General features: G+C 56.7%; 55 protein-coding genes and 1 pseudogene (1 of these 56 cut by a window edge). 19 read left to right on the top strand and 37 right to left on the bottom strand.

What is annotated here, in order from left to right:
- Positions 1-407: the 3' portion of a GNAT family N-acetyltransferase gene (locus tag ABNS66_RS08475; protein ID WP_286838762.1), read on the top strand. The gene continues 232 nt to the left of window position 1, outside the view; the window shows 407 of its 639 coding nt (coding positions 233-639); the start codon falls outside the window, past its left edge; it ends in the stop codon at positions 405-407.
- A gap of 12 nt (positions 408-419) precedes the next feature.
- A complete protein-coding gene (locus ABNS66_RS08470) occupies positions 420-1,880 on the top strand; it encodes an NAD-dependent succinate-semialdehyde dehydrogenase (RefSeq protein ID WP_286838760.1) in 1,461 nt (486 codons plus the stop codon).
- A gap of 59 nt (positions 1,881-1,939) precedes the next feature.
- On the opposite strand, the gene ABNS66_RS08465 is transcribed toward ABNS66_RS08470, so the two are convergent.
- Complete coding sequence (locus ABNS66_RS08465) at positions 1,940-3,187, bottom strand: cytochrome P450 (protein WP_286695623.1); 1,248 nt, start codon at positions 3,185-3,187, stop codon at positions 1,940-1,942.
- A 233-nt stretch (positions 3,188-3,420) separates the two neighbouring features.
- On the opposite strand from ABNS66_RS08465, the gene ABNS66_RS08460 reads away from it, so the two are divergent.
- The gene (locus tag ABNS66_RS08460; RefSeq protein WP_286838758.1) at positions 3,421-4,611 is read left to right on the top strand and encodes a class I SAM-dependent rRNA methyltransferase; all 1,191 of its coding nucleotides are present in this window, start codon (positions 3,421-3,423) and stop codon (positions 4,609-4,611) included.
- A 12-nt stretch (positions 4,612-4,623) separates the two neighbouring features.
- On the opposite strand, the gene ABNS66_RS08455 is transcribed toward ABNS66_RS08460, so the two are convergent.
- From ABNS66_RS08455 to arsS, 3 genes are read right to left on the bottom strand one after another with little or no spacing between them, the layout of a single operon-like run.
- Entirely contained in the window at positions 4,624-5,661 is a 1,038-nt protein-coding gene (locus ABNS66_RS08455; RefSeq protein WP_286838756.1) for an NADP(H)-dependent aldo-keto reductase, read from the bottom strand.
- Positions 5,662-5,694: 33 nt separating this feature from the next.
- A complete protein-coding gene (locus tag ABNS66_RS08450) occupies positions 5,695-6,738 on the bottom strand; it encodes a methyltransferase domain-containing protein (protein ID WP_286838754.1) in 1,044 nt (347 codons plus the stop codon).
- 12 nt (positions 6,739-6,750) lie between these two features.
- Positions 6,751-7,710: an arsenosugar biosynthesis radical SAM (seleno)protein ArsS gene (gene arsS / locus ABNS66_RS08445; RefSeq protein ID WP_286838752.1), complete on the bottom strand. Its 960-nt coding sequence runs from the start codon at positions 7,708-7,710 to the stop codon at positions 6,751-6,753.
- 286 nt (positions 7,711-7,996) lie between these two features.
- Here arsS and purE point away from each other — a divergent pair, with 286 nt between their 5' ends.
- Both purE and purK read left to right on the top strand, forming a co-directional pair.
- On the top strand, positions 7,997-8,488 hold the full coding sequence (gene purE, locus ABNS66_RS08440) for a 5-(carboxyamino)imidazole ribonucleotide mutase (protein ID WP_027875119.1): 492 nt from the start codon (positions 7,997-7,999) through the stop codon (positions 8,486-8,488).
- Positions 8,488-9,555, top strand: coding sequence for a 5-(carboxyamino)imidazole ribonucleotide synthase (purK, locus tag ABNS66_RS08435; protein WP_204996106.1), 1,068 nt, complete (start codon positions 8,488-8,490; stop codon positions 9,553-9,555). The genes purE and purK overlap by 1 nt, the downstream gene beginning before the upstream one ends.
- Here the strand turns inward: purK and nrtS are convergent.
- Positions 9,552-9,806 carry a nitrate/nitrite transporter NrtS gene (gene nrtS / locus ABNS66_RS08430; protein ID WP_286838750.1) on the bottom strand — a complete coding sequence of 85 codons (255 nt, stop codon included), beginning with the start codon at positions 9,804-9,806 and terminating at the stop codon, positions 9,552-9,554. The genes purK and nrtS overlap by 4 nt on opposite strands.
- Positions 9,807-9,856: 50 nt before the next feature.
- A complete protein-coding gene (locus ABNS66_RS08425; protein WP_286838748.1) occupies positions 9,857-10,702 on the bottom strand; it encodes a LysR family transcriptional regulator in 846 nt (281 codons plus the stop codon).
- 146 nt (positions 10,703-10,848) lie between these two features.
- Between ABNS66_RS08425 and ABNS66_RS08420 the strand changes: the two genes are divergently transcribed.
- A complete protein-coding gene (locus ABNS66_RS08420; protein WP_286838746.1) occupies positions 10,849-11,631 on the top strand; it encodes an HPP family protein in 783 nt (260 codons plus the stop codon).
- Here the strand turns inward: ABNS66_RS08420 and ABNS66_RS08415 are convergent.
- Complete coding sequence (locus ABNS66_RS08415; protein ID WP_286838745.1) at positions 11,624-12,514, bottom strand: LysR family transcriptional regulator; 891 nt, start codon at positions 12,512-12,514, stop codon at positions 11,624-11,626. The two genes, ABNS66_RS08420 and ABNS66_RS08415, sit on opposite strands and share 8 nt — an antisense overlap.
- A 111-nt stretch (positions 12,515-12,625) precedes the next feature.
- On the opposite strand from ABNS66_RS08415, the gene ABNS66_RS08410 reads away from it, so the two are divergent.
- Both ABNS66_RS08410 and fghA read left to right on the top strand, forming a co-directional pair.
- Positions 12,626-13,732 (top strand): S-(hydroxymethyl)glutathione dehydrogenase/class III alcohol dehydrogenase, encoded by a 1,107-nt coding sequence (locus ABNS66_RS08410; protein ID WP_027875124.1) that lies wholly within the window; start codon positions 12,626-12,628, stop codon positions 13,730-13,732.
- A gap of 13 nt (positions 13,733-13,745) precedes the next feature.
- Entirely contained in the window at positions 13,746-14,600 is an 855-nt protein-coding gene (gene fghA, locus ABNS66_RS08405; RefSeq protein WP_286838744.1) for an S-formylglutathione hydrolase, read from the top strand.
- An 89-nt stretch (positions 14,601-14,689) separates the two neighbouring features.
- On the opposite strand, the gene trmB is transcribed toward fghA, so the two are convergent.
- From trmB to ABNS66_RS08370, 7 genes are all read right to left on the bottom strand, one after another.
- A complete protein-coding gene (gene trmB / locus ABNS66_RS08400) occupies positions 14,690-15,385 on the bottom strand; it encodes a tRNA (guanosine(46)-N7)-methyltransferase TrmB (protein WP_286838743.1) in 696 nt (231 codons plus the stop codon).
- Positions 15,382-15,759, bottom strand: coding sequence for a DUF423 domain-containing protein (locus ABNS66_RS08395; protein ID WP_027875127.1), 378 nt, complete (start codon positions 15,757-15,759; stop codon positions 15,382-15,384). Before ABNS66_RS08395 ends, trmB begins: the two co-directional genes overlap by 4 nt.
- An 83-nt stretch (positions 15,760-15,842) precedes the next feature.
- Entirely contained in the window at positions 15,843-16,577 is a 735-nt protein-coding gene (locus tag ABNS66_RS08390; RefSeq protein WP_286838742.1) for a hypothetical protein, read from the bottom strand.
- A 152-nt stretch (positions 16,578-16,729) separates the two neighbouring features.
- Positions 16,730-17,578, bottom strand: coding sequence for an RNA polymerase sigma factor RpoH (rpoH, locus tag ABNS66_RS08385; RefSeq protein ID WP_286838741.1), 849 nt, complete (start codon positions 17,576-17,578; stop codon positions 16,730-16,732).
- Between the two features lie 155 nt (positions 17,579-17,733).
- Positions 17,734-19,089 (bottom strand): AarF/ABC1/UbiB kinase family protein, encoded by a 1,356-nt coding sequence (locus tag ABNS66_RS08380; protein ID WP_286838740.1) that lies wholly within the window; start codon positions 19,087-19,089, stop codon positions 17,734-17,736.
- 41 nt (positions 19,090-19,130) lie between these two features.
- The gene (locus ABNS66_RS08375) at positions 19,131-19,436 is read right to left on the bottom strand and encodes an SET domain-containing protein (protein WP_286838739.1); all 306 of its coding nucleotides are present in this window, start codon (positions 19,434-19,436) and stop codon (positions 19,131-19,133) included.
- Between the two features lie 8 nt (positions 19,437-19,444).
- Complete coding sequence (locus ABNS66_RS08370) at positions 19,445-20,200, bottom strand: dienelactone hydrolase family protein (protein ID WP_286838738.1); 756 nt, start codon at positions 20,198-20,200, stop codon at positions 19,445-19,447.
- Positions 20,201-20,332: 132 nt separating this feature from the next.
- On the opposite strand from ABNS66_RS08370, the gene ABNS66_RS08365 reads away from it, so the two are divergent.
- A complete protein-coding gene (locus ABNS66_RS08365) occupies positions 20,333-20,725 on the top strand; it encodes a DUF1761 domain-containing protein (protein ID WP_286838736.1) in 393 nt (130 codons plus the stop codon).
- Positions 20,726-20,728: 3 nt separating this feature from the next.
- Here ABNS66_RS08365 and ABNS66_RS08360 read toward each other — a convergent pair whose 3' ends face one another.
- Entirely contained in the window at positions 20,729-20,989 is a 261-nt protein-coding gene (locus ABNS66_RS08360) for a hypothetical protein (RefSeq protein ID WP_286838734.1), read from the bottom strand.
- A gap of 139 nt (positions 20,990-21,128) precedes the next feature.
- Between ABNS66_RS08360 and ABNS66_RS08355 the strand changes: the two genes are divergently transcribed.
- Complete coding sequence (locus tag ABNS66_RS08355; protein WP_286838733.1) at positions 21,129-22,103, top strand: class 1 fructose-bisphosphatase; 975 nt, start codon at positions 21,129-21,131, stop codon at positions 22,101-22,103.
- A gap of 8 nt (positions 22,104-22,111) precedes the next feature.
- The gene (gene rlmJ, locus ABNS66_RS08350) at positions 22,112-22,957 is read left to right on the top strand and encodes a 23S rRNA (adenine(2030)-N(6))-methyltransferase RlmJ (protein WP_286838732.1); all 846 of its coding nucleotides are present in this window, start codon (positions 22,112-22,114) and stop codon (positions 22,955-22,957) included.
- Here rlmJ and ABNS66_RS08345 read toward each other — a convergent pair.
- The 4 genes from ABNS66_RS08345 to serA form a co-directional block, all read right to left on the bottom strand.
- Positions 22,954-25,539 (bottom strand): TonB-dependent receptor, encoded by a 2,586-nt coding sequence (locus tag ABNS66_RS08345; RefSeq protein ID WP_286838730.1) that lies wholly within the window; start codon positions 25,537-25,539, stop codon positions 22,954-22,956. The genes rlmJ and ABNS66_RS08345 overlap by 4 nt on opposite strands.
- A 191-nt stretch (positions 25,540-25,730) precedes the next feature.
- Positions 25,731-26,753, bottom strand: coding sequence for an LLM class F420-dependent oxidoreductase (locus tag ABNS66_RS08340; RefSeq protein ID WP_286838728.1), 1,023 nt, complete (start codon positions 26,751-26,753; stop codon positions 25,731-25,733).
- Positions 26,754-26,859: 106 nt separating this feature from the next.
- Entirely contained in the window at positions 26,860-27,228 is a 369-nt protein-coding gene (locus ABNS66_RS08335; RefSeq protein ID WP_286838726.1) for a hypothetical protein, read from the bottom strand.
- Between the two features lie 12 nt (positions 27,229-27,240).
- Entirely contained in the window at positions 27,241-28,467 is a 1,227-nt protein-coding gene (gene serA, locus ABNS66_RS08330) for a phosphoglycerate dehydrogenase (RefSeq protein ID WP_204996090.1), read from the bottom strand.
- An 89-nt stretch (positions 28,468-28,556) separates the two neighbouring features.
- Here serA and ABNS66_RS08325 point away from each other — a divergent pair, with 89 nt between their 5' ends.
- Both ABNS66_RS08325 and ABNS66_RS08320 read left to right on the top strand, forming a co-directional pair.
- On the top strand, positions 28,557-29,969 hold the full coding sequence (locus ABNS66_RS08325; protein ID WP_286695603.1) for an FAD-binding oxidoreductase: 1,413 nt from the start codon (positions 28,557-28,559) through the stop codon (positions 29,967-29,969).
- Between the two features lie 12 nt (positions 29,970-29,981).
- Complete coding sequence (locus tag ABNS66_RS08320) at positions 29,982-30,650, top strand: fumarylacetoacetate hydrolase family protein (protein WP_286838724.1); 669 nt, start codon at positions 29,982-29,984, stop codon at positions 30,648-30,650.
- Positions 30,651-30,719: 69 nt separating this feature from the next.
- Here ABNS66_RS08320 and ABNS66_RS08315 read toward each other — a convergent pair whose 3' ends face one another.
- Both ABNS66_RS08315 and ABNS66_RS08310 read right to left on the bottom strand, forming a co-directional pair.
- A complete protein-coding gene (locus ABNS66_RS08315; protein ID WP_286838721.1) occupies positions 30,720-31,097 on the bottom strand; it encodes a hypothetical protein in 378 nt (125 codons plus the stop codon).
- Positions 31,098-31,536: 439 nt separating this feature from the next.
- Positions 31,537-32,523, bottom strand: coding sequence for a zinc transporter ZntB (locus ABNS66_RS08310; RefSeq protein WP_286695600.1), 987 nt, complete (start codon positions 32,521-32,523; stop codon positions 31,537-31,539).
- Between the two features lie 136 nt (positions 32,524-32,659).
- Here ABNS66_RS08310 and ABNS66_RS08305 point away from each other — a divergent pair, with 136 nt between their 5' ends.
- The 3 genes from ABNS66_RS08305 to ABNS66_RS08295 all read left to right on the top strand — a co-directional run bounded on the left by ABNS66_RS08305 (position 32,660) and on the right by ABNS66_RS08295 (position 34,839).
- Positions 32,660-33,538: an LLM class flavin-dependent oxidoreductase gene (locus ABNS66_RS08305; RefSeq protein WP_027875143.1), complete on the top strand. Its 879-nt coding sequence runs from the start codon at positions 32,660-32,662 to the stop codon at positions 33,536-33,538.
- Positions 33,539-33,640: 102 nt separating this feature from the next.
- Positions 33,641-34,216 (top strand): cytochrome b, encoded by a 576-nt coding sequence (locus ABNS66_RS08300; RefSeq protein ID WP_286836354.1) that lies wholly within the window; start codon positions 33,641-33,643, stop codon positions 34,214-34,216.
- A gap of 41 nt (positions 34,217-34,257) precedes the next feature.
- Positions 34,258-34,839: a YceI family protein gene (locus tag ABNS66_RS08295; RefSeq protein WP_286836356.1), complete on the top strand. Its 582-nt coding sequence runs from the start codon at positions 34,258-34,260 to the stop codon at positions 34,837-34,839.
- A gap of 80 nt (positions 34,840-34,919) precedes the next feature.
- Here ABNS66_RS08295 and ABNS66_RS08290 read toward each other — a convergent pair whose 3' ends face one another.
- From ABNS66_RS08290 to ABNS66_RS08245, 10 genes are all read right to left on the bottom strand, one after another.
- Entirely contained in the window at positions 34,920-35,882 is a 963-nt protein-coding gene (locus tag ABNS66_RS08290; protein WP_286836358.1) for an alpha/beta hydrolase, read from the bottom strand.
- 131 nt (positions 35,883-36,013) lie between these two features.
- On the bottom strand, positions 36,014-37,078 hold the full coding sequence (gene fba / locus ABNS66_RS08285) for a class II fructose-bisphosphate aldolase (protein ID WP_204996082.1): 1,065 nt from the start codon (positions 37,076-37,078) through the stop codon (positions 36,014-36,016).
- A gap of 52 nt (positions 37,079-37,130) precedes the next feature.
- Complete coding sequence (locus ABNS66_RS08280; RefSeq protein ID WP_204996081.1) at positions 37,131-38,291, bottom strand: phosphoglycerate kinase; 1,161 nt, start codon at positions 38,289-38,291, stop codon at positions 37,131-37,133.
- 102 nt (positions 38,292-38,393) lie between these two features.
- Positions 38,394-39,395, bottom strand: coding sequence for a glyceraldehyde 3-phosphate dehydrogenase NAD-binding domain-containing protein (locus ABNS66_RS08275; RefSeq protein ID WP_204996080.1), 1,002 nt, complete (start codon positions 39,393-39,395; stop codon positions 38,394-38,396).
- Positions 39,392-41,392 carry a transketolase gene (gene tkt, locus ABNS66_RS08270; RefSeq protein ID WP_286836360.1) on the bottom strand — a complete coding sequence of 667 codons (2,001 nt, stop codon included), beginning with the start codon at positions 41,390-41,392 and terminating at the stop codon, positions 39,392-39,394. The genes ABNS66_RS08275 and tkt overlap by 4 nt, the downstream gene beginning before the upstream one ends.
- A gap of 161 nt (positions 41,393-41,553) precedes the next feature.
- Positions 41,554-43,215 carry an energy-dependent translational throttle protein EttA gene (ettA, locus tag ABNS66_RS08265; protein WP_027875150.1) on the bottom strand — a complete coding sequence of 554 codons (1,662 nt, stop codon included), beginning with the start codon at positions 43,213-43,215 and terminating at the stop codon, positions 41,554-41,556.
- 130 nt (positions 43,216-43,345) lie between these two features.
- On the bottom strand, positions 43,346-44,557 hold the full coding sequence (locus tag ABNS66_RS08260; protein ID WP_286836363.1) for an HlyD family efflux transporter periplasmic adaptor subunit: 1,212 nt from the start codon (positions 44,555-44,557) through the stop codon (positions 43,346-43,348).
- Between the two features lie 5 nt (positions 44,558-44,562).
- Positions 44,563-46,965: an FtsX-like permease family protein gene (locus ABNS66_RS08255; RefSeq protein WP_286836365.1), complete on the bottom strand. Its 2,403-nt coding sequence runs from the start codon at positions 46,963-46,965 to the stop codon at positions 44,563-44,565.
- Entirely contained in the window at positions 46,965-47,720 is a 756-nt protein-coding gene (locus ABNS66_RS08250) for an ABC transporter ATP-binding protein (protein WP_286836367.1), read from the bottom strand. Before ABNS66_RS08250 ends, ABNS66_RS08255 begins: the two co-directional genes overlap by 1 nt.
- A gap of 60 nt (positions 47,721-47,780) precedes the next feature.
- Positions 47,781-48,530, bottom strand: a complete 750-nt coding sequence (locus ABNS66_RS08245; protein ID WP_286836368.1) for an SDR family oxidoreductase — start codon at positions 48,528-48,530, stop codon at positions 47,781-47,783.
- A gap of 98 nt (positions 48,531-48,628) precedes the next feature.
- Between ABNS66_RS08245 and ABNS66_RS08240 the strand changes: the two genes are divergently transcribed.
- The gene (locus ABNS66_RS08240; protein WP_286836369.1) at positions 48,629-49,051 is read left to right on the top strand and encodes an MAPEG family protein; all 423 of its coding nucleotides are present in this window, start codon (positions 48,629-48,631) and stop codon (positions 49,049-49,051) included.
- Here ABNS66_RS08240 and ABNS66_RS08235 read toward each other — a convergent pair whose 3' ends face one another.
- Both ABNS66_RS08235 and ABNS66_RS08230 read right to left on the bottom strand, forming a co-directional pair.
- Positions 49,052-49,873 (bottom strand): SDR family oxidoreductase, encoded by an 822-nt coding sequence (locus tag ABNS66_RS08235; protein ID WP_286695589.1) that lies wholly within the window; start codon positions 49,871-49,873, stop codon positions 49,052-49,054. It lies immediately after the preceding gene.
- Between the two features lie 20 nt (positions 49,874-49,893).
- Positions 49,894-51,120 (bottom strand): acyl-CoA dehydrogenase family protein, encoded by a 1,227-nt coding sequence (locus ABNS66_RS08230; protein ID WP_027875154.1) that lies wholly within the window; start codon positions 51,118-51,120, stop codon positions 49,894-49,896.
- 111 nt (positions 51,121-51,231) lie between these two features.
- Between ABNS66_RS08230 and ABNS66_RS08225 the strand changes: the two genes are divergently transcribed.
- Complete coding sequence (locus ABNS66_RS08225; protein WP_286836372.1) at positions 51,232-52,122, top strand: LysR family transcriptional regulator; 891 nt, start codon at positions 51,232-51,234, stop codon at positions 52,120-52,122.
- A 21-nt stretch (positions 52,123-52,143) separates the two neighbouring features.
- On the opposite strand, the gene ABNS66_RS08220 is transcribed toward ABNS66_RS08225, so the two are convergent.
- From ABNS66_RS08220 to ABNS66_RS08205, 4 genes are all read right to left on the bottom strand, one after another.
- The gene (locus ABNS66_RS08220) at positions 52,144-52,659 is read right to left on the bottom strand and encodes a porin family protein (protein WP_286836374.1); all 516 of its coding nucleotides are present in this window, start codon (positions 52,657-52,659) and stop codon (positions 52,144-52,146) included.
- A 103-nt stretch (positions 52,660-52,762) separates the two neighbouring features.
- Positions 52,763-53,680 carry a diguanylate cyclase gene (locus tag ABNS66_RS08215; RefSeq protein ID WP_286836376.1) on the bottom strand — a complete coding sequence of 306 codons (918 nt, stop codon included), beginning with the start codon at positions 53,678-53,680 and terminating at the stop codon, positions 52,763-52,765.
- 117 nt (positions 53,681-53,797) lie between these two features.
- A complete protein-coding gene (locus tag ABNS66_RS08210; protein WP_286836377.1) occupies positions 53,798-54,292 on the bottom strand; it encodes a DUF2059 domain-containing protein in 495 nt (164 codons plus the stop codon).
- Positions 54,293-54,382: 90 nt separating this feature from the next.
- Positions 54,383-54,820 carry an OsmC family protein gene (locus ABNS66_RS08205; RefSeq protein WP_286836378.1) on the bottom strand — a complete coding sequence of 146 codons (438 nt, stop codon included), beginning with the start codon at positions 54,818-54,820 and terminating at the stop codon, positions 54,383-54,385.
- 290 nt (positions 54,821-55,110) lie between these two features.
- Between ABNS66_RS08205 and ABNS66_RS08200 the strand changes: the two are divergent.
- A pseudogene (locus tag ABNS66_RS08200) lies at positions 55,111-56,092 on the top strand (hypothetical protein); the annotation flags it as partial.

The raw sequence follows: 56,092 nt of genomic DNA, 5'->3' as shown, positions 1-56,092 counted from the left end.
ACGCAGAACAAACCAATCGTTTCACCCTAGCCGCGATGCGTCTGATTTTCGCCCACTACTCAACACTGGCTGCACTGCGCACAGCCTGGCGCGGCCTACGCACCGAGTCGGTTATCAAGCCGCCGGGTAAAGGTGTCGCCTTTATCTATCAGCTTGCCGTGTGTCCCGAACAACGAAGCCGGGGCTTTGGGCGGCAAATGATCGCCGAGCTGCTATCCCGCGCCAGGCAGCAAGGCTACCGGCGCGCAGGCCTCAATGTGTCGGTGGAAAACCCCCGCGCCCAAGCCCTGTATGAGCAACTCGGGTTTCGCGTTCAGCGAGAATACAGCGGCGAGCTGCGCAGCCCCTACGGCTACGTACCGGGCCAGCGTTATATGGAGTGTGAACTTCACGCCACCAATCAATAAAGGAGAGCAAGTATGCAGTTGCAGCGCGCCGATCTGCTTCGCGACGACAACTACATTAACGGCCAATGGCAGGCTGCCGCCAGCGGCCGGCGCTTCCCCGTAGAGAACCCTGCCAATGGCGAGAAACTGACAGAGGTTGCCGATGGCGGCACCGCCGACATGGACGCCGCCATCACAGCAGCTGACGCCGCGCAAGCCGCCTGGCAAAGCGAAACACCTAAAACCCGCGCGCAGATTCTGCAGCGCTGGTATCAGTTGATCATTGAACACCGCCGCGATCTCGCGGCGATTCTCACCGCCGAACAGGGCAAAGTACTCGCCGAGGCGGATGCTGAAATTGGCTACGGCGCCAACTATGTTGAATGGTTTTCTGAAGAGGCAAAGCGCATCGATGGCGACATTCTCGCAGCCCCGTCGCGCGACAAACGGCTACTGGTCATCAAACAGGCTATTGGTGTGGTTGCGGCGATTACGCCGTGGAATTTCCCCAACGCCATGATCACTCGCAAGGCCGCGCCGGCATTGGCGGCGGGTTGCTGCATTGTGATCAAACCCGCCCATGAAACGCCGCTCAGTGCGCTTGCCTTAGCGGCACTGGCCGACGAGGCCGGCTTCCCTGCCGGGGTGTTTAATGTAGTCTGCGGCACACAGGCCAGCGACATCGGCAGCGTGATGACAAGCAGCCCATTGGTGCGCAAAGTCAGCTTCACCGGATCGACCCGCGTCGGCAAAATTCTGATGGAACAGTGCGCCGCGACGGTTAAAAAAACGTCAATGGAGTTGGGCGGCAATGCGCCATTTATCGTATTTGACGACGCCGATATAGACGCCGCCGTCGCCGGCGCCCTGGCGTCTAAGTACCGCAACGCAGGCCAAACGTGTATCTGTAGCAATCGCATTCTCGTGCAGGATGGCATCTACGATGCCTTTGCCGCGCGCTTTGCCGCCGAAGTCCAACAATTCCGGCTCGGCGATGGCCGCGACAGCGATGCCACAATGGGCCCCCTCATCACCCGCCAGGCGTGCGACAAGGTCACCGCGCTGGTCGACGATGCGCTGTCGAAAGGCGCATCAGCCATTACCGGCGGACGACGCGCCAGTATTGGCGAGCATTTTTTTGAACCCACTGTGCTGCGCGATGCCACGCCAGCTATGCGGGTATTTCAGGAAGAAATTTTTGGCCCGGTGGCCCCCTTGTTCCGCTTCGAGGATGAACAACAGGCGATCGCGCTGGCCAATGACACTAACTACGGGCTCGCCGCCTACTTTTACACCCAGAATTTAAACCGCGTCTGGCGGGTGGCAGAGGCCCTTGAGTACGGCATTATCGGCATTAACGAGGGCGTCACATCGAGTGAAATGGCGCCTTTCGGCGGTATGAAGGAATCGGGGATCGGTCGCGAAGGGTCGAAATACGGCATCGACGACTACGTTGAGCTGAAGTACCTATGTCTGGGTGGCCTGGACAACTAGCGGCAATCTTCAGGCAAAAAAAAGCCCCCAAAAGGGGGCTCTTAGCACGGCCGCTGCACTTAGACTTCTGGGTCAAAAGTAATCGGCATGGCTTTAATGGTGTTGATGAAGAACGAGCGCATGTAGGTAACATCGCCGGCAAACTTGGGGTTACGCAGGCGTGGAATCAGCTCTTCAAAAATAATATTCAGCTCCATGCGCGCCAGGTTCATACCCAGGCAGAAATGCTCGCCGATACCAAAAGAACGGATCTCGCGGCGCATATTCGGCAGGCGCTTAGCGCGGTGAATATCGAACTTCATGGCATCATCACCGTAGGCGTCTTCGTCGTGGTTGACTGCATGGTAGTGCAGCACAACTTTGTCGCCTTTTTTGATGTTGTGGCCATTCCATTCAATGTCCTGAGTAGCGGTGCGGCGCATCGCGATGAACGCGGTGTTGTAGCGCAGCATTTCCTCGACCGCATCGGGGATGTCTTCAGGGTGATCCACCAGGTGTTGCAGCTGCTCTGGGTGCTCGATCAGCAGACGCATACCGTGAGCGGTTGCGGTACGAGTACTCTCGTTACCACCCACCATAATCAGGATGAACATCCAGGCGAACATTTCCTCGTCGACTTTTTTGCCGTCAACTTCACCATTCAGCAAGGCTTCAACCACAGGGCTGGTGGGGTTTTCGCGCTGTTTGGCCGCCAGCTCGGCAGCGTAGGCAATAACCTCAAAGCTGACCGCGTTGGCTTCATCGCGGCTGGTCGCCAAGTCGGGGTCATCGGCGAAGGCCATGATGTTAGTCCAATCGAAGAACTGCTTGCGGTCTTCCTGGGGCACGCCCAGCAGCTCCAGAATTGCCATCAAGGGCAGCTCGGCAGCCACATCTTCAACAAACTCACACTCGCCTTTCTTGGCAACACGGTCAATGATTGAGCGCGCACCTTTGCGCAGCCACTCTTCCATATTTGCCACTGCGCGCGGCGTGAAAGCATCGCGAACAATTTTGCGGTATTTCATGTGCTTGGGTGGATCCATGGCGATAATGATGTTTTCGTGCATCACCGCTTGAATCTCTTCCTCACCTTCGGGCACTTCCATCGGGAAGGGGCCTTCAACGTTAGATGAGAATAAATCCGGGTTTTGCGAGACGAAATCCAGCGCATCACGCTTTACAACGGCCCAGTACGGCACGCCATTTTCGGGGTCATCCATGTACACCATTGAACCGGCTTGGCGGATCTTCGCCAGCTCTTCATAGGGCATACCGTTTACGTAAGTATCCAGACTGAGCAGGTTAGTAAAGGGACACTGGCTCATAATTGTTTTCCTCAATTACGCCCGGCACGAGGGCTTTTTCGATTATTTACCGCGTGACGACCCGGGAACGTGGTCATCATTAACCCCAAAAGTAACAGGTCATTAACCAAATTTCGAGTTCATAAACGGTCAGGCAAATAACTTTATCGGCAACATTAAGATAGTCAGCTTTTCTGGCACCAGCGAGCACAATCCCCGATAATGCCGCCTTTCGTCACCACCGAGACAACACAATGACCCTGCCTACCCTGCGCCTTGCCAAAAATGAAGAACGTCGACTGCGCGGCGGCCATCTGTGGATCTATAGCAATGAGGTCGACAAACAGGCCAGCCCACTGAAGAGTTTCGAAGCCGGGGAGCAAGTGATTGTCGAGTCATCCCAGGGCAAAACACTGGGCGTAGCGTACATAAACCCGCAGTCGCTGATCTGCGCGCGGCTGCTCAGCGGCGGTCAGCAGCCCTTTGGCCAGGCAATGATTGAACAGCGTATCGCTCAGGCATTGGCACTGCGTGAGCAACTCTTTTCATCGCCCTGCTACCGGCTTGTCTACGGTGAAAGTGACTTGTTGCCGGGCTTGGTCGTCGACCGCTTCGGCGACCACCTCTCGGTACAGTTTAATACCGCAGGCATGGAAGCCCTGCGCGAGCCGGTGCTGAAAGCGCTGGATAAACTGCTGTCTCCGGCGTCAATTTTACTGCGCAACGATGCCTCGGTGCGCAAACTTGAGGGCCTGCCCAGCGAAGTGGTCTGCGCCCTCGGTGAGTCGCCCGAAGACGTTGAATTAACGGAGAACGGCGTGCGTTTCCTGGCGCCGCTGAGCAGCGGCCAAAAGACCGGCTGGTTCTACGACCAGCGTCCCAATCGGGCCTGGTTGCGCGATATCGTTAAGGATAAGCGCGTGCTGGACGTCTTCAGTTATGTGGGCAGTTTTGGTGTGCAAGCCGGCGTTTTTGGCGCTCGCGAGGTCTGGTGCAACGACGCCTCCGAGCTCGCTCTGGAAAAAGCCCACGAGAACGCCGCGCTAAACGGCATTGGCGAGCGCTTTAACACGCTTCAGGGCGATGCCTTCGCGGCGCTTAAACAGCTCAAGGAAGACGGCCAACGTTTCGATGTCATCATCGTCGACCCACCCGCGTTTATTAAACGCAAGAAAGACCAAAAAGAAGGCATTCAGGCGTATCGGCGCATCAACGAACAGGCCATGCGCTTACTCGAACCCGGCGGCTATCTGTTATCGGCCTCCTGTTCCATGCACATGCCTCGCGAGTCACTACTGGATATTGTGCGGGCGGCCTCACGCCATATTGACCGCCACGCTCAAATACTAGCGGAAGGGATGCAGGGCGCCGACCACCCCGTACACCCGGCGATCCCCGAGACCCGCTACCTGAAGGCCGTACTGAGCCGGATCTGCCGCAGTTAGCCCTTTCGTTCTCTAGGGGGCGGGGTTTGGCTGGGCGGTGTGAATGGCCTCAATACCTTCCATTAGCGCATCGCTGAGCACGAGCTCGGCGCTGTCGATATTGCTTTTTAGCTGCGCCATTGAGGTTGCGCCGATAATATTGCTGGTGACAAATGGCTGATTGGTGACGAATGCCAGCGCCATCTGCGCTAAGTCTATACCGTGTTCCTCCGCTAACAGGGCGTAGCGCTCTGTCGCCACGGCAGCCTGAGGATTGTTGTAACGCTGAAAACGCTCGAAAAGCGTAATGCGGGCATTCTCGGGCCGCTGCCCGTGACGGTATTTGCCACTGAGCATGCCGAAGGCCAGCGGTGAATACGCCAGCAGCCCCACATTTTCACGCAGGGCAATTTCGGCCAGCCCCACTTCAAAACTGCGATTCAACAGGTTGTAGGGGTTCTGAATACTCACCACCCTCGGCAGGGCATAGCGCTCGGCCAGGCGCAGGAAATTCAATACGCCCCAGGGGGTTTCATTGCTCAGCCCCACCGTTTTTACCTGCCCGCTGGCCACCAACTCGCTGAGGGTTTTCAGTAATTCATGCTGATTCGCTTCGACGTCGGCGTTATCGCTGCTGTGGCGGTAGCCCAACTTGCCAAAAAAATTGGTGTCGCGATTTGGCCAGTGAATCTGATAGAGATCGAGGTAATCGGTTTGCAGACGCTGAAGGCTGCCTTCGAAGGCCTTGAGCAGGGCGTCGCGATCCAGCCCTCGGCCGCCGCGAATATGTGCATTGCCGGGGCCGGTGGCTTTACTGGCAAGCACCAGTTGGTCGCGACCTCCGCGCTCACTCAGCCAGCGACCGATGTACTCCTCCGTGCGCCCCTGTGTTTCCGCCCGGGGCGGCACCGGATACATTTCAGCGGTGTCGAAAAAATTGATCCCACGCGAGCGAGCATAATCCATTTGCTCGAAGGCCTCGTCACAGGTGTTCTGCTCGCCCCAGGTCATTGTGCCCAGGCAGAGCTCACTGACCTCGATAGTGGAATTTCCCAGGGGACGCATTTTCATCACACACTCCTTTTGTATTTTTGCGCGAATAATTCAGCAACAGGGCAAGGCGCCGTCATCATCAGCCGTACTGAAGGGCAGCGACACGCCGCAGCCTTCAAAGATGCCGTAGTGGCGGCTAAAGTCGCCCAAAAAATCAAAGTGCTCGGCAAAACGGCTGTCGGCCAGCATTCGCCAGGTATTACCACACACCGGAAACACCCGACCCACTTCAATAATATGGTGCTTGTCGAGGACAAAGTTCACCGGCGTTTCACGAATGCTGCCACGGTAGCGAACCGCCTGGCCGTAATCTTCACAGTCGCTTTCCAAATTATCGAGATTGAACAAACGATAGGTCGCCGAGAAAAACTCCACGCCTGCCGTTTTTGCTGCAACAGCCGGGTCGGTCATTTCCAAGGGGCGGTCTTCGACTAACCGCGGGTCGGTAAAGCCCTGCCCCTTGGCGAGTTGCACAAAATCGTTCCAGTACAGGGCGCCGCCCAAACACTCGCCGTAGAGCAGTGGATCATCGCGCATTGCCTCGGGAACACGCCGATTGACGTAAACATCTGAAAAATAGAATTCGCCGCCGGGCTTCAGCAGCCGCTTCACCCCCGCTAACACCGCGGCTTTATCGGGTGATAAATTAATCACGCAATTGGATACCACCACGTCGAAGCTGGCTGGCTCCAGGTCCAATTCATCCAAGCGCTCAATATAGCCCTGGATAAAGCGCACATTATCAAAGCCGAATTGTTCAGCGTGCCAGGTCTGGGTATCGCGCGCGACCGCTAACTGCTCGTCGGTCATATCCACCCCGACCACCTCGCCCTCTGCCCCCACCATTTGCGCGAGGGCGTAGACATCGCGGCCGCTGCCGCAGCCCAGATCAAGCACGCGCCGCCCCCGCAGCTCCGTGGGACACACCAGCCCACAACCGTAGTAGCGCGACAACACCTCGGGATGCAGCTTGGCCAACAGCGGCTTGAGCCACTCGGGCATGGCACTGGCATCGCAGCAGGCGCTGGTCTTTAAATCGTCGGAGCTCTGCAGCTGCTTGCCGTAATAATCTTTAACAATATCGTGACTGTTCATCGTGTTATTTCCTTACAATGCCCCACCGCAACTGCTGCCCTGCCCCGCTGTACAACCATAGCAATGCCCCGCTACGCGAATGGGCTGCCCTTGTAGATTCCTGGAGAGCAACGTCGTTAAGTCTGCGCGCTGATCACCGGTACTCGGCAAGCCGAGCCCCAGTTGCTGGTTAAAGTCGCAGTCGTATAGGTAGCCCTGCCAGTCAACACTGACCAAGCTGCGGCACATCACCGACGACAAGTTGGCCTCGCTGTAGCTACCTTTTAGCAGCGCGAGGTAATCGTCGAATTGCCCCCTGGAGATAAGCGTGGAGCCGAAGCGCTGAATGGGCATATTGGCCAGCGCAAACAGCGAGTTAAAAACAATGCCAAAGTGCGCCATGAGTTCACGCCGATAATCGGCCTCCAAGCGCTGCTGATTCGGTGGCAGTGTCGGCCCCTGGGGGTTGTACACCAAGTTGAGAACCCGCCCGCTACCGCTCTGCCCGTAACCCAACTGGTTGAGAGTCTGAAGGCCTGCAATACTTTTATCGAACACACCGTCGCCGCGCTGGGCGTCGACATTTTCCATGGAATAACAGGGCAGCGACGCGACAACCTCTACATCGTTGGCTGCCAAAAACTCGGCCAGCCCTTCCTGCTCTGGCTCAAACAAAATTGTCAGGTTACAGCGATCAATCACCTTTACCCCGAGTGCCCTGGCCTTAACAACCAGCTCGCGGAATTGCGGGTGAAGCTCTGGCGCCCCACCGGTGAGGTCCAACACCTTGATATCGCGCGCGCGGAGTACATCGAGCACTAGGGCGATATTGTCCTCGGTCATCATCTCGGTGCGCGTCGGCCCCGCATTCACGTGGCAGTGCAGGCAGCGCTGGTTGCACTTGTATCCCAGGTTCACCTGTAAGGTGTCGATGGCATGGCGGTGTATGGCGGGGAATTCAGTCAGCTCTAACAGTGGCAGGGTCTCTTGCATAATTATCCTGTTTATCAACGGTAAGCCGGCTGGGCACATGCAGCCGCTGCTCATAGTTTCACAAGCGTGGCCTTTGTTACAAAATTCGTCAAAAAATGCGCCGCAGCATGTGCAGGCTTACGCGCCAATGCCAGTGACGGAGCAAGCGGCCAGCAAAAAGCAGCGGAATTGCCGATGGCCGGCGCTGCGATCGCAGGAATTCGCTCAATAATCCACCAATTGACGCGCGCAGAGCCTGAAAATTGATTTATAATGCGCGGTTTTTACGCGACGAGAGCAAAAGCCAATGTCAGCAAAAGTTGCCCTAATCATGGGCTCCAAAAGCGACTGGGACACCATGCGTCCAGCCACCGAGATCATGAGCGAGCTAGGGGTCGAGCACCACGTGGAAGTGGTTTCCGCTCACCGCACCCCCGACAAGCTGATGAGCTTCGCCGAAACAGCCGTCGACAACGGCTACTCGGTGATTATCGCCGGTGCTGGGGGCGCAGCCCATCTACCCGGTATGGTCGCATCGAAAACCCGCCTACCGGTATTGGGTGTGCCTGTGCAGAGCCGCGCACTGAATGGCATGGACAGCCTGTTATCCATCGTGCAAATGCCCAAAGGGATTGCCGTGGGCACACTGGCTATTGGCACCGCGGGTGCGTTTAATGCCGGCTTGCTCGCCTGCCAGATTCTGGCCACCCACGATGCGGAGCTGGCCGAGCGACTCGAACAGTTCCGCAGCAAGCAGACCGACACGGTTCTCGACAATCCAGACCCTCGGGAGGCCTAATGCAAACTGTTTGGGTATTGGGCGCCGGTCAATTGGGCGCCATGCTACAACAGGCCGCGTACCCGCTGGCGCTGCGCGTTGAACCCCTCGACCCCGACGTGACCGCGCTACCCAGCATTGGCGACAACGATATTGTCACCGTTGAGCGCGAACAGTGGCCGGAAACACCGCTGACTCGCCACTTGAGTGAGCACCCGAATTTCGTCAACGCCGATGTTTTTTGGCGCATTGCCGACCGCTTCCACCAAAAATCTCTGCTGGACAGCCTTGACGTTGCCACGGCCCCGTGGCGCGCCGTTGAGCAGGACACCAGCGCCGACGAACTGCACCAGGCACTGGGCAAGGACGTATTACTGAAGCGTCGCACGGGCGGCTACGACGGCAAGGGCCAGTACTGGCTGCACAGTGACAATGCCGACGACGTGCCCGCGGCGTGGCAAGGCACCGCCATCGCCGAGCAGAAAATTCCATTCATGGAAGAGCTGTCTCTGGTCGGCGCCCGCGACAGCAATGGCAAGCACGTGTTTTATCCACTGACACTCAACCTGCACAGCAACGGTATTCTGATGGCGTCCGTTGCGCCGCTGTCTCGCGTGGATCACTTGCAGGGCCAGGCACAGGCCATGCTGGGTAAGATTATGGACGCCATGAACTACGTCGGCGTGATGGCGATGGAGTGCTTCCGGGTTGGCGACGAACTGATCGTCAACGAGCTGGCGCCCCGCGTGCACAACAGCGGCCACTGGACCCAGGCCGGCGCCTGCGTCAGCCAGTTTGAGATGCATTTGCGCGCCGTTGCCAAACTGCCGATCAAGGCACCCGAGGTACGCGGTCATAGCGTGATGATCAACCTGATTGGCATTGAGCGAGATACCCGCTGGATGGCGATTCCCTCTACTCAGTGCTACTGGTATGGCAAAGACGTTCGCCCTGGGCGCAAACTCGGCCATATCAATATCAATCATCCACAGCTGTCGGCGGTCAGCACGGCATTAGAGGCGTTGAAACAGCAGCTGCCGGAAAATTATGGCCCGGTTTTCGACTGGGTAGAAAGCCAGTTAACCTAAGGCGCTTTACTCTGGCGGCACACGCCTGGCCCAGCCGCTTGCTGGGCCAATTGTTGCGTTTTCGCGCCGCTGTAGCTGGCAACGCAGTAGGGCGTAAGGTAGTTGAGCAATAAGCGCGGCAGATCCGGTTCGACACCCGCCCACAGCACTTCCCCCTGATTGATCACATTTAATATCGTGCCCACGACGGCAGCCACTTTCAGCGCGGTGAAAGCGACCGGCCGCGACATTGCGCTGTGCCAGAACCCCATTGCACTCTCCTTCAATGATTCACCGCAATGACGCGTCGCGGAATGCGGTGTTACAACTGCCACTGCTTTTCTTCGGCAGCTTGTTGCCGCAAGCCCTCCAGCATTTGGCTCAAGACCAGCGAGCGCTCACCACGCCGGGTGAGCAAATACACCGGGTAGCTGAACTCGGGGGCGTCGTTCACACGGCGCAACTGGCCACTGTCAAAGTAGGGCGCTAATACACGGCTGCGAAAATAGCCGCTGCCGCCGCTGGCCAACATCAGCTGCAGGGCCAACGGCCCGAGATTCACCCTAAAGCGGTGATGCTTTGCTCGCGGCAAACTCGCCTCAAATTGCTCGCGAAAGCCCGGCCCCCAATCAACCAGATAAAATGGCCCTGACCGCGATGGCGTTTCAGCCAGGAGGAGCTTTTCTTCCAGCAGCAATTCCACAACGTAGTCGCTGTGGTAACGCGGCAAGTGCACAAGCACGGCATCGAGCTCACCGCACTCTAACTTGGCCAGCAAGGTCTCGGCACTTTCGACACAGGCCTCAAACTGCACCCCGCCCAGTTGTTGCTGGGCCCACTGCAACCAACCGCTCAGCAAGGGATTCCACAGGCTGGTTTCGCCCCCCACCGCCAACCTTGCTTGCTCGGTAAGGGGCTCTGCTAGCGCGTCAACTGCCAGCTGCCACTCACTGAGCAAGCGCTGTGCATGGGGCGCAAAACGCTCCCCTTCCGGGGTTAAGCGCGCGCCTTTGCGGTTTCTCACAAACAGGGCACAGCCGAGCTGCTGCTCCAGGCGCTGCAAACGCACAGTCACCGCCGTTTGACTGATATGCAGGCGCTCAGCGGCCGCGAGCAAACTCCCGGCGCTCACTATCTCCATAAAGGTCTTTAACAGGGTTCTGTCCACAGCTGGCGCCGCCTATTTAAATTCACTTTTATGAAATTTTAATATGATTAATATTCCATAAACATAATAATTATTGCTCGCTAGAATGCACGCCCTAAATTGGTGCCATGCCAAACCGGCAAGGCCAGTCAAAGGGCCCATCGCACGTGCCAAGCCACCACGTTCATCAGCCTCTCGCCCGCCTACTCGGCGTTGAAGCCAACACCACCTCCCATGCTGAGAAGTGGCTATCGATTATCGGCAGCACACTCGGCATGGCCTTCGCCTGCTGGCTGAGCAGCCAGCTGCCCGGCGGGAATTCGCTGGCGTGGATGCTCGCCTCGACAGGCGCCAGTGCGGCCCTGATTTTTGCCATCCCCCACGGCGCGCTGTCTCAACCCTGGCCAGTATTGGGTGGGCATGTTATTTCGGCCTTTATCGGCGTGAGCTGTCAGCGCTATCTACCCACTCACGAATTCGCCGCGATCGCGGCAACGGGGCTATCTATTGCGGCGATGTACTACCTGCGCTGCCTTCACCCTCCCGGCGTGGCCACAGCGCTATTTGCGGTAATGGGCGGGGCAGAGATTCACCAGCTGTCGTATTCACTACTGCTTAATCCGGTGCTACTGAATGCCTGTACCTTGGTGTTGGCAGGCCTGCTGTTTAATAACCTGTTTCCCTCGCGCCGCTACCCCAGCACCCTCGGACGCAGCGCCGCAGCAGCGTCGAATTTGCAAGAAGAAGACGTCGCCAAGGCGCTGCGCGAGCTGGACTCCTTTGTGGATATCAGCCCAGAGGATTTAAGCCGCCTGTACACTTGCGCCAATAGCTTTGCGGAGCAGCGCCGCCGTGAATGGCAACATCGCGAATCGCGTATTTTGCGTCTGCGCCCGCGCATGAAAGCTCAGCCAAACCCGCAATCTAGCAAGCAAAAGCGCGCTAACTGAGGTAGTCGACCTGGCGAAACTGCTCTGCCAAAAAGTCGACAAAGGCACTGACCTTGGCAGATAAATGACGGTTGTGGGGATACACCGCCCACACGGCAGTATCGGCGGGTTGATAGTTCTGCATCACCGCTTGCAGGCGCCCTGCCTGCAGGTCCTCGTAAACATAAAATTCGGGCAGCTGCACCAAACCCAGCCCTCGGCGCGCCGCCGCCAATAGCGCATGGCCATTGTTGCTGCGCCAGCGCCCCTCAACCTTGAGTTCGACATGCTGACCACGGGAATCGCGAAACCGCCACGTGGGTAAAGAACCCACCAAACAACTGTGTTCGCGCAGGTCCTCCACGCTATTGGGCACACCATAGAGGTCGAAGTAGTCGCGGCTTCCACAAATTAACAAGCGCCGTTCGGCGATTCGCCGGGCGATCAACGACGAGTCCTTAAGCACCCCTGCGCGAATTGCCAGATCGTAACCGTCTTCCAGCAAGTCGATGTTGCGATTATTAAAATCCAGCTGCAGATTCACGGCGGGGTAACGCTTTAAAAATTCTGCCGCCGCTGGCGCCACGTAGCGTTCACCAAAGGCCCCTGCCACCGTCACCCGCAGATTGCCCTGCGGGCTGGCCTGCTGCTGCATAACCGCCTGCTCAGTTTCTTGCATTTGCCCGAGAATACTTTTGCAACGCTGAAAGTATGCCTCGCCGATTTCACTCAACACCAAACGCCGGGTGCTGCGAGTAAGCAGTTGCACACCGAGGTGATTTTCCAGACGGCTGAGCTGACGGCTGGCATGGGATTTTGACATCCCCAAATGCTGCGCGGCCGCCGAAAAACTGCCCTGCTCCACCACGGCAACAAACACTTCCACCGCTTCCCAATGTTTCACGGCCGCCCCTTATTGTTGTCATATAAAAACAATGAGTTTACCAAATAGTGGATTATCGTTGCTCAGTTATCAATTTAGACTAGCGCCATTGACCAATACTGGGAGACACCCATGAAAACAAAAGCTGCTGTCGCCTTTGGCGCTGGAAAGCCCCTGGAAGTACTCGATGTGGACCTGGAGGGCCCACGCGCCGGCGAAGTGATGATTGAATTAAAGGCCACCGGTATTTGCCATACCGATGCCTTTACTCTATCTGGCGATGACCCGGAGGGAGAGTTCCCCACCATTCTCGGCCACGAGGGCGCTGGCATTGTGGTAGAAGTCGGCGCGGGCGTTACCAGCGTTAAACCCGGTGACCATGTTATTCCCCTGTATACCCCGGAATGCCGCCACTGCGACTTCTGCCTGCATCCCAAAACCAACCTGTGTCAGTCGATCCGCACCACCCAGGGCCAGGGTTTAATGCCGGACGGCACTAGCCGCTTCTCCCTCGACGGTACACCACTCAAGCACTATATGGGTTGCTCAACCTTCTCCAACTTCACGGTGCTGCCAGAAATTGCTGTGGCGAAAATTCGTGAGGATGCACCCTTTGATAAAGTCTGCTACATCGGCTGTGGCGTCACCACAGGCGTCGGCGCGGTTGTCTTCGATGCCAAGGTAGAGCCCGGTAGCAATGTCGTGGTGTTCGGCTTGGGAGGCATCGGCCTCAATGTTATTCAGGGCGCACGCATGGCGGGCGCGAATATGATTGTCGGCGTGGACATTAACCCCAGCAAGGTCGAGCTGGCGAAGAAATTCGGCATGACCCACTTCCTCAATCCCAAGGAAGTGCCGGATATTGTTGAAGCCATTGTCGAGCTTACCAAAGGCGGTGCCGACTACAGTTTTGAGTGCATAGGCAATGTCACCACCATGCGCCAAGCACTGGAGTGCTGTCACAAGGGCTGGGGGGAATCTGTGGTCATTGGCGTGGCCGGCGCTGGCCAGGAAATTTCAACGCGCCCCTTTCAACTGGTGACCGGCCGGGTCTGGCGCGGTTCCGCCTTTGGTGGCGCACGCGGCCGCACCGACGTACCGAAAATCGTCGACTGGTACATGGATGGTAAGATCAATATCGACGACCTGATTACCCACACCATGCCGCTTGAGGACATCAACAAGGGCTTTGACCTAATGCATGCGGGCGAAAGCATTCGCTCCGTCGTACTGTATTAACCGGGGGAAGACGATGGAGAAAATTGCAGAGCACCGCTGTTTTGGCGGCCGACAACTTCGCTACCGCCACCAAAGCCAGACATTGAACTGCTCAATGCAGGTGTCCGTTTTTCTGCCCCCCCAGGCGAAAAGCGCCAAGGTGCCGGTGCTGTACTGGCTCTCTGGGCTCACTTGCAGCGACGAAAACTTCGTGCAAAAAGCAGGCGCGCAGCAATTTGCCGCACGCTATGGCGTGGCGATCGTTGCGCCGGATACCAGCCCGCGCGGAGAGGGCGTTGCCGACGACCCCGACGGTGCCTACGATTTGGGCCTGGGGGCGGGCTTTTATGTCAATGCCAGCCAGCAACCCTGGGCTGAACACTACCAAATGGAGAGCTATATCAGCACCGAGCTGCCAGAACTAGTAAGTGCACACTTACCTGTTGATGCCAGCCGCTGTGGTCTATTCGGCCATTCCATGGGCGGGCACGGCGCGCTGACGCTCGGCTTAAAATACCCCGAGCGCTTCCACAGTTTGTCGGCGTTCGCGCCCATTAGCTCGCCAATGAACTGTCCTTGGGGAGAAAAGGCACTCGGCCAGTACTTGGGGGAAGATCGTGAGCAGTGGCAGCAAGCGGACAGCTGCTTTTTGATTCGTGAGCACGGCGCCACTGCCCCGCGCATTCTGGTTGACCAGGGCAGCGACGATGACTTTTTAGAGAGTCAGCTTAAACCCGCGTTGCTGCAGGCCGCAGCCACAGCCGGCGGCGCTGACCTGACTCTGCGGATGCAAGAGGGCTACGACCACAGTTACTTTTTTATCGCGAGCTTTATCGAAGACCATATTCGCTTTCACAGCGAGCAACTCGGGCCGGCTCACACTCGTTGAGTTACGCCTGTTGCAGCGAAAGATTCGCCGTTCGAGGAATGAGAGGAAACATTTGCTTATTCTAAATGAGCGGCGCAGCGACGGCGGACTCAGTCCGCCGTTTTCTCAAACAGTAAGTCCCACACGCCGTGGCCCAGGCGTTCACCGCGACGCTCAAATTTTGTCACCGGCCGGTACTCCGGGCGCGGTGCGAATTGGCCTTCGCCCTCGCAGTTGGTAAAACCGGGCGCGGCTGACATAACCTCCATCATGTGCTCAGCGTAGTTTTCCCAGTCAGTCGCTAAGTGAATCACGCCACCGGGCTGCAGTTTTTTGCGCAATAGCTGAACAAATTCCGGCTGAATTAAACGGCGCTTGTGGTGGCGCTTTTTATGCCAGGGGTCCGGGAAATACACCTGCACTCGGCTTAAGCTCTCATTGGCGATACAGCGCTCTAACACTTCAACGGCATCGTCGCAGTAGGCGCGTAAATTCTCGATACCGGACTCATCGATTAAATGCATCAGACGTCCGACACCGGGGCTGTGCACTTCTACACCGATAAAGTTTTTCTCTGGCGCTGCAGCGGCCATGGTGGCCAGCGAGTCGCCCATACCGAAACCGATTTCCAACACCGTTGGTGCGCGGCGGCCGAACACCTCGTCCAGGTCTATCGCGCCCTTTTCAAGCTCCAGCCCCTTGCTTGGCCAGTGCAAATCGTAGGAGCGCTTTTGGCCTTCGGTCATCCGCCCGGTACGCAGTACAAAGCTGCGAATTCGGCGCATTTTGGTGTTCTCTTCACTCATTGCACACCTCTTAGGGCTGCCACCATCAGGCAAATCCACGCCGCAAGAAAACACAAGCCGCCCACCGGGGTGATCGCTCCCAACACTTTAATACCGCTAATCGACAAGGCGTAAAGGCTGCCACTAAACAGCACAATACCTATACCAAAGAGCCAGGTGGCCGCACGCAGCGCACCGTGTTGTACGCCCAGCTGCATCAATAACGCGACGGCCAATAACGCAAAGGTATGATAGAAGTGATACTGCACGGCCGTTTCATACACGGCCAACATGTCAGCCGATAAACGACCCTTTAAACCATGGGCACCAAAGGCGCCCAAGGCCACAGCGAAAAAGCCAGAAAGCCCGGCCAGAAAGAAAGTGATCGACGCCATACTGCCCCCACGAAAACAGCGCGTATTGTAAGGGCTGGAGGCCGATAGGCAAAGCTGCCGGCAGCAGCGTCGTAATTAGGCAATTAGAAAGGCACGCGGTATTCAACCCCGAGCGCCAAGTTATTCACATCTTGCCGACGATATTGATTGAGGCGGTATTCCGCCACCGCATACCACTGCTGCCACAGCCGCCAGCCGAGTTGTAGCTCGGCAACCATCGGGTTGGCCGGGAAGCCCTCAGGTAGGTCTTCATTAAAGGTGTGATCAATAAACCCAGCGAGGTATAGGCGCTCACTCACGGCGGGAGAACTCCAGCGCCAGCTGTGCTCCAACTGCCAAACCGATTCGTCGCGGTCGTCAATTTGCAGGGCGTGCAGGGTCAGCGAATAGGTCAGATTGAGTTGTGCAAACAGGTGGCGAAACCACGAACTATCATTCAGGCGCCACCGCAGGCCAAAGCGCAGTCGGTCATTGTCCTCGCCGGTGCGCATATTATGCTGCACGCTTAGATCGAGCGACGGTACTGCCGCCAACTGCCGACGCAGATTTTGCTCAGTGTAATAGCTATTCGTTTCCGACAGCTCAGCCGTAGCCGGCTGGTTATAGAAATTGATAAAACCAAAGTATGACCAGCGTTCGGAAAGCCGGGCGCCAATATTCAGTGTAAAAACCGAATCGCTTTCTACGTCATCAAGGTAGGGGTATAGGTTAAAATCCAAAAAGCCCTTGCCATAGGCGTGCCACGGGCACAGTAACAACGCGCCGCACAATACGATGCAGCGCTTGCCGCCGCGTGCTGAAAGCCAAGGGAATGTCATTATTCTTTGCCCCGCCACACCAAACCTTGGCCATTTGTAGCGCGTCCCTCAGCGGGGGAACATGCGTATTTATGCGTGGCAGCCCGCAAAAAAAACGCCCCGACTAGCGGGGCGTTTTCAGGTGTTACTTAGGAGGGCCGCAACGGGCGCGCTTACTCCATGGCCGCCTTAAGCTTTTTCATCGCCGCTTTTTCCAGCTGTCGAATGCGTTCAGCGGAAACACCGTAGCGGTCTGCCAACTCGTGCAGCGTCGCTTTACTTTCAGCCAACCAGCGGCTTTGCAGGATATCCCGGCTACGCTCGTCCAGCTCGTCCAGCGCCAGCGCTAAACTCTGGTGGTTGCTCTCTTCCCAGTTGTCAGCTTCCAGCAGGCGCGCGGGGTCTTGGCTGTTGTCTTCCAGGTAATGCACCGGCGCGACGAAACTGCTGTCGTCGTCGCTGTCGCTGGCATCGAAGCCGACATCCACCGAACTCAGGCGCCCTTCCATACGGCGCACTTCAGTGACATCAACGCCGAGATCACTGGCCACGGCGTGGGCCTCGTCATTACTCAGCCAGGCCAGCTGTTTCTTCGCGCTGCGCAGATTGAAAAACAACTTACGCTGCGCCTTGGTGGTTGCTACTTTCACAATGCGCCAGTTGCGCAATACGTACTCGTGAATTTCCGCCTTGATCCAGTGCACCGCAAAAGACACCAAACGCACCCCTTTGCTGGGGTCAAAGCGCTTAACCGCCTTCATCAGACCGACATTGCCTTCCTGAATCAGGTCAGCCTGGGGCAGGCCATAGCCGCTGTAGCTTTTAGCAATGTGCACCACAAATCGAAGGTGCGACATAACCAACTCGCGGGCCGCCTCAAGGTTGCCACGATAGTGAAGTTCTTCCGCCAGTTCCCGCTCACGCTCAACACTGAGCACAGGGATACTGCCTACTGCTTGAATATATGCAGAGAGATCACCACCCGGCACAAGTTGCTGTACTGGCTGCAGATGGGTGCTCATGCACATCCTCCTCACTGGTTACGGCCTCCCTCGCGGGGGCCCAAAAATACCGACTGCTTATTAGATGCCTAATAGTCGAAAAGTTCAAGGCTAAAAGCCCGCTCAAGTGCCCGAAGTCACTGGCCGCGGGGGTTACAGCTCGTTAATAAACACCACTACAAAAATTCTTGGAATACGGGTTCACCGTCAAAATGGGCATCCAACTGCGCAATCAGGGCATAGACACCCATGAGTTTACGCATAACGTAAAGGAAGTCCTTAGGGGGCAACGCAAAATACGTGCTGATGGAGGCCGCCACTGCCCGCTTGGCAATACGTTTAGGAAGGTTGCTGCGCCGCCAGTCGTAAAGGCCGTCGGCGCTACGCGCCTCATCCGGGGCCTGGGAGGCTGAGCGCAGCGGCTCGCCGATATCCATACCAATGTCCACGAAGTTATCCAGCACGCTGTCCGGGAAGTGCTCCTTCATAAAACCCAGATCAATACTGCACTGCCGGAACACCTCGCGATCGCGACGGTAAGCGGCACGCATCATCTCGCAAAAACGCTCGGCGAAGTCCGGCGGCAACAGTCGCATGGCGCCGAAATCCAGTAACACTAACTGATCGTCGCCATCGTCATTAATACGCACGCGGTAATTGCCAAAATTGGGGTCGGTCTGCATACGCTGCCAGCGAAACAGCTCGGTGAGAAACAGCCTCAGCAGCGCCTCGCCCAGCGCGTTGCGGCGCGCCTGCGACAATGCCTCGACGTCGCAAGCAGCCACACCCTGCGAGCTTTCATAGCTCATGGTGAGCACACGCCGAGTGCAATAGCGGTCGTAACTGCGGGGCACCACATAGCGCGCTTCACCGCTCAGGCGCTGGCGGGCGAAATCGAGATCGCGTTTTTCCTGCTCGTAATCGACTTCTTTGTGCAAGAGCTGGCGGATATCACCAAACCAGTCATCAATATTACGCGTTGCATCCAGCAGCCGAGACAGCTTCAACAACCCCATCAACGCCTGGAAGTCGGCGTCGATAGTTTTATCCACACCGGGATACTGCACCTTCACGCACAGCTGTTCACCACTGCTTCGCAAAACGGCCCTGTGTACTTGGCCTAGCGAGGCGGCGGCGAGCGGCTCGGTGTCGATATCCAGCTCAGCAAGGCGCTCTTCGCCCAGCTCTTTTTCCAACACCTTGCGAATCGCCCGCCAGCTCATTGGCGGCGTGTCGTCCTCCAGTGAATGTAGCGCTTCAGCGACTTCTGGCGGCATTAAGTAATCGGCATAGGTGGCCATCACCTGACCAATTTTCACTACACTACCCTTCAATTTACCCAGCTCTGCGATAAAGAATTCAATGTTCTCTCGGCGCTGAGCCAGGGCGGCCTCCTCATCGTTGGAAAAGCGCTCGCGCAGCGACTGGCGCAAGGCTCGGCTGCCGTAGCGCAGCCCCACTTTGGATAATTCCAGGCGGCGCGAAAAACCACCGGTTTTAATGCGGTGCAGGGACTTTTCTTTATCACTCATAACTACGTGGCACTGGGCGGGAAAATTGGCGGACGAGCGACCTAAGGCCAGTCATCCCCGTAGTCGTGCAGCAGCTCTTCGCCAGGGGCGATATCTCGCAGCGCTACCACACTAAAGTCGTCATAGTAGATCACGTTGGCCGGCCGGCCGTGATTGATGTATTTCAAGGAGCAGCAAACATCCACATCGCGGCCATCCGCCAGGCTCAAGGTGTGCAAACCCGGCTTTACTGTTGGCGCTGTTTCGCACCAGCCAATCACGGTATCGGCGGCAATAGCCCGGCGAGCAAACAAGCCCTTGCCATGCAAAGGGCTGTTGCGCACCTTATATAAACGCGACCCGGCCATCGCCGTGCTTAGTCTTCCAACATGCGCATCAGGGCTGCCCAGCTCTGGCTGTCGGCCTTGGCATCATAACTCAATGGCAGACCGTATTTTTTACCGACGGCCGTGGCACCGGGGTTGGTAAAGCTATGCTGAACGCCAGGGAAGCTCATCAGCTGTAAATCCACACCTGCAGAAGACATTTCCTCGACGAAGGCGCCGACTTGCTCAGCGGGCACCATCGGGTCAGCCCCACCTGTGGCCACCAGCACCTTGGCTTTCACCACACCCGTTTGCGCCGGGGTTTCGGTACCCAGGCTACCGTGAAAACTCGCCACTCCCGCCAAATCCAGCCCGCGGCGCGCCTGATTCAACACCACAGCGCCACCAAAGCAGTAGCCAATCGCGTAAATATCACCTTTGGTCTGGCGCTTCAAAATAGCCATCGCCGCATCAAAGCGAGCATTCATTTTTTCCGGCTCAGCGAGTGCTGCATTCATAAAGGCCGTGGCATCTTTTGGGTGGCTCGCTGTTTTGCCATGGCCGTACATGTCGACAGCAATGGCGGTATAGCCGGCCTCAGCAAGCATCTTGGCGCGCTTGCGAGCGTAATCATTTAAGCCCCACCATTCGTGCACCACAACAACCGCGGGAGCATCACTGCGCTTGGCCTTGTACAACATTGCAGTCCCGAGATCGTCCGGCAGCTGAACCTTCTCGGCGGCCAGTGATTGGCTCGCGCCCGACAAGGCCAAAATGGCGGCGAACAGTAACGAAAAGAGTCGCATTAATTTTTCTCTCCCTGGTTAACAGCCTCAATGAAAAACCACATCGTGTGTTCGTATTCTCAGCATTACAGACTACACTCTACATCAACATCCAGTCGTGATGATAACTCTTGCGGTACGGACCCAAGTCTCATGTCGATTTTTGACCTCCACCCAGGCGCCGCAGCCAGTGCCTTTCTCCTTAGTCTACTGCTTGGCTACATCTGGTATTCACCGCGAGTATTCGGCGACGCCTGGCGTTTAGAGCAGAGGCTCGGCGACAAAGCGGCTGGCCCGGAATCGTCGCTGCTGGCAATGGCAAGCGCCTGCTTGCTACAGAGCTGGATGGTTGGGGTGCTGGTGATGCTACTGCACAAGGGCTTGCTTCCGTCTGGCACAATGATACTTTGCCTCAGCAGCTATATTAGCGTCGCCTGGCTATTGCGCCGGGTGCAGGCCAAAAATCGTAAGGTCGCCCTTATCGATTGCAGCTTTTTGGGCGCGACCACCATTCTTAGTTACTTGATGCACAGCATCATTTATTAGCGCTCACATCATGCTCCGCTCCACCTCCCGCAATCGGCGGGAATGATAGCGGCAGTTCTTGCGCAGCCAGTTGTCCCGGCTTTTTCGCGCCCGCTTCATGGCGGCACCACTTTTATAGCCCTTCAACTTGCGGCCATCGCGCAAGGCCTGCTGCAAACGCACCGCCTCTCGCTTGGCACTTTTACACTGTGGCCAATCCGCTGCATTGGCACTCTCCAATGACAGCAGTGACGCCGTTAGTCCAACAATGATCCACCCACGCATCTCGACAACCTCCCTGTTGCGACGCGACCTTTCCCCCTGAAGCTAGAACAGTAACCCCGCCTTCGCAACGTACTGTTACTGATGCACCCCCACTGGCATAATAGCTGCTTTGTCACCACACCGACCGGATGCTCCCGATATGTCCCGCCAGAACCTCTCTGACTACCTTTCCTCTCACGCGCCTTCATCGACACTGGCACAACTGATTTTGTCGATTGCCGAGGTCAGCCGCGCCATTCGCGACGATCTGTCCGGCGGCGCGTTGAACGATATTCTCGGCGCCGCCGGTGCGGAGAACGTTCAGGGCGAAGAGCAAAAGAAGCTGGACGTGATCGCCAATGAGCGCATTAAAACCGCACTGTCGGCATTGCCCAGCGTGCGCGGTATTGCCTCTGAAGAGGAAGATGAGGTCGTCGACGCCCACAATGATGGCGAATTTTTGGTCACGTTCGACCCGCTGGACGGCTCGTCGAATATCGATATAAACAGCATGGTCGGCACCATTTTTTCCGTGCTCGGCAGCCGTGGCGAAGGCGCCGTTAGCGAGGCCGAGTTCTTGCAGCCGGGCCGCCAACAATTGGCTGCGGGGTATGTACTGTATGGGCCATCCGTAATGCTGGTATTAACCCTAGGAAAAGGCGTGGTGATGTTTACCTACGAGCCGAAATCGGGGGAGTACCTGCTCACCGAGGCCGAGGTCAGCATTGCGAAGGAGTGCAAAGAGTTCGCCATTAATATGTCCAACCAGCGCCACTGGCACCCCGCCATGCAGCGCTATATTGGTGAACTGCTTCAGGGCAGCGAAGGCCCCAGAGGCAAGAATTACAACATGCGCTGGGTGGCAGCGATGGTGGCCGATGTGCACCGCATACTGTGTCGCGGCGGTCTGTTCTGCTACCCCTGGGACGCCCGCAAACCCGAGCAGGCCGGCAAACTGCGTCTGATGTACGAGGCGAACCCAATGGGCCTGCTCGTCGAGCAAGCCGGTGGCAAAGTGTGCGCCCCCGACGGGAATATTCTCGACATTCAGCCCGAGCACATCCACCAGCGCGTACCCGTCATCCTCGGCGCCGCGGATGAAGTCGCCCGCTGTGTTGATTACCACCAGAGTTAGCCGAAAAGGTGCTCAGTTATCGCCACGGCTTTCACGCGGGTAACCACGCTGATGTGCTTAAACACGTGGTGGAGATCCTGCTGCTTGACTACCTTCAGAAAAAAGACAAACCGCTGTTATACATCGACACCCATGCGGGCGCTGGGCAATACCCATTAGACAGCGGTTTTTCAGCCAAAAACCACGAGCATCGCAGTGGCATCAGCCGCTTGCGTAGCGCCGCCGAGCACACCCCTCTGCCAGCACAATTAGCCCGTTATCTCGAGGTGATTGATGCTTACTATCAAGACTCCGGCGATGCCAATAACTACCCCGGCTCACCCCTGATTGCCCAGCAACTGCTGCGCAAAAACGATCGCGCCGAACTCTTTGAGTTGCACCCTGCTGACTATGAAGAGCTGCAGCGCGTCACTGCTGGGCGCGCCCGCGTCCATCAAGAGGATGGTTTTTCCGGACTAAAGGCCCTGCTGCCACCGCCATCTCGGCGGGCACTGGTGCTTATCGACCCTCCCTATGAAAACAAGCGCGACTATCAGACATTAATACACAGCCTAAATGATGCACTAAAACGCTTCCCGAGCGGCGTATACGCACTGTGGTACCCGTTGCTGCCTCGGCAGGAATCGCTAGGTCTCGAAAAGAAACTAATTAGTTGCGTCGCCGACAATTATCTCAGCGCACGGCTGGAAGTATGCGCCCCACAAGGCGAGCACGGCATGTTCGGCAGCGGTATGTTTGTTGCCAACCCACCCTGGACCCTCCGCACCGAGCTGGAAAACTGCCTGCCAGCGCTCGCTGAGCACCTTGGCCAAAACGGCCAAGGCACATTCAGTCTCAGTGGTAAACAGCGCTAAAAACGCTTAAAAACCTCCACACCGTAAAACCGGGGATCCCCGAGGGCTTGAGCATAGGTCCCCAGCGATTCACCCGTCGCCACAGCACCAATGTCGTAGCGCTCATCGGTGGCGTTTTTCACGTAGGCGGCAATGTTCAGGTCGTTCTCGCGATTGCTCCAGCTCAGGCGCAGGTCGACCAGCATATAGTCGTCGGCATACACCAAGCCCGGGTTGCGCTTGGCCACGTCCCAGGAGGCGTCATCCAAGCCCATATACACTTCACCCTTGTAGCTCAAATCAATACGCGGCGTGAACAACCCCACCTCTGTATTCAAGGTGTACTGAACACCCAGTGCCGCCGTTTTCCTCGGCGACACCGCAAACTCTTCATCACTGCGATCGATTGCAACGCTGTCGCCCGCCACCGCCAGCGGTAGCAGAGCTGTGTCTTCAAACTCGACAAAGCTGTAGTTGTTATTGCTGTAGCTCAGGGTAATCAAGGTATTCATGGTCGGCAGCCACGTCAGCTCCATCTCGCCGCCCTCAATCGTCGACTCGCCGGCATTTTGCGAGGTCACGATCAGCGAATTGGCCGAGTCCACGCTCACGGTGATCAGCTGCATATTTTCGAAGGTCATGGCATACAGCGCCACATTGAAGCGCAGCGACCGCTCCAGTGCGTCTATCTTGAAGCCGATTTCACGGTTTTCCAGCAACTCCGGTTCAACCACCGCTAAGCCATCGACCCCGCTGGGCTCGTGAAAGCCCGACTTGAAGCCATTGCTCCACGTGGCATAGACCATGGCGGAATCCACCAGACTATTTTCCAGCAGCGACTCCGGCAGCACCCAGGAGGTTGATGCCATCGGCGTGAACTCCTTAAAGGTGCTGCTGGTTTCGTAGTTTTTGGCAGCGCCTAATGGCGCACCGATGATATCGGGGTAGGCCTCTCGCAGAATATCCTGGGCAATACTCAGCGGGTCCTGAGACCACGTGCCCAGGAAAGTATGAATGCCCATCGACGGCTCGACCGGCACAAATCGCGGATCGGCCGAGGTCAAGGCGGTAGACACCGCCGCCAAGTCGGCCTCGCGTGTAGCCAGTTCGGAGTCGCGACTCTCTTCGGTGTAGCGACCGCCGACAGTCAGCTCCCAGTCCTCAGTGATGTGCCACGTTGCTTGCGCAAAGGCGGCCGCGGTCTCGCCGAATATTTCAAAATCCTGCACCGTTGCCAGGGGCACCAGCGCGCCCAGCACCGGAGGGTTAGTGCCACCCGGGGGGATCAATGCCGGGTTGGGGACTTGCCCGGCCAACAACTGCGCCAAGGAGGTGGAATCGGCACCGACCAATGGGCTACCGACCATAAAGCGCTCGTTCTTATATTCATCTTGCCAGAACAGCCCCGCCGTGTAGTCTACGGCGCCATCGAATAGCCGGCCGTTGAATTGCAATTCTAAGGTCAGCGATTCCTGGTCGCTGTCACCCAACACGATGCCGCGCAAAAAGGGCGCTGGGCCGCCTTCATCCGCATTGCTCTGAGGCCCGCCTTTCACCGCGTCGCGGTAGCCAAAAATACCCTTGATACTGTGATCGGCATTGAGCTCCCAGTCTGCCGTCGCGCCGAGCAGCACAACATCTTGATCTTTAACTTGATACTGCTGATCACCCTGATTGGTCACCAAATCGGGCAGCTTATCCCGGTCATTCGCCTCGCAGTTGTCGCGATACGCCCGGGGGTTGCTCGGGTCGGTATCGCCCGGCCACAGCAGGCCGAGGCCATCCACAAACAAGGCATCATCATTGACAATTTTGCAGTGATAGGTGGGATAGCGCTCGCGAATTTTGCCGAGGAAGGTCAGGGTATCCAGTGTCAGGCTATCACCGGCGAGCCAGCGGGTTTGAAAGATGGCCGAGAGCCGGTCAATGGACTGCGTGTCGCCGATACTGCGGTCCTCAAGAAAGCCGTCGCGGCGGTGGCTATTCACTGACAGGCGAGTAAGGAAGTCCTCACTCACCGGCATATTTACTGCTGCCCGCAGCCGATTCTCGCCATAGCTACCCAGGCCGCCCTCCACATAACCACTGGCAACATCCTCAGGTTTGCTCAGCGTGAAAACGAGGGCGCCGCCGGTATTGTTTTTGCCAAACAAGGTGCCCTGAGGGCCGCGCAACACCTGCACACTGTCGACGTCGATAGTATCCAGCAGCTGGCCATCCGGGCGCGGAATAAATATACCGTCCAGATAAACACTCACCGAGGGATCGAAGCGCGCCATCGGTGCCCGCTGACCAATACCGCGAATAAAGATCTGCGCAGACGTGCTGTCGTTAATCTGCAAGCTGGGCACCGATTTACTCAACTCAGTGGTGCTCAAAATGCCCTGGGCACGCAAGTCGTCACCGCTCATCGCGGTGACAGCAACCGGTGTTTCCTGCAAATTTTCCGAGCGCTTACGGGCGGTTACCAGCACCTCTTCTATAGTACCGCCCATTTTTTCCTTGGCAGCAACTGGCGCTTGTTGAGCAAATGCCGGGCTCGCACCCAGCAGCAACACGCAGCCGGGCAGCAAGCCCCGGCCGAGGCAGGAGAACATACGCATAGTGAGTACCATCTGTCATTATTCATTATTGTTATGGCGCGCCATAACACGCGGCGCACATATGTAGCCTAACTACAGCAACACTAAAACACAATGCTTTCGTTATGGGTCTTTGCAAATTTAAAGGAGGAGAGAACAAGAAGTGCCCCACCACCCGGCCGGCGGTGGGGAAAAAGGTTGGACAGGCAGGCTTAGAGAACCGCCTCAGCTAAAAACTCCATGGTTTCGACCGACGTTTCAAAGTGATCGCGGTGACCGATCATCAGGCTGGTCACCGGTGATTTCTTCCAGTCCTGCAAGCGTTCTTTAATTCGCTCCTTCGGACCCACCAGGGAAATTTCATCCACTAAGGCATCCGGCACGGCCTTGATCGCCTCTTCGTGCTTACCCTCGTACCACAGGTCCTGCACTTTTTCGGCTTCGTCGCCAAAGCCCATGCGTCCCATCAAGTTCTTATGGAAGTTATCTTTGCGGGCGCCCATGCCGCCGAGATAGAGAGCCATGGTCATCTTGCCTGGGAACATCGCTTCGTCGAGGTTATCGTTAATGATGCAATTCACCATGGCATTAATTTCGAAGCCCTCAGGCTTATTTGCCAGACTTTCCTCAAAGATATCCATACGGTAGGGCGAGACAAATATCGGCATCCAGCCGTCGAATCGCTCTGCCGCAAGAGCGATATTCTTAGGCCCTTCAGCGCCGAGAAATACCGGGATCTTATTGCGCAGCGGATGGGTAATACTCTTCAGGGGCTTGCCCAGACCCAGGCTATCCGGCCCGTTGTAGGGCAGGTTGTACTGCTTGCCGCTGAACTCCACCGGCGCCTCACGGGCAATCACCTGCTGGAAGATATCCAACCACTCACGCGTGCGCTCCAAAGGGCGCTTAAACTGCTGGCCATACCAGCCCTCAACAACCTGCGGCCCCGATACCCCCACGCCCAGACACAGGCGACCGTTGGAAATATGGTCGAGGGTCAGTGCCGACATCGCGGCGCACACGGGGGTACGCGCCGAAATTTGCATAACGCCGGTACACAGTCGAATCTTAGAGGTCATTGCGGCGATCGCCGCCAAGGGAGTAAAACAGTCGGAACCGTAGGCTTCCGCTGTGTACACAGAGTCAAAGCCGAGGTTTTCCGCAGCCTGTGCAAGTTCGATAAAGCGATCTGTGGGTTGCTTTTGAAAGTAGCCCAAATGTAAGCCGAGTTTCATGGCCGCGTCCTTCTAACTGTGCGAATAAGCGCTCAGTATAGAAAGGTGGCTTGCGCAGACCTATGGCAAAACAGCTCAATTGGCATTTTGGCAGTGGCGAAAAAGATCAGCTGCCCACCGTGGGTGGCTGGGTATTGGCCACCCACTCCCACCACTGGTGCTCGCCCTCCGGCTTATCCTTATCTTGGCAGCGATACACATTCCATGTGACCAGATAATCCGGGTTGTCGACAGCGTGGTCAGCGCCATCGCGGTATTGACCTGGCGGCGCAATAAACCACGGCGACATGGACGAGGGCAGGGTAAATTCCTCACCCTGAGGCGGGCGCAGGGTAATGCCGTCGCTGGGCGTTACCCGCACGACCTTGCCCGACAGCATGCGCTGCTGCAATGCGGCACCGTCTACATCAAAGTAGCTCAGCGCCACCAGGGCCGTTTTATCCAGCAGCGCCTCAAGGCGTTCCAGCTCAGCCATCAGTGCGCTGACTTAGAACAGCAAGCGGCAGCGAATAGTGTCGGGAATCTGCGACAACTTCTCTTGAGCCAAGGCCCCAGAGTCCTTATCCAGATCCATGACCACGTAACCGACTTGGTCATTGGTTTGCAGATACTGACCCGAGATATTGATATTGTTCTCAGAGAAAATCTGGTTAATGGCACTGAGAATACCCGGCACGTTGCGGTGCACGTGCAGAATACGGTGTTTGCCTGGGTGGGCCGGCAGCGCCACTTCAGGGAAGTTAACCGACGAGGTTGTTGTGCCATTGTCAGAGTATTTCACCAGCTTATCAGCCACTTCCAGACCGATGTTTTGCTGAGCCTCTACCGTTGAACCACCGATATGCGGCGTGAGGAAAACGTTGTCGAATTCACGCAGCGGCGAGATAAACTCGTCGTTATTGCCGCGCGGCTCTTCGGGAAATACATCGATTGCAGCGCCTGACAAGCGGGCATCGCTCAGCGCGTTACACAAGGCATCGATATCAACAACCGTACCGCGCGAGGCGTTGATCAGGATTGCCCCGCTCTTCATCTGGGCCAGCTCATTGGCACCGATCATATCCTGCGTGGACGCCGTTTCCGGCACGTGAAGGCTGACAATATCGGAGGTTGCCAGCAATTCACCCAAGCTCACTTGAACAGCATTGCCCAGTGGCAGCTTGTTCACAACATCGGTAAAGCACACCTCCATACCCAGGCCTTCCGCGATAACCGAAAGCTGCATACCGATCGATCCGTAGCCGATAATTCCCAGGCGCTTACCGCGAATTTCATAAGAGCCGACAGCACTTTTCATCCACTCGCCACGGTGGGCCGCGGCGTTCTTTTCAGCAATGCCACGCAACAGCAAGATCGCTTCGGCGATCACCAGCTCGGCGACCGAGCGCGTGTTGGAGAACGGCGCATTGAAGACCGCAATACCGCGCTCAGTTGCCGCTTTTAGGTCTACTTGATTTGTGCCGATACAGAAGCAACCCACCGCGATCAATTTCTTCGCCGAATCAAACACGTCAGCCGTCAGCTGGGTACGCGAGCGAATGCCGACAAAGTGGGCGTCGGCGATCTTTTGCTTTAGCTCGTCGTCGGGCAGGGCCTTCTGATAGTAGTCGATGTTGCTGTAGCCAGCGGCGTGGAGTGCGTCTACGGCGGACTGGTGAACACCTTCTAAGAGAAGGAATTTAATCTTGGCCTTGTCTAGGGAGGTTTTTGCCATCGGGGATGTGCTCTCGGAGGGGAAATATGAAAGCGCAATATGGTATCATAAAACGCTTTTCCTGTAGTCAATTTCCGAGGCAATTTGCCATGTCTTCCGCCAATCCCCATTCCTCTCCAGAGCGTGTTATTGCTGAGCTTCAAGCCATTGTTGGCGAAGACAAAGTTCGCTGCGACGCCGACACCCTTCACAGCCACGGCCGAGACTGGACCAAGGCCTGGGAGCCCGCACCACTGGCGGTCGTTTTTCCGCGCAGCACCGAGCACGTTCAAGCCATTGTTAAACTGGCCAACGCCGAACAGCTGGCAGTGGTGCCAAGTGGCGGTCGCACCGGCCTGAGCGGCGGCGCCGTGGCTGCCAACGGCGAGGTGGTAGTCTCCTTCGACTACATGAACCAGCTCAGTGACTTCAATGCTATCGACCGCACCGTGCGCTGTCAGGCTGGCGTGATTACCGAACAGCTACAGCACTTCGCCGACGAGCAGGGCCTCTACTATCCCGTCGACTTCGCCTCTGCGGGCTCCTCACAGATTGGCGGTAATATTTCCACGAATGCTGGCGGTATCAAGGTTCTTCGCTGGGGCATGACCCGCGACTGGGTTGCCGGTCTGACCGTTGTCACCGGTGCCGGCGACATACTGGAATTGAACAACGGCCTGCTAAAAAACAATGCCGGCTACGACCTTCGCCAGCTGTTTATCGGTGCCGAGGGCACCCTCGGACTGATCTGCGAAGCAACGATGCAGTTAACCCGACAACCGAAAAACCTCACCGCCTTTGTACTGGGTGTTGAGAACTTCGATGGCATCATGAACCTGTTCAACCGTTTTCAATCAGAAATGGATCTGACTGCCTTCGAGTTTTTCTCCGAGCAAGCGCTGCAAAAAGTCGTTGAGCACAGCAAATTGCCACGCCCCTTCGAGTCGACGTGCCCTTACTACGCCCTACTGGAATTCGAAAAACTCAACGACGAAACCGAAGAACAGGCAATGGCCTTATTCGAAGCCTGCGTAGAGGAAGGCTGGGTACTCGATGGCGTAATGAGCCAAAGCCTTGAGCAGCTAAAAAACCTGTGGCGTCTGCGCGAGGATATCTCCGAAACCATTTCACGATGGACGCCCTATAAAAACGATATTTCCACGGTCATTTCAAAAGTCCCCAACTTCCTCAGCGAAGTCGAGAATATCGTAAATAGCGAATACCCGGATTTTGAGATCATTTGGTTTGGACACATTGGCGACGGAAATCTACACCTGAATATTCTCAAGCCAGACAGTCTGGATAAAAGTGAATTCTTTGAGCAATGTGGCAAGGTCAGTCTGGCGGTGTTCGATATTGTGCAACGCTTCGGCGGCAGCGTATCGGCCGAGCACGGTGTCGGCCTGCTGAAAAAAGACTATCTACAATACTCGCGCAGCCCCGAGGAAATTGCCCTGATGCGCCACGTGAAGCAGGTTTTTGACCCCAACGGTGTAATGAACCCTGGAAAAATTTTCGACTAAAAGGGCTTTGCCATGTATTCGCAACACCGTTTTATCGATGGTCGCCCGCTGGAGATGCCACCGGGAAAAATCGTCTGTGTGGGCCGCAACTACGCGGCTCATGCCAAGGAATTAAATAACCCGGTACCCGAGCAGCCGCTGCTTTTCATCAAACCCGCCAGCGCCCTGGCTGCCTTGGAGGCGCCAATAGCGCTCCCACAGGGCAAGGGTGAATGCCACCACGAACTAGAAGTCGCCCTACTGATCGGCTCGACGTTAAGCCAGGCGAAACCTGAGGACTGCCTGGCTGCGATAGCGGGATACGGCTTGGCACTCGATCTCACCCTTCGGGAGCTTCAGTCAGAACTAAAGGCCAAAGGTCACCCCTGGGAGAGAGCCAAAGCGTTCGACGGCGCCTGCCCGCTGTCGGCATTTGTTCCGGCGACCAGTGTCCCCGACTGGCAAAAGCTGGGCTTTGAGCTGCATCGCAACGGTGAACGGCAGCAATCGGGTCACTGCAGCGACATGCTCTTTCCCATCGACGTATTACTTGCCGACATTAGTCAGAGTTTCACATTGCAGCCCGGCGATATTGTGCTGACGGGAACCCCGGCAGGCGTGGGGCCACTGCAAAATGGCGACACCCTTACCTGCCAGCTCGACAAGCTGCTCAGTGTGACAACAGAAGTGCAAACGCCCTAAACAAAAAAACCGCCCTAAGGCGGTTTTTTTTATCAAACCAAACGGCTTAATTCTGTCTGTGCGACGAGCTTAAACTTCCAGCTTGCGCCAGTCAGTCTTCAGCTCAGTTGCCCAACCACGGATCTTTTTATCAACCTGTGGCGCGCGCGTCTCTGCAACTTCACCGGTTTTTGGATGCTTAAACTTACGCAGTGGGCGCGCGGCCTGCTTCTTGCGAGGCTTCTTAGTAGCCGCTTTTTTAGCGACGGGAGCGGCTTTAGCAGCGGCGGGTTTACGGCCGCGCTTCTTAGGTGCCGCAGCTTCAGTTTCATTCAAAATTTCCAGCAGGCCTTCGGCAGTTTGGCCGTGCTTTTTCATCAGTGCTTGCAGATCTGAAATAAACTTGAACTTTTGATCAAGCGCTTTGTGCTCCGCTTCGAGCTGCTTCTGAAGTTTTGCAATATCCATAAGATATCCTTAACTAATCATTGAATGAAAAAAACACGTAACTAAATAGTAGTCGCGTCATACAAAAAATCTTCGCTTAATTATCAATCAGCACTCACAAGAAATAAACCAATTATCGAAGTTCTAACCTACAATCGCGCGATTAATGTGTTGAATTCCCATTAATAATGATTAAGGCACCTCTGATTAATTCGGTGATAACTCAGGCTTTGCCTTATTTCGTTTGGCAAGGCGCGCTCAGGCAGTAAGGCTGGTTGCCTTTCAAATGAGCGCAACGCCGCCAGGCGAAATAAGGCAAAACCCCGAAGGGCGGGTCTCTCGCGCCCCTGGCCGTCGTTGCCACACTCATCAAGGAGAACCACCCTTGACCTTCGCGCTGCGCCTCGCCAGTGCACGCGAGAGGCTCCGCTGAGCCATTACCGAATTAATCAGAGATGCCTTAAAGCCAGCGTTTATACCGAAAATAAACCAACATCAATACCGCTACGCCTATTAGCATGCCAACGAATAGCATAAAGGCTTGCTGATTATCCGCCCCCGGAATTCCGCCAACATTCACCCCTAATAAACCGGTAGCAAAACCGAGCGGTAAAAAGATCGCCGAAACAATGGACAGCACATACATGCGCGCGTTCGACTCTTCGGAAATTTGATTGACCAATTCTTCCTGCGTAACGGCGGCGCGCTCACGCACACTATCGAGCGTTTCAATATACTGCGCTAAGCGATCACCGGATTCACGAACCGTGGCCCGGGCATCATTATCAAACCAGGCGACACGTTCACTTAATATCCAGTTCAGGGCTTCTCGCTGCGGCGCCAGGTAACGGCGCAGTGATATTGCCTGGCGACGCAAATCGCTCAATTGATTTCTGAGTCGCGCGCGCGGCGTTGTCAGCAGTGACTCCTCCAACAGATCCACGCAATCTTCAGCTTCCTCGATCGGCCCGGCCATACGGCTAACCAAACGCTCACATAGCAGTGCAACAAACTCCGCGCTAGAACACGGGCCCTCACCACGCGCAAACCGACCAACCACATCGTCCATCGACAGCAAGCGCCGCTTTCGCGAGCTAATAATATGATTGGCGTCGGCAAATATGCGCACCGACACCATATCTTCCGGGTCGGCATTGGGGTTCATATTAACGCCCCGCAGCGCCATCAACAGACCGCCATTGTGGGCCGCCGCGCGGGGCCGCGTTTCCTCTGCCAGCAACGCGGCAACCGCCAGATCATCCAACGATGTAATATCTTCACGGCTCGCGAAGGCCGATAACCACGGACGCGTGTCACTGTGGCTGTAATCCACGTGCACCCAGAGCACGCCCTGCTCGGGTTTCCAGAGGTCAATTTCCTCTCGCGTAATTGCCCGCGCGCCGCCTCGCCCATCGAAAATAAAGGCGTAGATAATTGATTCGCTCATAAAGCCTCCACCGTTTTCCGGATCATCGCACGCCATCGAGGTGCAGACTAGCCTATTCCTAGCATCCCCTTTCTGGGTGAGTCGCTAAGCGCTTCATCCGCCTAGAATGGTAAAAAAACACTATAAGAGAACAGCAATGAAAATTGGCGTCTGCCTTCCCTATATGAAACGCGGCCTGAGCCGCCAAACCTTTAAAGACTGGTGCGGCATTATCGACCAAGGCCCCTTCCACAGCTTGTCATGCGGTGAGCGCATCACTGGCTACAGTATGGAAATGCGCAACATCTTGGCTTTCGCGGCCGCCAGTACCGAGCGCGTGCGCATTATCCCAGCACTGTATGTGCTGCCCATGCACAGCGCGGTTCAAGCCGCCAAAGAAATTGCCACTCTGGATATTCTTTCCGAGGGTCGCGTCACGCTCACCGTGGGCGTGGGCGGTCGTGAAAAAGACTACCAAGCGCTCGGCGCGAGTATGAAAGGTCGCTTCCAGCGTATGGACGATCAAATCGCGCTGATGAAACGGGTGTGGCGGGGAGAGCAAATCGAGGACTATGACGAGATTGGCCCCGAGCCCGTGCAAGCGGGTGGCCCGCCTATTCTCGCCGGTGCGATGGGCCCCAAAAGTATCGACCGCGTTTCCAAGTGGGCCGATGGCCTGTATGGCTTTGCCATGGACGGCGACGCCGGGCTGATCGATTATTTTTTCAAGGCTGCCGACCAAGCCTGGGCAAATAGCCAGCGCCCCGACAAACCCTACCGCATGGGTGGCTTCTGGTACTCTTTGGCCGACAATGGTGAGCAGGCGCTGCGCGACTACGTTTTCGACTACCTGAAGATTTTCGGTGACGCCGAAGCGGAAAAGGTCGCCGCAACCATGCGCATGCACGACCCGAAGGCCATACTCGACGGGCTCGATGCCATTGAAGCGCTGGGGTGCGACGAAATTCAATTGGTGCCCGCCAGCGCCGATCTGGCCGAGGTAGACCGCCTCGCCAATTTGCTCGCCGGTCGTTAATGTATCGAAATAGCTGATAAATTAACGCAGATAAATCCGCTTTTTTATCAGCTCACCCTATCTATACTGGGCGTATTGTCATCGTATGGAGACGCGAGCCTTATGCCCCTTAGAAACACCAGCACCCGCTACGGCTGGGTAAGCATCGCCTTGCATTGGGGCATGGCCCTGGCCATTTTCGCCATGTTCGGGCTCGGCTTGTGGATGCGCGACCTCGGTTACTATGACACCTGGTACCAGCGCGCCCCCCATATTCATAAAAGCATCGGCCTTATCCTGCTGGCGCTGCTGGTCTTTCGCCTGCTGTGGCGCGCGACCAACCCCACACCGCAGAGCCCACCGAATAGCCCGCGCTGGGAGCGCCTAAGCGCACACCTCACCCATTACGGCCTGTATGCCATGCTGGTCGTGATGATGCTTGCTGGCTATCTGATCTCAACCGCCGACGGGCGTGCCATCGAGGTGTTTAATTGGTTTAGTGTGCCAGCTACCGTACAGGACCTGCCCAACCAAGAAGACGTTGCCGGCGAGATTCACGAGATTCTTGCCTGGGCCATTGTATTACTGGCAGGTGTGCACGCACTGGCGGCCCTCAAGCACCATTTTTACAACCGCGACAACACCCTGAAAAAAATGCTCGGACTTGCCAACCAAGCACCGGACTCGCGGTCGAAGTAGTTTCAGCACTGGCTCACCACCCAATAAAAGAGGATGTATGTATGAAAACCTTACTCTCACTCACCGCCGCCCTGCTCATTAGCCTCAGCGGCAACCTTCACGCCACCGAATACAAGATCGATACCGCCGGCGCCCACGCCTTCATTCAATTTAAGATCAAGCACTTGGGCTACAGCTGGTTGCACGGTCGCTTTGACGACTTCGAAGGCCGCTTTAGCTACGACCCCAAAAAGCCCGAAGACTCCGATGTGACCGTTGTCATTGATACTGCCAGCGTCAACAGCAACCATGCCGAACGCGACAAGCACTTGCGCGGCAAGGACTTCCTTCACGTCGAGAAGTATCCTCAGGCCCGCTTTGAAAGCACTGCATTTATCCCTAAGGGTAACGGGAAAGCTGAACTGAAAGGCGAGCTGACGCTACACGGCGTAACTCGTGAAATTAGTATTGATGTGACAGAAATTGGCGGCGGCAAAGATCCCTGGGGCGGCTACCGCCAAGGCTTTACCGGCACCACTGAATTCGCCCTGAAGGATTTTGGCATCGACTTTGATCTGGGTCCCGCGTCGCGCACGGTACAAATGACCCTGGATATTGAAGGCATTGCACAAACCATGATGTAGGCGGAACTTTTTAGATTTCCACCCGGTCTTACTATCGACTTATCTCAATACCCTCTTTCGGAGCCTTACGGCTCCGTTTTTTATTCTGCTTGGTCGGCAAACAAAAACGCATCACAGGCCTGCCAAATTTGCGCGCGGTAGTGCTCTCCTTCCTTTACCAGGTGATGACGCGCGCCGGGAATAATCACCTCGCGCAGGCGACGATATTTCTTCCTCAGCACGGGCAAATTGTACTGCCAATCCACCGTATCATCGGCGTCGCCCTGCAGGATCAATACTGGGCAGTCACAAGCGGGCTGGGCATGGAACCACGGCAACCACTTTTTCAACGCTCCCACCCAGGCTACCGGCAATATGCGCGGCTGAAGCGGATCGCGCTCGCGCAAAAACTCCAGAAAGGCCTGGTCGTCGGAATTGTCGGCAAAGCGCCGAGGCAAACTGTGAAGGAAATACTTTAAGACACTGTGCGCGGGCTTACCCCACCAAAACGCGCGCGGGCGCACCAGCGGCGCCATTAAAATCACTTGCTCAAAGTCATCGCTGCCGCCATCCAGAATATGCGAGCCGACAATGGCGCAACCCGTACTTTGGGCCATGGCAAAGCGTCGTGGTGGCAGCTCGAAAGGGGCCACCGCAGCAAAGGCGGCGCGCAATACGGAGCGGTAACGAAAAAAGCTGTCTATCGATGCCCGCTCACCACTGGACAGGCCATGACCCGGCAGGTCGAAAGCCACCACACTGCAACCGTGTTTCAAGCAGTAATTGATCACATTGTTGAACAGGCCTACATGATCGTAGTAGCCGTGATAAACAAACGCGGTGCGCTGCGCGTTGGGCAATTTGAACACCTGCGTGGCAATGCGTTCGCCCTCCGCCTCGAAATAGCCAATGTAATGGCATAAACCCGCGTAATCCTTTTCAAGGTCAATGCCATAGTAAGCACAGTACTCCGGCAGCCAGGGCTGGCTGTTGACGGTCGATTGCAACGACAAGGGGCTGAGCGAAGGAAGGTTTTCTTGGTCGATATTATCGGGCCACGGCATAGCAAGGTCCTTAGGTTTATTCTTTTTCGCGGGCCCTAGTGTGCCCCGTCTGCAGGCACAAAATAAAGGGCAAAAAAAAAGCCCGGCAGGTACCGGGCTTTACAATCACTAGTGCGCGATGCGCGCCGCGATTATTTAATGTTTGGGTTTAAACGACCCGACTCGTACTCACCAAACATCGCTTCCAAACTAACGGGTTTAATTTTGGAGGCATTGCCGGCCGTGCCGAAGGCTTCGTAGCGCGCAACACAAATTGCCTTCATTTCCTTGATGGTTTCTTTCAGGTATTTGCGCGGGTCAAACTCGCTGGGGTTTTGCGCCATAAAGCGACGTACCGCACCCGTGGACGCCAGGCGTAAATCGGTATCGATATTGACCTTGCGCACACCGTATTTAATGCCCTCGACGATCTGCTCAACGGGCACACCGTATGTTTCGGGAATCTCACCGCCAAACTCATTGATGATCGCCAGCCACTCCTGAGGCACACTGGAGCTGCCGTGCATTACCAAATGCGTGTCGGGAATACGCGCATGGATAGCTTTAATACGGTCGATCGCCAGAATATCGCCAGTGGGCGGACGCGTAAATTTGTAGGCACCGTGGCTAGTACCACAGGCAATAGCCAGGGCATCCACACCCGTTTTGGCAACGAAGTCAGCGGCTTCTTCGGGGTCGGTAAGCATCTGCTCGTGAGACAAGGTGCCCTCTGCACCCACGCCGTCCTCTTCACCGGCTTGCCCGGTTTCCAGTGAACCCAGACAACCCAACTCACCCTCAACGGAAACACCACAGGCGTGAGCCATGTCGACAACCGTGCGGGTAACATCGACGTTGTAGTCGTAGTCGGAGGGCGTTTTGCCATCTTCACGCAGCGAGCCGTCCATCATTACTGAGCTGAAGCCGAGTTGAATCGAGCGCTGACAAACGGCGGGGCTGGTGCCGTGATCCTGGTGCATCACTACGGGAATTTCAGGGAATTCTTCAATCGCCGCCAGAATCATATGACGCAGGAAAGGCGCGCCAGCATACTTTCGCGCCCCAGCCGAGGCTTGCATGATCACTGGGCTGTCGGTTTCTCTCGCCGCTTCCATAATGGCGCGGGTTTGCTCCAGGTTATTTACATTAAATGCCGGTACGCCATAGCCATATTCTGCGGCGTGATCCAGCATTTGACGCATGCTGATAAGTGCCATGTGAGTTCCCTTTTCAGTCTTTTAAATATGAATTATTGATCGGCGAGCGCGCTTACTTGGCGCGCTCTTCCAGTACCGCAACTGCCGGTAATACTTTGCCCTCAACATATTCGAGGAAGGCGCCGCCCCCGGTCGAAATGTAGGACACCTTGTCGGCAATACCAAATTTGTCTACCGCCGCCAGCGTATCGCCACCACCCGCTATCGAGAAGGCGTCTGACTCAGCGATCGCGTTGGCAATGTCTTCGGTGCCATCGGCAAACTGGTCGAATTCAAATACACCCACCGGGCCGTTCCAAATAATGGTGCCGGCCTGACGCAGAATGGCCGCCAGCACGGAGCCGGTCACTGGGCCAACATCGAAAATCATGTCGTCGTCGCCGACATTTTCCACTGGGCGCAATGTTGCCGGCTCGTTCTCGTCGAACTTCTTACCTGTCATTACATCGCTGGGCAGCGGGATATCGCACTTCTCCATTAGCGCTTTTGCCTGTGGGATCAGGTCGTCTTCGCAAAGCGATTTACCGACGTTATAGCCCGCCGCCGCCAGGAAAGTATTGGCGATGCCGCCACCAACAATCAGCTGGTCCACTTTGTCAGACAGTGTTTCCAATACGGTGAGCTTAGTGGAAACCTTTGAACCACCGACAATGGCAACCATCGGGCGCGCAGGGTTAGCCAAGGCCTTTTCCAAATTCTCCAGCTCATTGGCCAGCAGCGGGCCGGCACAAGCCGTTGGCGCAAACTTGGCAACGCCGTGGGTCGACGCCTGCGCCCGGTGGGCCGTACCGAAAGCGTCCATAACGAAGATGTCGCAGAGCGCGGCATAGGCCTTGGCCAGGGACTCATCATCTTTCTTTTCGCCGGGATTAAAGCGAACGTTTTCCAATAGCACCAGTTGCCCGGCCTCCAGCTCTACGCCGTCGCGCCAATCGGCTACCAGCGGTACCGGCTGGCCGAGGGCATCACTGAGGTAGTCGGCCACAGGGCGCATTGAGTATTTTTCTTCAAACTCACCCTCAGTCGGGCGCCCCAGGTGAGACATCACAATCACCTTGGCCCCTTTTTCCAACGCCAGTTTCAAGGTTGGCAGGGCCGCACGCAGACGAGCATCGGAGCTCACTTTTCCATCCTTGATGGGCACGTTCAGATCTTCACGTATCAGCAGACGCTTGCCCGCCAGATCCAAATCACGCATTTTCAATACGTTCATAACACTTCCCGTTTCACTATCCGTTTACCGAACTAAACTCGCCTGCTTGTGCAGATCTGTGTACCCACAGCAACATTGCCCGGGGCACGCTAACAGTGCCGCCTAATGCAGCCAGTGTGCGACCATGTCCAACATACGGTTGGCATAGCCCCATTCATTGTCGAACCAGGTGAAGACACTCACCAGCTCGTCCGCCACCCGCGTTTGCCCGGCATCGACAATACCGGAGCGCGGATCGTGGTTAAAATCACAGGACGCCAGCGGCTCCTCGCTCACCCCCAGTACAGCACTCAGCCGACCGCGCGCGGCCATTTGCAGGGCCGCATTCACATCGCTGGGTGACACCCGAGATTGCAGGGTCACGCTCAGCTCCATTGCCGAGACATTGTGCGTGGGAATACGCACCGCCCGCGCCGCGAAACGGCCATCCAGATCCGGCAAGATGCGACCAATACCCGCCGCCAATCCCGTATCGACCGGAATCATCGACATGCCCGCCGCGCGCGTTTTGCGCAGGTCGGTGTGGTGATAGGCGTCCAACACCGGCTGGTCGTTCATTGCCGAGTGAATGGTGGTAATACAACCCGAGCGCACACCAAAGGCCTGGTGTAGCACATCGATGACCGGGGTAATGCCATTGGTGGTACACGAGGCATTGGAGATCACCCGCTGCTCGCTGGTCAGGCCGTGGTGATTTAAGCCAAACACATAGGTCGGAATACTCGCCTCACCCGGCTGCGACAACAACACATGCCGTGCCCCGCGCTCCAGGTGTTCATGGAGTGCGGCCTCACTGCCGAGGGTACCGCTGCATTCCAGCACCACATCGATGTTGTGCCGACTCCAGTCAACATCGCGCAGCGCGGTGCAGTGGCTCACGGCAATCTCGTCACCGTTAATGCGCAAACACTCAACACCTTTTTCCACCGTACCCACAAAACGGCCGTGGGTGCTGTCGTAGCGCGTTAAGTGCGCGATGGTGTCCAGATCGGCAGGCTCGTTAATGGCCACAATACGCATGGCGTCGCGCATTGGCGACTCGTAGAGCGCCCGCAATACGCAGCGCCCAATGCGCCCATAGCCATTGATCGCCAGTCGAATCATTCGCCTATGCAGTCCTCAACAGCAGCAACCACCGCCTCGGTGGTAATGCCAAAGTGCTTGAAGAGTTCACCCGCCGGCGCCGACTCGCCAAAGCTGTCCATCCCGACAATACGGCCGTCCAGGCCAACGTACTTGTACCAATAGTCTTTGTGCGCCGCTTCAACGGCGACGCGCGCCAATACGTTGCTAGGCAATACCGACTCGCGATAGTAGCCGTCTTGCGTTTCAAAGGCTTCGGCGCAGGGCATAGACACTACGCGTACTTTGCGGCCATTTTCAGCAAGCTGTTGCTGGGCAGCCATCGCCAGTTTCACTTCCGAACCGGTGGCAATAATAATGGCCTCGGGTTCGCCCTCACAGTCACTCAATACATAGGCGCCGCGAGCAATGGCGGCAACCTGAGCACTGCTGCGGTTTTGGTGGGGCAAACCCTGACGAGTAAAGATCAGTGCCGTCGGGCCATCGGCGCGCTCCAGTGCGCTGCGCCAGGCCACGGCCGATTCGACCATATCGCAGGGGCGCCACAGCGCCATATTCGGGGTGCCACGCAGTGACGCAATTTGCTCGATTGGTTGGTGAGTCGGGCCGTCTTCACCCAGACCGATGGAGTCGTGGGTGTAAACAAAGATACTGCGCTGCTTCATCAGCGCCGCCATACGTACTGCGTTGCGGGCGTATTCCATGAACACCAGGAAGGTCGCGCCGTAGTTAATAAAACCACCGTGCAGGGCAATGCCGTTCATCATGGCCGACATACCGAATTCACGCACCCCGTAGTGCAGGTAATTGCCACTGGCATCGTCGGCTTCAACCGCCTTGGAACCCTTCCACCATGTGAGGTTAGAGCCCGCCAAATCAGCCGAGCCACCGAGCAGTTCTGGCAGCATGTCACCGTAGGCATCCAGACACAGCTGCGACGCTTTGCGGGTGGCGACTTCCTTACCCTCGTCCTGGCACTGGGCAATAAAGGCATCGGCCTTCTGGGCAAAGTCGGCGGGCAAGTCACCACTCAGGCGGCGCTTAAATTCAGCGGCCAACTCTGGGTGGGCAGCCTGGTAGGCGGCAAACTTTTCATTCCACGCTTGCTCGGCAGCAGCGCCGCGCTCGCGAGCGCTCCAGGCACTGTAGACATCCTCAGGCACCTCAAAGCTGCCGTGGGGCCAGTTAAGCGCTTCGCGAGTCAGGGCAATTTCGTCATCGCCCAGTGGCGCGCCGTGGCACTCTTCTTTGCCCTGCTTATTGGGCGAGCCCTTACCAATGACCGTTTTGCAGCAGATCAGTGTGGGCTTGTTCGGCTCGGCGCGACCCGCCTCAATGGCAGCGGCAATGGCATCGCTGTCGTGGCCGTCGACCGCTGGGATCACCTGCCAGCCGTAGGCTTCAAAGCGTTTGGGGGTATCGTCGCTGAACCAGCCTTCCACTTCACCGTCGATGGAAATGCCATTGTCGTCATAGAAAGCGATCAATTTCCCCAGGCCCAGGGTACCGGCCAGTGAACATACCTCGTGGGAGATACCTTCCATCAGACAGCCATCGCCCATAAAGGTATAGGTGTAGTGGTCGACGATGTCGTGGCCGTCGCGGTTAAACTGCGCCGCGAGAATTTTCTCAGCCGTGGCCATGCCCACCGCGTTGGCAATGCCCTGGCCCAGCGGCCCAGTGGTGGTTTCGACACCGGGGGTATAACCGTATTCGGGATGGCCGGGGGTTTTGCTGTGCAGCTGGCGGAAGTTTTTCAGGTCTTCAATAGACAGGTCGTAACCGCTCAGGTGGAGCAGCGAGTAGATCAGCATGGAGCCGTGACCATTGGAGAGCACAAAACGGTCGCGGTTGGCCCACTCAGGGTTGGCCGGGTTGTGCTGCAAGTAGTCGCGCCACAACACCTCGGCAATATCGGCCATGCCCATGGGCGCACCCGGATGGCCGGACTTGGCTTTCTGGACGGCGTCCATACTCAAAGCGCGAATGGCGTTAGCGAGGTCGCTACGTGAAGGCATCGGGAGCTCCTGAAATTGTGATGGCGGCAAAGAGGGCGCTATTTTCCCCTACCCCGCGCGATACAGCAAATATCAGGAGCGTAAAAATGGCCGCTAGACCAATAAAAGCGGCTTTTATCGGTGCGCGGGGGCAATTGCTGCCGCCGCGCATGGTGGCAGCACTATTTTAGTTTTTTGTACTTCATGCGCTTGGGCGCAGCATTGTTGCCTTTGCGCGCCACAAAGTCCTCGTGGTATTCGCTGTAATTGCCCTCAAAGAACACCACCTCACTGTCGCCCTCATAGGCCAAAATGTGGGTGGCGATTCGGTCGAGGAACCAGCGATCGTGGGAGATCACCAGCGCGCAACCGGGGAAGTCCAGCATGGCGTCTTCCAGTGCACGCAGGGTTTCCACGTCGAGGTCGTTGGACGGTTCGTCCAACAGCAACACATTGCCGCCTTCTTTTAACGTGCAGGCCAATTGCAGTCGACCGCGTTCACCCCCGGACAGCTCACCCACGCGCTTCTGCTGGTCACTGCCCTTGAAGTTAAAGCGGCCAATATAGGCCCGCGAGGGAATTTCATAGCTGCCGATGCGCAATACATCCAAGCCATCAGACACCGCTTCCCACACTGTTTTGCTGTCATCGAGGGCATCGCGCATTTGCTCTACCGATACCAGCTTCACCGTCTCGCCCAACTCAATGCTGCCGGAATCAGGCTGTTCCTTGCCGCTGATCATGCGGAACAGAGTGGACTTACCGGCGCCGTTACCGCCGACAATACCCACAATCGCGCCCTTGGGAATACTGAAGCTAAGATCGTTAATCAGCGCGCGATCACCGTAGCCCTTGCTAACGTGATTCACCTCAATCACCTTATCGCCCAAGCGGGGGCCCGGTGGAATGTAGATCTCATTGGTCTCGCTGCGCGACTGGAATTCCTGCGACTGCATTTCCTCAAAGCGCGCCAGACGCGCCTTGCTCTTGCTTTGACGCCCCTTGGCGTTACTGCGCACCCACTCCAGCTCGGTGGCAATTGCTTTTTTGCGCGACGCCTCAGACTTGGCCTCTTGCTCCAGGCGCTGCTCCTTGGCTTCCAGCCAGTCGGAATAGTTACCCTCATAAGGAATACCGCGGCCGCGGTCGAGTTCCAGAATCCAGTTGGCGGCGTTATCGAGGAAATAGCGGTCGTGCGTGATCGCCACCACGGTGCCAGGGAAGTCACATAAAAAGCGCTCCAACCAGCCCACCGACTCGGCATCCAAGTGGTTGGTTGGCTCGTCCAACAGCAACATATCCGGGTTCGACAACAGCAAGCGACACAGCGCGACACGGCGGCGCTCACCACCGGAGATTTTTGTTACGTCAGCATCCCAGGGTGGCAGACGCAAGGCATCGGCCGCCACTTCCAGCTTGTGATCCAGGTTGTGGGCATCGGTCGCCTGAATAATATCTTCGAGTTCGGCTTGGCGCTTGGCCAGCGCATCAAAGTCGGCGTCAGCCTCGGCGTAGGCGGCGTAGACTTTATCCAGCTCGGCCAGCGCATCTTTCGCCTCTGCCACGCCGTCTTCGACATTGCCGCGCACGTCTTTGCTCGGATCCAGCTCTGGCTCCTGGGGCAGGTAACCAATCTTGATACCCGGCTGCGGGCGCGCCTCGCCATTAAATTCGGTATCAACCCCCGCCATAATGCGCAGCAAGGTAGACTTACCGGCACCGTTCAAGCCCAGCACACCGATTTTGGCACCCGGGAAGAAAGAAAGGGAAATATCGCTGAGAATCTCGCGCTTGGGTGGCACGACTTTGCTCACGCGATTCATGGTGTAGACGAATTGCGCCATGGTCACTCCTGAATACACGACAAACCGCCCTAGGCGGCAAACAAAATGTGAGCGAACGTTACCGAAAGGGGCGAGCATTGGCAATCCGAGAGCAGTGATGCCACACACTTCACCGCGATTGACTGCGTCGCTATAGCTCTCTAAGAGCCAGCGCCACACCGTCAGCAATGCGCTCACTGGGGTGCAGCACTACCGTTTCCCCGACACTCAACCCGTCTAACACCTGCGCGCTGCGGCCATTATTTTGCCCCACCACGACCGGCGTCAGTACCGCCTTATTGTCGAGCACCCTGAATACGGCCCACTGCCCCTGACTGCGAAATAATGCGCCAGTGGCAACCTGTACGACATCGCTGCCGCGCCAAAGCTCCACCTCAGCATCAACCCGATAGCCGTGGCCCAGCCCCTGCCAAAGCGACTGCGCGCCGATCAACTCCACGATGACATTCACTCGCTGCTCTTCTATACCCAAAGCGGAAATTTTCGTAAAACCATAGGGTTCAACGCGCTGAACACGGCCGCGGAACGGCTGCTCCCCGCCCCAGCCACTGATATGGACCTCGGCACCGTCTTCCACCCTGACAGCATCGCGCGACAGTAAATCAACAACCACCTCCAACTTCGCTGGATCGCCTAATTCCAACAACGGGGTTCCGGCTGCCACCACATTCTCGCTCTCCTGCAAGATACGCAGAATGCGGCCACTAATCGGCGATACCAGTGGTACCACCTGCACCTCGTCGCGATCGTCCGCTGTCGCCAACACCGCTTTGGCATTTTCCAGCTCGGCGGCGCGCATACCTTCGGCCGCCTGCGCACTGCGACTCGCCGCAAGCGCGGATTTCAGCGCCAACTCGGCGCGATCCAGCTCAGCATCCGAGGCACTGCCCTGCTCGGCCATTCGGCGAATGCGCTGCAACTGACTGCGAGCAAAATCAAGCTGTGCGGCAACCTCCTGGCCCTGCGCTCGCGCCAACACCAGAGCGGCGTTAGCAGCCCGCAAATTCGCTTCGGCCTGGCGACGACTGCGCGAGTCCAACACCACCGGATCGCTTGGCAGCAGCTTCGCTAATAGGGTTTCGCCGGCCGTCACCGCATCGCCGACTTGTTGATCGATCCGCAATAAACGGCCGGCAACCGGCGCTGAAACCACGTAAACATCCTCAATGCGGGTATAACCTTCGTCTTTCACCGACACCTGCATATCGCCTCGAAAGACACCAGCCATATCAACCGGCACTGGGTCGGGCGAAAAGGCGTAGATAAAAAAACCGAGCAAAGACACCACAAGCACCGCAATAATGCCGCGCTTAATGGTTTTACTTTCTGCGGGAGCTACCATCGCGTTCATTCCCTTGTTTTAAGCACGGCGACGAGGTCGAGGTGATCGATACGACGCCTCACCAACAAGCCCGAAACAATGGCGGCCAGCACCACCACTAATGCCGCATAACCATAGGTCGCCGTGTTAATCACCAATGGGATGCGGAATAACTCAGTATCAAACGAGGCGACCATAAGCCAAGCCAGACCGTAACCGAGTACCGCGCCCAGCGGCAACGCCAGCAGAGTCAGCAGCGCCAGCTCACCGAGCAATATATAAGACACTTCACCACGGGTCAGGCCCAGCACCCGCAGGCTGGCCAACTCACGCCCGCGCTCAGACAGAGAAATGCGCGCGCTGTTGTACACCACTCCAACCGTAATCAGACCGGCAAATAAGGTGTTGAAAAAGACAAAGGTGCCGAGACTCTCTTGAAGGGTATCGTTAAACGCTTGCTGAGCGCTTTCCTGTAAACCGACACCCGCGACGATGGGGGTATTTTTTAATGCGCGATACAGGGCCTCGGTCTGATCGCCATCGACCAGCAGGTAGCCACCGGAAATCGCGACCTCCTCTTTCAACAAGCGACTCAGACTAACCAAGTTCATGTAGGCCGATGTTCCCATGTAGGTTTTCACCACTGCCACCACGGGAACATCCAGCACCGGCCGCCGCCCCTCGGCCACCTCCACAGACAGCAGATCGCCAACATCCACGTGAAGTAACTCGGCGAGCTTATCAGACAACACAATCCCCTCGGCGGGAATGACCACGGGCTGGTAGTGCGTATCGACCACGCGGCTCAACTCACTGCCCTGGGCGAGGCCGATTATCGACTCTCGTCGACGATATTGGCCGTTCTTGAAAATAACAGGCACTGCCCGAAACGGCTCGGCCGCCATGACACCGGGCTCGTGCAGTAAATCTTGCAATGCCCGCTCGTTACGGGGCTCTACAAAGCTCACCGTTACATCCTGCCGATCGATAACGTTAAAGCTCACATCAATCATATGCACCATGGCATCCATGGAAAAACTCGAACCGATAAGCAGCGCCATGGACAGGGCAATGCCCAGCGAGGTCAGGCCGGAGCGCTTCGGCCAGCGATAGATATGCCGGCAGATCATCCGCGAGGGTTGGTCCAGCCAACGCGACAAGGTCTCGAGCCACAACGCAGAACGGCTGTAGTCAGGTGGCGGTGGCGGCACCATCGCCACCGCGGGCCGCAACCGAACCACCTTGATAACCGAAGAGAAGGTGCCAAACACTGCGATAAGCAGACTTACCCCTGCGGCAACGAGAAATACCGACGCTGGCGCGTGAAACAGCAGGAAGGGAAACTTAAAATAATCCATATACAGAGCCGCCAAACCCTGTCCCAACCACAGTCCCAGCATACAACCCATCGCAATGCCCAGGGCAGTAATTGCTCCGACCATTTTCAAGTAATGCAAACCGACAAACAGGTTGCCGTAACCAAAGGCCTTGAGCAAACCAATTTGCTCGCGCTCGGTTTCAATAAGCCGACTAACAACAACGTTTAGCAGAAAGGCGGCGACCAACAAAAAGATCGGTGGCAGCAGCTTTCCCATCGTATTGAGCTGGTCAATTTCGTTAGATAAAAATTGATCTGATATTTGATGAGAGCGACCATACGCGCCCGGCGTGCCATAGGGTTTAAGCAGTGTATCCAAGCGATCAACCAAGGCGTCTTCACTGCTGCCCGGCGAGTGCAAAATCAGCGCCTCATTAAACGCGCCATCGAGGTCAAATGCCGCACTCAGCGCTTTTCGACTCATCCACAGCACGCCAAAACGGCGGTCGTCCGGTACCAATTCTCCCGGCGCAATGGCATAGACATACTCGGGAGATAATACGGTTCCCACAAGCGTTAAGCGTCGCTGTGTACCATTGAGAATGGCATAGAGATGATCGCCGAGCGCCAGCTTGTGCGCATTGGCGAAGGACTCCAACACCAACACCTCATTGCTGTGCTGAGGATCTAAATAGCGCCCACTGCGCAGCACGATATCGTTAATACGGGGTTGCGGCGCATCGGGTAGTGAAATGATCTGCCCTGAGATCGGTGCCTGCGCGCCGACAACATCCAATATCGCCGCCACGCGAATGCGGCTCTCGGCACGGCGCACTCCGGGCAGAGCAGCGATTTCATTGATCAGCGCACGCGGGGCACGCTTAACCGGCGCCACCACATCAGCAAAGCGGTAGCGCTCATAGTAGGCACTGCGAGTCTCCTCCAGAGACACCAGCATCCCCTTGGACATCACGTACATGCCCACACCGCAAGCGATCACAATGGCGATAGCAAATGCCTGGCCTTTAATATGCCAGAGGTCGCGCAGTAATTTTCGATCCAGCGGCTTCAGCCACAGTAAGCCTCGGGCACGCCGCCACCAACCGGCCATTACCAGCTCAGTTCCGAGGGCTTCAGTGGCTGGGCGTTAATACGGGTTTCCTTAATCGCCCCGTCGGCCATAATTAATACCCGATCCGCCATCTCAGCGATGCCAGCATTGTGGGTAATCACCAAGGTAGTGGTATCGAGCCTGCGATTGGCACTGGATAAGGCTTCCAACACAACGATACCCGTTTTGCTATCCAGCGCCCCGGTTGGCTCGTCACAAAGCAGCACGCGCGGCTGTTTGGCTATCGCTCGGGCAATGGCGACTCGCTGCTGCTCGCCGCCAGACAACTGGGCAGGGAAATGGTCCATACGCTCGCCCAATCCCACCAGCTGCAGTGCCTCTTCAGCCGCCATTGCCTGCTCGGCTATTTCGGTTACCAGGGTCACGTTCTCGCGCGCGGTCAAACTGGGAATGAGATTGTAAAACTGAAAGACGAACCCAACGTGCTGGCGACGGTAGGCGGTGAGGTGACGATCATTAAAGGCGGTAAGCTCCTCGCCATTAAAAAACACCTGCCCCTCACTGGGTGAATCGAGCCCGCCTAGGATGTTCAACAGGGTCGATTTACCACTGCCGGATTGGCCGAGCAGCACCACCAGTTCGCCGCGTGGCACATCAAGGTCAACCCCCCGCAGCGCGTATACCTTGGATTCGCCAGCGCCATAGGTTTTGGTTAGCCCCCGTACATGGAAGGCCAGTGGCGCGTCATCCTTCTCCGGCATGTAGTCAGCACTCGCATCCTGGTGAATTGCCACTACAGAATAGCAAGGCGGGACGGTGCTGCGCGACAGGCGCGTCACCGAATGGCATTGGCCCTATGTCATTTTGGCAACCACACTCAGCGGCAACACCTTCATTAACCACCCCATCGGCACCCAGGGCCAACCCGGCACTTTGGCTTCGCCCGGCTCTTTCTCAATAGCCTTGACCAAGGCCTTGCACCCCGTTTCCAGGTCGACCCGCATTGGCGCCTTTTTCAGATCTTCGTTGATAGGCGTGAGAATAAAGCCCGGAAGGATACAGCTCACTTTGATCGGCGTGCCAATAACATCGGCCCGCAGCCCCTCTGTCATGGTGCGCAAACCCGCTTTGGTAGCAGCGTAAATGTTGATGGCACGCGGCATACCCCGCAGCGCACTCATTGAAGAGATGGTGACCAAGTGCCCGGCATTTTGCTCGCGAAATATGGTCATCGCCGCTTCACACTGCGCCAAGGCACCCGTGAAATTAGTCTGAGCAGTGCGAAGGTTGGCGTGGAAGTACCCGGTGCCCATCGACGCGCCCTTGCCCATCCCCGCATTCACAATCACTCGATCGAGGCTGCCCAACTCATCGCGAAAGGCATTAAACACGGTAAACACCTGCTCGTAATCACAGACATCCAGGGCTTTAATCAGCACCTGAACATCGGGGTGTTTTGCCTCAATATCCGCTTTTATTGCCTCCAGGTTTTCAACCCGTCGCGCGCACAGCGCCAAATTGCAGCCTTTCGCGGCAAAGGCCCGCGCCATGCCTTCACCCAGTCCTGAACTGGCACCGGTAATCAATACATTCTTTCTAAACATAACGTCCCCTGATCTCATTTCTATTCACATGGATATTGTTATATTCGCTTCAGGCCAAAGCGGCCACATCGATAAAAATCACGACAAAGGAAAAGACTATGGACGCCTCTCCCATTTTACTGCCTGTGATCAGCCTTGTGCTGTGGAGCATGGTCATGCTCAGCTGGATGGCCATGTCACGCCTTCCAGCAATGAGCAAAGCACGCATGCCACCCAGCGCCGGTGAACGCACCGCCGAGCTGGCAACGATGATGGACAAGCGCATTCAGTGGAAGGCTGATAACTACAACCACTTGATGGAGCAGCCGACCATCTTTTATGCCACGGCAATCGTGCTGGCTATGCTTGGCCAGGGCGATGGCATTAACCTGGCATTCGCCTGGTTTTATGTGGCTTGCCGTATTACCCACAGTATCGTGCAAAGCACCCGCAATGTGGTGATGCTGCGATTCAGTATTTTTGCACTGAGCAGCCTGGCCATGCTCGGCCTGGCGGTGAATGCCTTGCTCGCGCTGATTTAATCAGCGCTTGCGCATCATACCCGCAGTATTTTTCAGCATAATTTTACGAAACCAGCGATAGGGCAGCAGGCGTTTCAGCATCACCAAACGCTTGCTGTCGTCGTGGGTAAGAATTTTAAACTGCTTCTCCTCCACCCCTCGAAATACCTTCTCGGCAATCTCGTCAGCGCTTACTTTCGCCTTGTTAACCAACTTCTGAGTTAATACCGTCGACGTCGGGTCTGAGGCGCGCAGCGATTCTGCCAGGTTGGTTCGAAAGAACGCCGGGCACACAACCGAAACCGCAATATTGTCGCTATCCAGCTCCAGCGTCAGCGTTTCCGATAACGCCACCACCGCCGCTTTGGTTGCACAGTAGGACGCCATTTTCGGTGGATGTATCACCCCTGCCAGCGACGCCACATTCACCAGGTGACCACCGCCCTGCTGACGCAACAGCGGCGTGAACACCTTGCAACCGCGCACCACACCCAACACATTGATGTCCATTACCCACTGCCAGTCTTCCATGCTCTGCTCATCTATCGCACCGGCCGTGGCAACCCCAGCGTTGTTGATCACCACATCCACACCGGACCAGTGCTGGCGCAGCCAATCAGCGGCAGACTGCAGATCGTCTTCGCGCTGCACATCGCAGTGCAAATATTGCGCGGTGGTAACCGCCTGAAGCGCTTGCAGGGTTTCTTCACCGCGCTCCTTATGGATATCGCCGATGCACACCCAGTAACCCGCCTGCGCATAGCGTTCGGCCAAGGCGCGCCCCAAACCCGATGCGCCACCGGTAATAAATACGCGCGGAGCCTGCGTTGTCATACTTGCCATAGTGATCTCTGTGCCTCGCCTTAGGGTGTGTTGTATTTGGCAAATTCTAGTCGGGCAATCAAATTGCGGTGCACCGCATCTGGCCCGTCGGCAATGCGCAATACCCTTGCCATTGCAAACATGGATGCCAGCGGCGTGTCATTGCTTAGACCCGCTCCGCCATATAATTGAATGGCTTCATCCACGACATTTTGCAGCACATTGGGCGCGACCACCTTGATAGCAGAAATTTCGCTGAGCGCCGCCATGGCGCCGACCTGGTCGATCTTCCACGCGGCATATTGCGTGAGCAATCGGGCTTGGTCGATGGCAATTCTCAGGTCGGCAACACGCTCGGGGTTGGCGCCCAACTTAATCAGCGGCTTGCCAAAGGCCTGCCGCGACTGACCGCGCTTAATCATTAACTCCAATGCGCGTTCAGCGGCGCCAATGGCGCGCATACAGTGGTGAATACGTCCCGGCCCCAGTCGGCCCTGAGCAATTTCAAAACCGCGCCCCAAACCCAAAATCAAGTTGTCTTTAGGCACGCGAACATTGTCAAACCACACCTCGCCGTGACCGATAGGCTCATCAAAGCCGCCAAACACCGGCAGCATGCGTTTGATGGTCACGCCTGGCGTATTCATCGGTACCAACACCATGGAATGGCGACTGTGGCGCGCGGCATCGGGGTTGCTCAGCCCCATAAATACGCCGACTTCACAGCGCGGATCACCCACCCCTGTCGACCACCATTTTTTACCGTTGAGCACCAGCTCGTCGCCGTCTACCGCTATGGTGGCTTCCATATTGGTGGCATCGGAAGAGGCAACATCCGGTTCGGTCATAAAGAACACCGATCGAATTTCAGCATTCAGCAACGGGGTGAGCCAGCGGGCTTTTTGCGCCTCGCTGCCATACTTCCACAACACCTCCATATTGCCGGTGTCGGGCGCATTGCAGTTAAAGACTTCAGGCGCAAAATGCGAACGCCCCATTTGCTCGGCAAGCACCGCATATTCGCTTACTGACAGGCCGGCGCCGAATTCGGCATCGGGCAAAAACAGATTCCACAACCCAAGTTCGCGGGCTTTCTCCTTCAGTGCTTCCACCTGCGGCAACACCGACCACTGCCCCCAGTCACCGCCGTGTTTGCTAAGCAGCAACTCCGGCAGTACGGCCTCTTCAACGGGCATAATATGGTTATCAATGAAATGACGAACTTGGTCGCGCAAGTCCTGGGCACGAGGGCTGAGACTGAAATCCATGATCGGCTCCTTACGGGTTTAGCCAACCAGATTACGGCGACTCAAAACATCAGTCTAATTTATTTTATAAATCAGTTATTATTCTAATTATGAATGAATTGAGTGGCCGCCATGGACCTGAATCTCTTTCGCGTTTTTGACGCGATCTACCGCGCTGGCTCGTTAACGGAAGCCGCCCGCGACCTCCACCTAAGCCAACCGGCGGTGAGCAACGCCCTGTCGCGCCTGCGCGAACATTTTGACGACCCCCTGTTCATCAGGCGTGGTCGTAGCATCGCGCCAACGCCGGTCGCTGACGCCATCGCCGACGACATCCAATCCGCGCTGAGTTTGTTGCAAGACAGCGTGCACCGCGGGCAGCATTTTGAGCCAAGCGCCTCACACCGGCGCTTTGTATTAGGTCTGGGCGACACCATGGAATTCCTGCTGCTGCCGCCACTGATCAAGCAACTTTCAGCAAGTGCACCCGGGCTTTCTATACACAGCCGGCGGCTGCGTCGGGATCAACTCAGCCGCCACCTCGCCCTTGGGGAGTTGTCATTAGCGGTGGATGTTCCCCAGACTGTCGACAGCAGTATTGAGCAGCGCCCCTTGCGCAGTGAGCCACTCTGCGTACTGATGCGTGCCGACCATCCACTGGCCGCGCACGCTCTCACCATGGAAGGCTACCTGCAGGCGCGACATATCGGTGTTTCCGGGCGGCGGGAGGGAGCGCTGTTTGAAGATATACAGTTACAGCAACAGGGCTTCAAACGTCAGGTGCAGGTACGCGGTCAGAGCTACCATGCAGCCTGCCACGTCGTGGCTGCATCATCGCTACTGCTCACCCTTCCCCAGCAACTGGGTGAGCGCTACGCCGACTTGCTCGGCTTAGCGCTGCAACCCCTGCCTGTGCTTACCCCCACACTCGATATGACGCTCTACTGGCACCGCAGCGCCAATGCCGACGCGGGGCATCGCTGGCTACGCGAACAGCTCATCGCATTGGCGGCAACACTGTGAGCGTCCGCCGCCCTATGATAGCTAGTACTGCACCTGCAGACTTACTGTGAGACCAGTCAACTCATAGTCGTCCCTGTCTAGCAAACTCGCATACTCGATATTGATGAGCGCTGGCGACTCAGTAAAAGAAACCTGCATACCCAAGCCGTAACTCAACCCACTCTTACCGCCATCACCTGGGGCGCCGCCATTTAGTTCAAACTTACTTTTACCGAGCAACGCATACGGATAGAGGCGATCCGAAAGAGGCATACCAGCGCGAAGGTAGGCACCCAACATATCATTAACGTCTACGCTGCTTCCTACGTTCGTGGTTTCCCCCTCTTCACCGACCAAATAACGTAGCTCAATTGCAAAATGCTCGTTTACGGGGAAACCCAACAAAGCACCGTAGGCAGCTAGATCACCGTCAAAATCACCAGCCTCGTAGAGTATGTGAGAGTAGATTGCACCAACATAGACGACAGGATCTTGCTCATTCGCCAACACTGGAGACGACAAAATACCCAAACAAACAAAAGGAGCGAATCCCTTCATAACAACAATCCTTATAGAAAAATTTGCACCATAGGGTAGCTGTTATAGTAGAGACAGCCATCTGGGGTAATACTTAGATCTGTAAGGCATCACTAGGCATACCTCAACTCGCCGCCGCAAGCTGGTTACGCCCGGCAGCCTTCGCGGCATAGAGTTGCGCATCGGCCAAGGCCAGTAGCGTATCCTCGCTGCTGTCAGGCTTGGGAATTAAGCAGGCCAAGCCCACGCTGGCGGTAAGCACCGGTGCTATTGGCGACGCTCTGTTTGGAAGGGCAAGCTGCTTAATCGCGGCATTCAAAGGCTCAAGGAGTGCCCGCGCTTGCTCAATAGAGGTATTGCCCATCACCAGCGCAAACTCCTCGCCGCCGTAGCGGGCGCAGATGTCTGTGGAGCGCTTAGCAAACTGGCTCAACAACTGCCCTACCTGCCTAAGGCAGTCATCCCCGGACTGGTGACCGTAGGTATCGTTGACCAGCTTGAAATAGTCGATATCAATAATTGCCAGGCTAACAGGTAACCCAAGGCGGGCGCAGCGCTGCCACTCATTACGCAAAAACTCGTCAAAACACCGTCGATTCGCCACGCCAGTTAAACCATCCGAGCGGGCGAGCTTGCTTACCAGCTCTTCGGCTTGCTTCCTCTCGGTAATATCTTGATGGGAAATGACAAAGTAACTGACATCACAGAGAGAAAAACGCGTGACGCGCATCATGAACCAACGCGACTGCTCGGGACTGTCGCAGGGGTACTCCAGATAAAAATGGTTGCGCTGACTGCCAATCAAATCGCGAATGCCTGCCGCCGCGCCCCCCGCCAATTCGTCTCCCGATTCCGCCGATCGGTCGCACACCGACAAGTAGTTTTGCCCCTTCCACTCATAGTGAGCACCGCAGGCGTTTTGCTCAGCAAACTGCCGCCAACGGCTGTTCACATAGAGTATCAAGCCGGTCTCGTCGATGACGGCGATATGCTCGCTCATCGTATCGAGGGTCATTTTCAGGAATTCATGCGACCGTTCCATGCCAACTCACTATTTAAGGACGTCCGTCGCATGCCTCGCTTACCACTTACAACGGGCCTTCTAGGTTGCGGGGAAATCAGCAACCCTTGTATTCGCATTAACCCCTAGCACGATTCGTCAGAGGAGCTTTTCATTCTCTAGCCGCTGACTAACGCGACGACGAATCTCCGCAGATAGGCGTTCACCGTACTCTCGCCCCAGTTGACTGCTGCGCGAATTGATTTCCGGGGTGACGCGCAGTAACGTTTTTCCGAGATCACTGCGATAAAACGTCAATAGCTCACGGAGCTGAGGCCCAGTCAATGCCTCCGTGTAAATCTCGCGCATCGCATTGGCATAGGCATCGCTGGCAATGAGCTGGCTGTATATCACCGCATCAACCTCTTCTTTAACCACACTGTTCGCCGCTGCCGGTAAATTCGGGTAACTGGCCCGTAACTGACGGGTCAGGCTGTCGTTAAATAGGCGGGAAAATTGGCTGGCGATGGTCGGCACTGACTGGCCCGTCAGCTCAAGCAAGCTATCAACCAGTGCGTGTTTCTCATCAGCAGATTGCGCATAACCCGGCATCGCGAACAGGCATGCGCACAACAAGATAGCAGGTGTTTTCATTGGCAGTCTCATCAACGTGATTAGCGCCCAAGCATAACCGCTCAGCCTGCCAACGTCCCGCTGAGATGCACAACACCGCAAGGGCAGAAACTATGTCACCACGCTGACAGCGGCCTCTAATACCTTCTCGCCGCTAACAGAGTTCGCGATTAGGCAGGCTTTCTCAGATTTATGCAGCAGGCGCTCAGCCACCTCAACACTGACGCCCTCCGGTATGTGCAGGCGAGCGCGGGTAAGGAAACGCGTAAAGCGGACAGCACCGTCGCTTTTCTCCAAAGTGCCATCGACCTCGCAGGACAGACTCAACCACTCAAGATGAGAGGCCCGGGCCACCGCCTTGAAAGTTAAAATAAAACAATCGACCATTGATGCCAGCAACAGCGTTTCCGGCGACCATTTGTCTCCCGGGCCGCCAAATTCAGCGGGCGGTGCCGATAGCAGGGTTTCCAGCCCTGGCGCGCTCAAGCTAACGTCGGAAGCCGCCTCGGCGCGACCACTGACCGTGTACAAATGGGGAAGTGCTTGCATAGGGATTCTCCTTTCCAGGCACCCATTCAAACACAGCCCCTCATCAACAAAACATGCGTTTGATCAAGAACGCCATCACTTGTTGAAGATGTGACTCACTCAGCACGCCGACCAATATAAGGGTAAATACCTAGGTACATTCGTAGTACCCCCTGTTCAAATCATAACTAAGACGCAACAAGCGTTGTCCGTGATATTTCTAGGCCGACACCTAGACGTATCTCGCTGACAGGCGGTGTCGTGATCTCGCTCCGCTCAAAGTAATAATTAAGGATGAAGGGAGACTTCTCATGCCATTTAAAAAGATTAAAAACACCCTGGCCCTGAGCGTTGCGCTCGCGGCCTCTAGCGCGGGACATGCGCAAACCGCTCCTCTGCCACTGGACGCATTGACTGGCCTGCTGGGCAGCATTCCCGGCCTTAGCGCCCTGCCCCTGGATTCACTGGGTGGCGGCGGACTGCCAGGGCTTGACGGCTTACCCGACGGCGGCCTCCCCGGGCTCGATTCTCTCGGTGGTGCCCCGGGTTTAGACGCCCTGTCACCCTTATTTGACGCCCTCGCCGGTCTCGGCGGTGGCGGCGCGCCAAGCCTGCCCGGTCTCGATGCTCTGCCTATTCCCGGCATGGACGGTGGTAGCGGCGGCGCACCCGGACTGGACGCCTTAGCCCCCTTGTTTGATGCCCTCGCTGGTCTTGGCGGTGGCGGCGCGCCAAGCCTGCCCGGCCTGGATGCTCTGCCTATTCCCGGCATGGACGGCGGTAGCGGCGGCGCACCCGGACTGGACGCTTTAGCCCCCTTGTTTGATGCCCTCGCTGGTCTTGGCGGTGGCGGCGCGCCAAGCCTGCCCGGCCTGGATGCTCTGCCTATTCCCGGCATGGACGGTGGTAGCGGCGGCGCACCCGGACTGGACGCCTTAGCCCCCTTGTTTGATGCCCTCGCTGGTCTTGGCGGTGGCGGCGCGCCAAGCCTGCCCGGCCTGGATGCTCTGCCTATTCCCGGCATGGACGGCGGTAGCGGCGGCGCACCCGGACTGGACGCTTTAGCCCCCTTGTTTGATGCCCTCGCTGGCCTCGGCGGTGGCGGTGCACCGAGCATTCCCGGTTTAGACGCTCTGCCTATCCCCGGCATGGGCGGCGGTAGCGGCGGCGCACCCGGACTGGATGCCCTGGCACCGTTGTTTGATGCCCTCGCCGGCCTCGGCGGTGGCGGCGCGCCAAGCATTCCCGGTTTAGACGCTCTGCCTATCCCCGGCATGGGCGGCGGTAGCGGCG

Source organism: uncultured Spongiibacter sp. (genome assembly GCF_964011655.1).
Lineage (GTDB): Bacteria > Pseudomonadota > Gammaproteobacteria > Pseudomonadales > Spongiibacteraceae > Spongiibacter > Spongiibacter marinus.
Note: the sequence above shows the minus strand (reverse complement) of the source record. Positions and strands in the feature narration are given on the sequence as shown.

Bases quoted from the DNA above. Each gene is read 5' to 3' on its own strand.
- ABNS66_RS08470 (WP_286838760.1), top strand. From the start codon at position 420: ATGCAGTTGCAGCGCGCCGATCTGCTTCGCGACGACAACTACATTAAC.
- ABNS66_RS08465 (WP_286695623.1), bottom strand. From the start codon at position 3,187: ATGAGCCAGTGTCCCTTTACTAACCTGCTCAGTCTGGATACTTACGTA.
- ABNS66_RS08460 (WP_286838758.1), top strand. From the start codon at position 3,421: ATGACCCTGCCTACCCTGCGCCTTGCCAAAAATGAAGAACGTCGACTG.
- ABNS66_RS08455 (WP_286838756.1), bottom strand. From the start codon at position 5,661: ATGAAAATGCGTCCCCTGGGAAATTCCACTATCGAGGTCAGTGAGCTC.
- ABNS66_RS08450 (WP_286838754.1), bottom strand. From the start codon at position 6,738: ATGAACAGTCACGATATTGTTAAAGATTATTACGGCAAGCAGCTGCAG.
- arsS (WP_286838752.1), bottom strand. From the start codon at position 7,710: ATGCAAGAGACCCTGCCACTGTTAGAGCTGACTGAATTCCCCGCCATA.
- purE (WP_027875119.1), top strand. From the start codon at position 7,997: ATGTCAGCAAAAGTTGCCCTAATCATGGGCTCCAAAAGCGACTGGGAC.
- purK (WP_204996106.1), top strand. From the start codon at position 8,488: ATGCAAACTGTTTGGGTATTGGGCGCCGGTCAATTGGGCGCCATGCTA.
- nrtS (WP_286838750.1), bottom strand. From the start codon at position 9,806: ATGGGGTTCTGGCACAGCGCAATGTCGCGGCCGGTCGCTTTCACCGCG.
- ABNS66_RS08410 (WP_027875124.1), top strand. From the start codon at position 12,626: ATGAAAACAAAAGCTGCTGTCGCCTTTGGCGCTGGAAAGCCCCTGGAA.
- fghA (WP_286838744.1), top strand. From the start codon at position 13,746: ATGGAGAAAATTGCAGAGCACCGCTGTTTTGGCGGCCGACAACTTCGC.
- trmB (WP_286838743.1), bottom strand. From the start codon at position 15,385: ATGAGTGAAGAGAACACCAAAATGCGCCGAATTCGCAGCTTTGTACTG.
- ABNS66_RS08395 (WP_027875127.1), bottom strand. From the start codon at position 15,759: ATGGCGTCGATCACTTTCTTTCTGGCCGGGCTTTCTGGCTTTTTCGCT.
- ABNS66_RS08390 (WP_286838742.1), bottom strand. From the start codon at position 16,577: ATGACATTCCCTTGGCTTTCAGCACGCGGCGGCAAGCGCTGCATCGTA.
- rpoH (WP_286838741.1), bottom strand. From the start codon at position 17,578: ATGAGCACCCATCTGCAGCCAGTACAGCAACTTGTGCCGGGTGGTGAT.
- ABNS66_RS08380 (WP_286838740.1), bottom strand. From the start codon at position 19,089: ATGAGTGATAAAGAAAAGTCCCTGCACCGCATTAAAACCGGTGGTTTT.
- ABNS66_RS08375 (WP_286838739.1), bottom strand. From the start codon at position 19,436: ATGGCCGGGTCGCGTTTATATAAGGTGCGCAACAGCCCTTTGCATGGC.
- ABNS66_RS08370 (WP_286838738.1), bottom strand. From the start codon at position 20,200: ATGCGACTCTTTTCGTTACTGTTCGCCGCCATTTTGGCCTTGTCGGGC.
- ABNS66_RS08365 (WP_286838736.1), top strand. From the start codon at position 20,333: ATGTCGATTTTTGACCTCCACCCAGGCGCCGCAGCCAGTGCCTTTCTC.
- ABNS66_RS08360 (WP_286838734.1), bottom strand. From the start codon at position 20,989: ATGCGTGGGTGGATCATTGTTGGACTAACGGCGTCACTGCTGTCATTG.
- ABNS66_RS08355 (WP_286838733.1), top strand. From the start codon at position 21,129: ATGTCCCGCCAGAACCTCTCTGACTACCTTTCCTCTCACGCGCCTTCA.
- ABNS66_RS08345 (WP_286838730.1), bottom strand. From the start codon at position 25,539: ATGCGTATGTTCTCCTGCCTCGGCCGGGGCTTGCTGCCCGGCTGCGTG.
- ABNS66_RS08340 (WP_286838728.1), bottom strand. From the start codon at position 26,753: ATGAAACTCGGCTTACATTTGGGCTACTTTCAAAAGCAACCCACAGAT.
- ABNS66_RS08335 (WP_286838726.1), bottom strand. From the start codon at position 27,228: ATGGCTGAGCTGGAACGCCTTGAGGCGCTGCTGGATAAAACGGCCCTG.
- serA (WP_204996090.1), bottom strand. From the start codon at position 28,467: ATGGCAAAAACCTCCCTAGACAAGGCCAAGATTAAATTCCTTCTCTTA.
- ABNS66_RS08325 (WP_286695603.1), top strand. From the start codon at position 28,557: ATGTCTTCCGCCAATCCCCATTCCTCTCCAGAGCGTGTTATTGCTGAG.
- ABNS66_RS08320 (WP_286838724.1), top strand. From the start codon at position 29,982: ATGTATTCGCAACACCGTTTTATCGATGGTCGCCCGCTGGAGATGCCA.
- ABNS66_RS08315 (WP_286838721.1), bottom strand. From the start codon at position 31,097: ATGGATATTGCAAAACTTCAGAAGCAGCTCGAAGCGGAGCACAAAGCG.
- ABNS66_RS08310 (WP_286695600.1), bottom strand. From the start codon at position 32,523: ATGAGCGAATCAATTATCTACGCCTTTATTTTCGATGGGCGAGGCGGC.
- ABNS66_RS08305 (WP_027875143.1), top strand. From the start codon at position 32,660: ATGAAAATTGGCGTCTGCCTTCCCTATATGAAACGCGGCCTGAGCCGC.
- ABNS66_RS08300 (WP_286836354.1), top strand. From the start codon at position 33,641: ATGCCCCTTAGAAACACCAGCACCCGCTACGGCTGGGTAAGCATCGCC.
- ABNS66_RS08295 (WP_286836356.1), top strand. From the start codon at position 34,258: ATGAAAACCTTACTCTCACTCACCGCCGCCCTGCTCATTAGCCTCAGC.
- ABNS66_RS08290 (WP_286836358.1), bottom strand. From the start codon at position 35,882: ATGCCGTGGCCCGATAATATCGACCAAGAAAACCTTCCTTCGCTCAGC.
- fba (WP_204996082.1), bottom strand. From the start codon at position 37,078: ATGGCACTTATCAGCATGCGTCAAATGCTGGATCACGCCGCAGAATAT.
- ABNS66_RS08280 (WP_204996081.1), bottom strand. From the start codon at position 38,291: ATGAACGTATTGAAAATGCGTGATTTGGATCTGGCGGGCAAGCGTCTG.
- ABNS66_RS08275 (WP_204996080.1), bottom strand. From the start codon at position 39,395: ATGATTCGACTGGCGATCAATGGCTATGGGCGCATTGGGCGCTGCGTA.
- tkt (WP_286836360.1), bottom strand. From the start codon at position 41,392: ATGCCTTCACGTAGCGACCTCGCTAACGCCATTCGCGCTTTGAGTATG.
- ettA (WP_027875150.1), bottom strand. From the start codon at position 43,215: ATGGCGCAATTCGTCTACACCATGAATCGCGTGAGCAAAGTCGTGCCA.
- ABNS66_RS08260 (WP_286836363.1), bottom strand. From the start codon at position 44,557: ATGGTAGCTCCCGCAGAAAGTAAAACCATTAAGCGCGGCATTATTGCG.
- ABNS66_RS08255 (WP_286836365.1), bottom strand. From the start codon at position 46,965: ATGGCCGGTTGGTGGCGGCGTGCCCGAGGCTTACTGTGGCTGAAGCCG.
- ABNS66_RS08245 (WP_286836368.1), bottom strand. From the start codon at position 48,530: ATGTTTAGAAAGAATGTATTGATTACCGGTGCCAGTTCAGGACTGGGT.
- ABNS66_RS08240 (WP_286836369.1), top strand. From the start codon at position 48,629: ATGGACGCCTCTCCCATTTTACTGCCTGTGATCAGCCTTGTGCTGTGG.
- ABNS66_RS08235 (WP_286695589.1), bottom strand. From the start codon at position 49,873: ATGGCAAGTATGACAACGCAGGCTCCGCGCGTATTTATTACCGGTGGC.
- ABNS66_RS08230 (WP_027875154.1), bottom strand. From the start codon at position 51,120: ATGGATTTCAGTCTCAGCCCTCGTGCCCAGGACTTGCGCGACCAAGTT.
- ABNS66_RS08225 (WP_286836372.1), top strand. From the start codon at position 51,232: ATGGACCTGAATCTCTTTCGCGTTTTTGACGCGATCTACCGCGCTGGC.
- ABNS66_RS08220 (WP_286836374.1), bottom strand. From the start codon at position 52,659: ATGAAGGGATTCGCTCCTTTTGTTTGTTTGGGTATTTTGTCGTCTCCA.
- ABNS66_RS08215 (WP_286836376.1), bottom strand. From the start codon at position 53,680: ATGGAACGGTCGCATGAATTCCTGAAAATGACCCTCGATACGATGAGC.
- ABNS66_RS08210 (WP_286836377.1), bottom strand. From the start codon at position 54,292: ATGAAAACACCTGCTATCTTGTTGTGCGCATGCCTGTTCGCGATGCCG.
- ABNS66_RS08205 (WP_286836378.1), bottom strand. From the start codon at position 54,820: ATGCAAGCACTTCCCCATTTGTACACGGTCAGTGGTCGCGCCGAGGCG.